Here is a 57,671-nt window from a genome sequence, read left to right as displayed (position 1 = left end):
TCATCCTCCTCAGTATGATTCCTCATGTGGATATGCAATCATTTTGCTGATCGAAACGTAAATGTCCTTGCCTGTGTGAAGCTGTTCTACTCGATCTTTGTTCAGAAAAGCACGGATAACGCCTAACTGGCCCAGATCAACGGTAACTTCTGCATAATGCCCCAAGATCATGACTTGTTTGATCTTACCTGCCAAGGACGGATGATCCCTTGCGATGAATTGCAACTGTACATCTTCCGGACGAACGGCTGCGATCACCTGTCCATCCAGATTTTTTTCATTCGGGAGATGGATATCTCCAATTTGGATGCTCTCCTGTGCTGCCACCCCTCTCAGGAAATTCATTTTGCCGATAAAACTGGCAACATATAATGAAGCAGGCTCATCATAGATTCGTTGAGGCTCTGCGATTTGTTCGATACGCCCATGATTCATAACGATGATGCGGTCGGATAAGGACAAGGCTTCCTCCTGATCATGTGTTACAAATACCATCGTGAGTCCGGTGTTCATCTGAATCTCACGCAATTCCTCACGCATCTCATGTCTCAGTTTGGCATCCAATGCTGAGAATGGCTCGTCCAGTAAGAGCACCGCCGGATTAAGCAGCAAGGATCGTGCAAGAGCAACCCGTTGCTGTTGTCCACCGGACAGCTCGGCCGGATATTTTTTGCCAAAGCCTGATAACCGAACCAGTTTGAGCGCATCCTCTACAGCGGATTGAATCTCGGCCTTGGATTTTTTACGAATCTTCAGACCAAACGCCAGATTGTCGTATACAGACATATGGGACCATAGATTATAGCTTTGGAACACCATGGAAGTTGGCCTTTTCTCAGGCGGGAGTTGTATTACGCTTTGGCCTTCGATCAGAATGTCGCCAGAGTCCGGTTCGAGAAATCCACCTATGCTTCGCAGCACGGTTGTTTTACCACAGCCTGAAGGACCCAGCAGCGTAACCAGTTCTCCTTTTTGAATATCGATGTTGATCCCACTGACCCCATCACCGGTTTTGTAACGTTTGGATAACGCGCGTACAGACAACTGCATCTTACTAACTGCCTCCCTTTTGCCCCGGTATCGAGACCGAAACGTTATTATTTCATCTGAAAACCACTTGCTAACACATCGGCACTCACGAGTCGCTGGGCTGCCACGAGCAGAATGATGGTTGGTAGCGTCAAAATAATCGAGAATACGGCTCCAGCGCTGCTTGGAAAATCGGAAATGATTGAATACATCACAACAGGCATCGTTTTATAATCGGGGATTCCAACCAGAAACGTTCCCTGCGCTTCATCAAGTGAATTGAGAAAGGTGAAGATAGATGCAACCATGATGCCAGGCATCGCCATAGGCAGTGTGATGCTGCGGAACACTTTGAAGGGGCTCGCTCCAACATCTCGAGCGGACTCTTCCTGTGCCCGATGTACATTACGGAAGGCCGAGGTCGGAATCCAGGTCATAAACATCAGTACGTTGATCATATGGATCAGCACAACACCAAGCAGGGTATTCATCAGACCAAGCTGATAGAAAAGCACAGCGATGGATACGTACAACCCCATTTTGGGAAATGCATGTGTCAGAAGGAACGAAAACAGAAACATACGCTTAAGCGGAAACTGCAGTCTGGCAAAAGCATACGCAGCCGGAATACAGATCACGATGGACAGCAACGTTACGAGCGTCGCAATCAGGAAGGATAAGGAGATCGACGAGACAATGTCATCCTTAGCCAGTACAAATTTCCACCATTTGAACCCCCAGATCTGAGGTAGAATGTCCGGGTAATTCCATTTTTCAGTAAATGCAAGTACCAGCAGATTAACCAGAGGCCCTGCAAAGAAAATGGCGAATAGAGTTAGTAACACGAATTCAATGATTCTCCTTGGTCCAACATGTTTCCAATACCACAACATCGCTATTCCTCCTTTCTTTTCGTTGATTGACGAATCAGTACGTGGCTTTCATATTCGGTCAAACGAGGTACATTCTCTTCCCCACGTATCAGGCGATCCAGAAGGGATACGGCATCCCGTCCAATGCCTGTAGCATCCACGCTGACGGTTGTTAGTGAAGGGTGAACCATTATCGATAACTCTGTGTTATCGTAACCCATAATAGCTACATCTCCCGGGATTCGCATGCCACGATCTAACATGGCCTTCATTGCTCCCAGTGCCAGCATATCGTTTGTACTGAAAAGAGCACTGTATTGTCCTTCCCGGAATGTTTGATAGTACTCTTCCATCAACTGGTGCCCGGATTCAAAACTCGATTCCGAGGATTGCAGAATACGAACCTGTCCTTCAGATACGGATAAACCAAACCTTTGCAAACGTTGGCAAAAACCTTTCAGCCGTAACGAGTGGCTCCGATGTTCGCCTGGCCCGGCAATGATGAAAAATCGGCGGTGTCCACATGCAACCAAATGTTCTGCTGCACGTTCACCTCCAGCCTCGTCGTTGCTAACGAGATGCACAACCTCAGGATCTTCGGTAGATCCGTTGACCATGAGATACGGAATATTGAATTTTTTTACGTAATCGATTACGTTCTTCTGTAGTCTGCTCACCAGAATAAGTCCATCCACACGCTGCTCCAGCATATAGTCGGTAGAGCGTAACGACATTTCCCGATCTGTCTTCAAAAAGATCGAGTAACCCAGCGCTTCGGCGGCCATTAGAATCTCATCAATGATTCGCCCATATAGTGTGTGGGATACAATCGGTAGCCTGTCCCGAAATACGATGACACCGATGTTATACGTGCGTTTGGAAACCATGGCTCTTGCCACCGCGCTAGGTTTGTAGCGGAGCTGATCGACAGCCTGTAGTACACGCTCTCGTACATCCGGACTTGCGTACCCGTTTCCAGAGATTACACGCGATGCTGTCGATTTGGACACACCCGCCAGCTCTGCGAGTTCACGCAGACTATAGTTTAGCTTTTGGTTCAACCTGCTTCTCCTCCGCTCGTTTCATCTCTTCTCGCAAAGTCGTCAGTTTCAGCGGATTACGCGTTGTGATAGAATCGACACCCCAGCCTGCTAGCGTACGCATATCCTCTACGTCCATGACCGTCCATACATAGATATCAAGACCGTTTGACTTCACAATATCTATAAGCTGCTCTCTCACAACTTGAAAGGGCAGGTTCAGTCCAAAGCAGTCAGCATGTTTGGCCTCTTCGCACATCTGAATAATGGCATCCGCATAGTTGAGACGTTCGAGATGTTGAAGGTTCACATTCAGCAACCGGCGAATTTCAGGTGCATACTTGCCAGCTTTCAAAGCAGTGTCGTAGGCACAACCACTTAGAAATACGTGTTCTTTCATGTTCATCTGCTCAATCAGGGCAGACACGGGCTCTAATGCACGATCCGTTTTGATATCCAGGTTCATGATGTTACCTGCCTTGCGAATATGCACCAGCATCTCCTGAAGGGTCGGGAATGGCGTTAGACTCATGGCATGTACCTCATTCAACGAGAGCTTTTCGAGACTTCCTTGTCTTCCGTCGCCGAGTTCGATCCCATCATCATGTGCCAGTACTGGGATGCCATCCCGGGTTATCCGAATATCATCTTCATAAATATCTATCCCAAGTGCTAAGGAGGCTTGCAGGGATTCAAACGAGTGATCCGGATACCCCATACTGCCGGTATGCGCTGTAATCAGCGGAAAGCTACTCATAACGGCTTCCCTCCTTCCTCCCAATAGATCGCGTTGGTAAACGCAATTCGTACATAGGCGCCTTGCATCGTGCCCCAGCATTCGGCTCGAATCCATCTTCGAGGTGATGCTCCATCGTTTGTGGACAACGGCATCTCCAGTTCCAGAACATGCTCATTGTGTTGCATGATGACCTCTGCGTGCCCTTCCTCTCCCAGATTGGAGTACAGCACTAACCTTAAAGGCTGCTCGGGCAAAGACCATTTCCCGGCACGTACAGAGAAGTCCAAAGCGATATGCGCCAGCAACTGTTGTGTAGTATTTAGCGTCTCAGGAAGCGTTGCCGGAATCATAGAACCCAGCGGGTACAAAATTTCTCCAACGCTCAGTGTCAGTGTGAGCAATGGCCCCATCGTTACAGATATTCTTCCTTCACGCAAGGAGCGAATCAAGCGATCGGTGTGATGCGAAGCCATGTTTGCCTCTTCCTCAATGCCAAGGTATGTGACAGAGATGGGGTCATTGGTCATATCCTGTGAATGCCAGTCTCGCCCTGATGTGGCCGCGATGCGGCATCCTTCATTCAGTTTTTGTGTCCACAAATCAAAAGCTCGATGATTATCCGTTCGAATGGAAGGAAACGTACCTGACCACACTTCGATATAATCCATACTGGACCAGTCGGTAATATCATATTTCCAGAAGCAACCTGTGCAGGCAGGACTTCCGATGCGGAATGGATGTGCGATTCCGGCAATACCGCCGTGTTGATGAACGGCCGCGATCCCTTTTTCAATATGCTCCCGACTCACATCACGCCAATCTGCAAATTCATGAAGTCCAATGGTCACCATATGACCGTAGAAGGTCGTCCACTCCATACCAGGGATGATGTATAACTCATATTTTTGCTCTATCTCATCTTTGCCGATCAGACCAGACATCGTGTTATGGTCCGTCAAAGCGATTGCATCGAACCCGAGATCAACAGCGCCTTTAACGAGTTCCTCCAAAGTTTGACTGCCATCACTATGCAGCGTATGGGTATGCAGTTCACAAGCGAGCCATCTCATAGGTTGTCCTCCTCGGATGTCCAGATTTGCATCTGGTACGTACACTCTTCTGTGACAATACAATGCACGCTCAACATGATCGTCCAGGTCCCCGCAGGAAGTTCACCCGGCATCAGTCCAGGGGAAGCATCCATTTTACTTATGTAAAGTTCCTGGATCGGGTCATGGCGATGACATGCTCCTCTATATCGATTGGTATCATCCAGCGAGAGTGTAATCAGATTTTTTAACGGGAGATGACGAGTTGCGTTGGCAATGGCGTATTCCCGGTGTTCGGGTAAAATGTACAGATCGTAACTTTCCATAAGCAACTCTATGGATCTATCCTGATCCTCAAGGGTTTTGGGTCCATATTGTAAACGCATATGAAGCTTCGAACATCCGGCTTCAACGACAAATGGCATGCATATATGTGTCTTTGAATCATGGGGAGTGAGGCTTCCTTGCAGATCCAGCACCTTCATTTGAACCACACCGCCCTTCAGCGTGTTATAAAAAATGAAATGATTGTTCAGTGTGGGACCGTTCCCACATCCAATACTATGTTAAGGTGAAATCATCAGCCCTGTTTCAGGCACATGTTAATATTCTGTAAAGCACAAAAAGGCCTATCTTCTATTAAAAGAAGACAGGCCCTAGTCGTGTGGATCTACCTAAATTGTTTTCGCATTGACAGAGGAGATTTCTGTATTTTTCCAACCCATCATTTATTTTCTTAAAGCATCAGTAACAAATGCCTACACGTGTGTTTATAAAACGGCGGTCGCTAAGTTGACGATAGGTGAATTCAGCGGTATCGCCAACGGTAATTTCTGTGCCGCCCTCAGGTAAGACGTCACGCTCTACCCGGTAGTTGCCGCGGACCTCCCCATCTGGCAAATACGTAGGGCATACAATGGTCCACTCCGGGGTGGACTCTTTAAGCAGTGTGTACACTTGTTCATGTTCCTCAGCGGCCCTAGTTGACTTGCGTTTGGATTCACTCGACTGAAATCGCAGTTTCCCAGGCTCGGTTCTGCTTTGCAGAATACCGGCTGTTCCTACGGTAATGATTCGTTTTATGCCCTCGTGCTGCATGGCATTGATGAGTAACGGCATGCTTTTGGATAGTGTGGTTGTTCCATCCGTGTTCAGCGCGCTGATTACCGCATCAACGCCGTGCATGGCATGGACAAGATCATTGGGTTCAAGTACGTTACCTTCGATAATGGTCAAGCGATCGTGTTGCGTGTTTATTTTCTGTGGAGTACGGACCAATGCAGTTACCTGATAACCGTCCTGAAGCGCATATTTAACGATATGGCTTCCGACACGTCCAGTAGCCCCAAGCACTAGAATATGCATATTGAAACCTCCTGATTTTGTTTTTGTGTTCATTGTGTGATATACCGGCATTTGGCCCGTAAAACAATAGAATAACAAAAAAAGCGTTATACGGGTACTTTAAGTACGCCATATAACGCTGCTGTTTCAATGTGTAGTGATCGTTTCAGTGAACTCCTTAATCTTTTCAGCAATCTCCGTGGGATGGGAGCGATACAAGTAATGTCCGGCCTCCAGTAAAACCATCTCTCCCTGTTCAACGTTCGCGATCTGTTTCACATGCTCTGCGACCCATTCTTTCACGACAGGGTGATTCTTCTGCACAAAGAAAAGAACAGGTAAATCCGAAGGCCATGTAAGCTGTTTCGCTGCCTGAAAATTGGAATACATGCTCACAGCCTCGTTTAATTGTGTATTGTTATACATATTTTTGCGTATCAAAATGTTCAATTGTTCTCTGGTATCGTCGTCATAGGAAAGCCCTTCATACGGGTCATCAGTCAGTTTCAACTGAACACGGGCAAAACCAAGGTTACGGAACCATTTAATTGGCTCGATGTCGGATGCTTCAACTTTTTGCTCGCTAAGAGACGGAACACTGTGATCTAGCCCAATGAACGCCTGCACCTCATCCTCGTATCGGTTCACATATTCTAGACTGTAGAGACCTGAGATGGAATGCGCCATGAGCGTATAACGTTTGATACCCAGGCTTTGCAATGCACTATGTATCTCATGTGTGATATTAGCCGAACTACGTTCCTTGTCGGTCTGCTCACTTAGTCCGTAACCAAAAGGTTCAATAACTACGACCTTATAATGAGGACTTAGTTCGGAGATGAGTGGCTTAAAATCAAGTGCAGGAGAAGCTGTTCCGAACCCAGGTAAAATGACTATTGTTTCTTTCCCTTCACCCTGCATGAATACGTTCATTCGTTTTCCATCGACAGATACCTGTTGCCCGTAGTTCTCCAGTCGCTTTTGTTCAGCATGACTGCTGACTTGGTTCACCGTGAACACGGTCGCGATGAAAAGCAGGATGACGATAAGTATAGAGACTACGACTTTTAGTAAAAGTTTAAGAACTCGCTTGGCTTTGGAATCCTGGCTTGCTTTTGTTTTTTTTGAATCTGAATGACTTGGTTCGATCAACACCTTCAGCTCCTTTATGTCATGTTTCCTTCTGGGGTGGGTCTTGCTCTACTCCAAGTCAAGTGTACTCAACTTCGATGTCCCTAGAATGAATGCAATATGAACGGAACATGAACGAACGCTATAAACCTTCCTTCCACCTTATTTAAATGTAAAAACACCTCCAGTCATGATATCCCATAATGAACGGGGACTGCATGTTGCTGAAGGTGTGCAGGCTTATAATCGTTAAACTGTCGTTCGTTTCATGTGAGTTCTTAATATAATTTCTCCAGATAGTCAACCAGTTTCTGATGAAATTCAGTTTCTGAGCACCCTAAAATACCTTTGAGATCCTGCGGCTGACGGATCAATTGATTCAAAGCCTCTATACCGTACTTCTCTAGGACAAACTCGACAAACATATACGAGAATTGGAATCCTTTCTTGGTTTCAAAATCCCATGTATCATCGTCTAATTGAGCAAAGGTGGGAATCGAATTCGTGCGAATGGCCTCTTTCGTCGAATTTTCCAGAAAATCGGGTGTCATCAGTTTGGCATCGTATCCGCCGATTCCTTGTCTAATCCATTTGGGGGCCTTAGGATTAATCTCCTCAATCAGCCACATGGAAAACAGGTGAATCGTACCTTTAATAATAGACTCGTAGGTATGCTCGGGTCCGGGATTGAGTGGTGATACGATCTTAAGAATGTTTTCTTCATACGTACCCGTGAACCAGTTAGGCGCATCCGCTTCCCCCACAGCCCGATGAAAGGTTGGGAGATCTGGATACATTTCAATGATGACTTTACGTTTGGGCTGGTAGTTGTATTTGGTCACAAGTCGTTCGACATTACCGCTTAGTTCCGTGAAGAGATCATGATTTGCTTTTTTCAGACGGTTGTCCGAATGTTCTGAACTTCCTTTATTTTCTATAGAAATCAATTGTTCAATCGACATGGTGGCCATGTTCCCCCATTCATTTAATTCATGCTTGAGCTTTCCAAGGGCGCGGTATAAACGGTTCTTCACTGCGCTCTCACGCATGCCAACAATACTCGCAATCTCGGGTAGCGTACAATCTGCGAAAAAACGTAACGCAATAATCTCCTGATTTTTCTCATCCAGTGTCTGTAGTGCCGCGCCAATGTCAATTCGAAAGTCAACATACTTTGTAAACTCAAGAGTGATGGACTGCGATTCTAATTGTGTAAAATCAAGCGGTGTTTCGTTCTGACGTGACAATCTGCGATATTCGTTTTTTAACGTATTCTGGGCAATCTTGAAAATCCATGTGAAAATATGCGCGTTCCCTCTAAAACGATGCATGTTCTCCGATGCTTTCATAAATACCTGTTGGGTAAGGTCGTCTGCAGCCGCGGCATTTAATTTCAGCAAAAAGTAACTTCGTATGCGGTCACGATATAATGCATAGATGCGTTCAAATCGGGTAGTGATGTCCTGTTCATCCGGATAAACAGCTGTGAATTCTGTGTCATGAGCTCCTGACATGGTGTGAACCTCCTCTTGATTTACAATGAATTAGACACCGCAGCACAACGAATAGCCACAACTTAGCTGAAAAAATATGTATACTTCCGATTATTCTCACGATTTTCCCTAGAACCGCTCAACATCAATATCATGCAATAGGGCTATTATAGTGACTTTATCGGTTCAACCAGGTCAAAAAAGTGCAACACAGTTCAAATAAGTGCAAGATCCGTACACACTTTTTATCCCAATCGTCCTCGCAATCTCCCTCTAAAGTAAAAAATCATACAGATTCTGGTCAATAACGTTTATATCCGCTCCTCTTATTCTCCATTACAATATCTTCATGTACAACTTTCCTAAATATGACTTGAACTTGAGGGGGAACGTGAATGAACCAAAAGATGAAGCTTCTAATCTTGTCGATGAGCATGTCCGCTCTGTTGATCACAGCTTGTAGTGACACGGGAAAAGGTAAAGCACAAACCGATGCGGACGATGATGGCACAGGTGCAGTCACCATTCATACGGTCACATCGGAGTACAGTTCAGCGAAATATCCCAAGGGCGATGATATCACCAATAATGTCTGGACTCGCCGGTATAAAGAGAAGTTAAACATTAACGTCAAGACGGACTGGGTTAGTGATGAGTACGAAACCAAGCTTAATCTCGCCATCTCTTCCAATGAATTACCAGACGTTTTTCGGGTGAACCCTTCTCAGCTGCGCCAGTTGGTTGAAGCCGATATGGTCATGGATTTGACAGAAGCCTTTGAACAACATGCCTCGGAACGTCTGAAAGGTTATATGAAAGCGGATGCAGACAGCTACGAATCAGGCAAGAAAGACGGAAAACTCTACGGTATACCGCAGATGCACTGGGGGTTAATTGATCAGCCCGACTTTATCTGGATACGGAACGACTGGAAAGAAGAGCTTAAACTGCAAGATCCGAAATCCGTTGAAGATATCAAAAATATGGCGCTCAAATTTATGGAAAAACACGGCGGATACGGCATCGCTGTAGATCAATCCCTGGACTATCTCAACCTGCTAGCCATTGCATGGAACGCACATCCCGACATGTGGATTGAAGATCGTTCGGGAAAACTCACCTATGGCTCCATTCAACCTGAGATGAAAAACGCGCTTGCCGAGTGGGCGGAATGGTATAAATTGGGCATTATTGATCCCGAATTCGCGATTAAAGACTTCAATGCCATGAATGCCGACATCGTTGCTGGTAAAGTAGGCATCCAGCCTTACTATCAGTGGTGGGGGTATAATCCGGGCGTAGATACGATTGCCAATCTGGGCAAAGATGCGATCTTTTATCCATATCTCATTCCAACCGTTGATGGTAAGGAAGCAAAACAGTCTATCTTTTTTGCCAACAACAACTACATCGTTATGAAAAAGGATGCCGCCAATCCGCAAGCGGTGATCGAAATCCTGAATGATTATGCCTACATCGTAGATGAAGGCAACGGCAAGGAGAAACCGGAGACACTGTCTGCCCTGCTCGACAATGATATTGCCCACGTGGTTGGTGCATTCCGTGTACTTAATCCGAATTCGGACTATGAGCAGTTTGAAGCTGTATCCAAAGCTCTTGAAACGAAGGATACGAGCGGACTCACGACTTCAGGAATGTGGCAGAAATACAACAATAGCGTGGAGTTTATCAAAAATGCGACACCAGGAGCAACTGGCGATTATTTGCAGCAGGGTGCTCCGAAAAATGCATATGGTCTGGCCAAAAAAGTGCTCGATAGCAACAACTATATCAAAACCGCGCTATGGGGGGTTACGCCAGAAGCTCTCTCCAGCTACGGCACAACGCTGGATGACATTCTGACCGAAGGATTTACCAAAATCATTATGGGCAGTGAAAGCATCGATTACTTTGACGTGGTCGTACAGAACTGGCGAGCAGCCGGCGGAGACAATGCCATTGAAGCAGTCAATGAAGCCTACGGGAAATAAAGCATTTGCGTTGTGAAGCTGGAGGGGGTGAGCCCGTTCTCACCCCCTCTTTTTGATAACTGAACGGAGGAAAAACCATGCTGAAAAAATGGAAGCAGCAAAGTCCGTACCACCTCATGTTGATCCCCAGCGTTGTGCTGGTATTTATTTTTAGCTACATCCCGTTCTATGGACTAATTATTGCGTTTCAAAAATATAACCCCGGTCTCGGCTTTAACTCGCCTTGGGTAGGATGGGACAATTTCACGCATGTATTCAATCAGCCTAACTTTGTGAGAACGATCTGGAACACCCTCTACATGTCCATATTCAAAATGATTGGCGGCATTGTCGTGCCGGTTGTTTTCGCACTGCTATTGAACGAAGTCCTTCACAACGGGATTAAACGCACGTTCCAGACCCTCGTATATATACCGAATTTCTTGTCATGGGTCATTATGGCGGGCATTATGCTGGATATTCTGAGTGCGGATGGCATCGTGAATACGTTCCTGAGTTTGTTCGGCGTCAAACCGATCTCTTTTCTCGGCACTCCTTCAATCTTTCCATGGACGATGATCGTGAGTGACATATGGAAGGGTTTCGGTTTTGGAACGGTCGTTTATCTCGCGGCTTTAACCAGCATTGATCCCGGACTGTATGAAGCCGCAGTGATCGATGGAGCGAAGCGTTGGAAGCAAACGCTCTATATCACCCTGCCGCTATTGATGCCAACGATTGTCTTGATGTCTGTGCTTTCCCTTGGCAATGTGCTGAATGCCGGATTCGACCAGATTTACAATCTCTACTCTCCTGTCGTTTATCAGACTGGTGATATTATCGATACTTATGTCTACCGTTTGGGGATACAGCAGGCCCAATATTCCATTGCGACCGCCGTTGGATTATTCAAATCCGTGATCTCCTGCATTTTAGTAGCTGTCTCTTACATTCTGGCTTACCGCGTGGCGGGTTACCGTATCTTCTAAGGAGGGCATATTCCATGATCTATGATAAAAGTATAAGCAGACGCGTGTTTCTTATTATAAATTACACGATCCTGCTGACCATCTCGCTAATCTGTGTGTTGCCATTTGTGAATTTACTCGCCGTGTCCTTCAGCAGCAGTTCAGCGGTATCGGCAGGTAGTGTTACCTTCTGGCCTGTAGAGTTCACAACCAAAGCTTATGAGTTTGCCCTTTCTGGTGGCGCGTTTTATTCCTCGCTATGGGTTGCCATCCAGCGAACGGTCCTGGGTACACTTGTGAATCTGGTGTTAATTGTGCTCACAGCCTACCCTCTATCCAAAACCAAACAGAAAGTGATGGGGCGCAACGTCTACATGGGATTTTTTATCATTACGATGCTGTTTAGCGGCGGCTTGATCCCGACCTATCTCGTTGTGGTGAAAATGGGACTGATTGATTCCATCTGGTCTCTGATTCTGCCAGGAGCGCTTCCCGTGTTCAGCATGATTATTCTCATGAACTTTATTCGAGGCTTGCCGGAGGAGATTGAAGAATCGGCTATCATTGACGGCGCAGGCCCTCTGCAGGTGCTGATCCGCATCATGCTGCCTCTTCTCAAACCAGCACTTGCAACGGTTGGATTGTTCAGCATTGTGGGTCACTGGAACTCCTGGTTTGACGGCATTATCTACATGAACAATCCGGCCAACTATCCGTTACAGAGCTATTTGCAGACGCTGCTTCAAAGCTTTGAGCAGATGATGTTGAAATCCGGATCGGATTACACCCAGCTCTTATCCATGATGAATGCCCGAACAGGGCGAGCGGCACAGATGTTCCTCGGTGCAATACCGATTCTGCTGATCTATCCGTTCTTGCAGAAATATTTTACTAAAGGACTGGTACTCGGCAGTGTTAAAGGCTAAGGTGACATAAAGGGCGACTTCGTATGCGACTGTCGAGCACACGTTCACTTGTTATCTGGTACACAGGGGATTGCTGGAAGCAGAATCGCAAACGTTGTTCCTTTGCCGATCTCACTTTTCACTTGTATTCCATACGGCTGGCCAAAGTGAAGTTGAATACGTCGTTGTACATTATAGAGGCCTATCCCCCGGCCTCCACTTCCTGTTTCATGCTTTTCCTCCATCAAGCTTCGTACCATACTCTGGTCCATACCCGTTCCATTATCACAAACTTCAATGCAGATATCTTCCTTCTGGGCCCCAATTCGAATTGTAATCAAGCCATCCTCTTCGATCTCGGCCAGACCGTGAAAGAACGCGTTCTCTACGATGGGCTGCAGGATCATTTTAGGCATTGCATAATGCAGCAGGTTTTCATCGATCTCATATTTCATCTGAATACTGCCGTAATATCGAACATTCTGGATGGTCACGTAATGTGCAATGTGGTTTAATTCTTCACGAATCATGACGAGACTTCCATCAGACTTGGTGGCATATCGAAGCATAGAGATCAGTGCATCGGTCATATCTACAATTTTGTCGGCCTGTTGCATGGAAGCGATCCATTTCACGGAACCTAAAGTATTATACAGAAAGTGAGGGTTAATCTGATCATGCAGTGCCCGCATCTCGGCGGCGGCCTTCTCGATCTCTTCCTGCTGCATGCGCTCCACCATTCGTTTCAATTCATGTGACATTCGGTTGAATCTGGTGGATAAATGACCAATCTCATCACGGGAGCGAATATCCTGCACCTGCTCAAACTGCCCCTTTTCGACAAGACGTATATTGTTTAACAGCTTTTTGATGGGACGTGTAATGACGTGAGACAAGAAAATGGAGATAACTGCAGCGAAAAGTGACATGACGATCGCTAGTGTTACGAGGTTTTTACCTAGTATTCTACCGTCGGCTGTCAGCTCTTCCAGCGGCATATAGACATATGTAGTCCATTTCTGCTGACTAAGCGGACTTTTTACTACGACATTGGTTGCCTCGGATGGACGAACGTTATCTCGAAACAAGGTGCCGATTAACTGGTCGTTGACGTTGTAGACGATCTTTTCGTCTTCATCGATAATCATGAATCTGGATCGAAGTCCTTCCTGCAAGTTACGATTGACGATTTCAATAAATTTAATATCGATGCTAACCACCATCACGCCAAGCAATTTTCCGTTCGTGACATCATGAATTTTTCGTGCATGGGACACGGCGAGTACTTTATTTTCGAGCTGCTTGTCAACCCGGGTGGTTAACGTGATCGTACGCTCGTCGTCATGCATAAACTTCTTGAACCACAGCTCATTTCTTACATTGAAGGCTTTGTCAATCGGTTGATGTGGACTTACAAACAAGTCTTGTCCACCGTTCATATTGTATAAATAAATGGAAAATACACGATCCTTCATCATAATATAATTCATTAATATGTTATATGCCGCGATTTCGGTTTCCTCATCACTTACACGCAGAAAATCCTGGATCGGAAAGCTGCCTTCATGGGTGGCAGATAAACTGTCATTGAGTCCGTTGCTGGCGAGCAGGGTGATCTTTTCGATTTCTTTCAAAAACTCGTCGATGCGAATGTTCGTCTGTTTGGTCAAATCACTAAGCAGTGTATTGTAATTCTGTGATAATAACCGTTCGGAAGAATAGTACGAATTAATGGTCATCACAAAAACAGGAAAGATGATGACGATCATACAGATTACCATAATCTTGTATTTAATCTGAAAAGGCCGCGTATATTTCATCGATCACACCTCTATTCACGAATGGCATGCACATGCTGCTGTTCCCGATATTCCTCTGGCGTAAAACCTGTGTTCTTTTTGAAAATCTTACTGAAATACGTGTAGTTGTGATACCCGACTTTATCGGCAATCTCATATATTTTCAGATCTTTGCTGAGCAGATAAGCCTTCGCATGATCAATACGAACCCGGGTCAGATATGAGATGAAATTTTCCTTCTTCTCCTGCTTGAACAAACGACTTAAATAGGACGGATTCACGTTAATCTGGCTAGCTACACTTTGCAGGGAAAGATCCTCTGCATAATAACGGTTGATGATGTCTATTGCGAGGTCTGTATATTTGAGTTCGTGTGTGACCTGGGAGCTCGCGCTAAATGTCTCCGTGATATAAGTCAGCACATTCTGATGGATATCCTCCCAATGCTCCCCGTTCAGGACAATCTCATAGGGGGATTTTTCGGTTACTGAGATCTTGCTTCGTGATGTGCTGTTCAGCAAATGGGCGTGCATCGTTTCGAGCAGCGTAATGTATTGCTTGCGGATGCTGTTCTCGTCCGCCCGTATGGTCTTCAGGCGAATGTAGATTTCTTCAACAAATTGCCGGGCTTTCTCCTTATTTTTGCTCATACAAATTTTCATGAAATGTTGTTCCTGCTGCGGACTCAGCAGATGTTCAACGTCTTCCCTGTTCGGGGTTTCACGTACCTCATCAACATACAGGATCTGGCTTTCATCCGTGAAAAAGCTTTCCTTGAGCGCAAATTCTGCCTCCTGACATGCTTTCCGCAACGACACAAAGCCGATACAAACCGAACTTACTCCTGCTGTAAGTGACAGGTTCATAAAATCCTTAATGGAAATGAGCACTTTACGAATCAGCTTGTTCAGGTCAGCATGTGCATCCGCGTTAGATTCAACGTTAACCACCACCCAGTATTCAGACGAGCTTTCCACAAAAATCTCCTTTGCCCACCGGGATGGAATAACCTCTTCCATAATGTTGAGTATCGAGAAACGGAGCAGCTTTTCCCCTTTTTCAATGTACTTGCGTTTGACCTTCTCATAATGATTAACGATGAATTTGATGACGACTAGTTGGTCTGACTGGATACGAAAATGGAGTTCTTCCGCTTTGGAAAACAACTCTTTTTCATGGATGAATCCGCTTACAACATCTTGGAAAAAGCTATCCTTTAAATATCGAATACTCTTGGAATAATCGGAGGATATATAGGGTGAGGCGTTTAATTGATGGTGTTCACTTTGCAACTTCTCCCGTATATTCGTCAAAAGCTCGATGAGCGATTGCTCATTAATTTCGCTTTTAATTAAGTAATCGGCGGCACCGAACTTTAAAGCATTTTTCACATAATCTAATTCATCAAAATTGCTCAGAATGACGAATTTACAGCTTTTTAACGATGGGGATAACTGTTTGATTAACTCTAATCCATCCATAACGGGCATTCGGATGTCTGTAATGATCAGGTCGGGCACCTTCTCAAGCGCAAGCTCCAGTGCTTCTTTTCCATTACTAGCCTCACCTGTCACACAAAAACCGTATTCTTCCCAGTTCAGCATGGAACGAATGCCAACACGCATCAGCAATTCGTCCTCTACAATCATCAGTTTATACATGGAAGTCCTCCAAAGTTGGTTATTTATACACGAGATATCACCCTAAATATTCATGGGCATGTGCATTCTATCTTGTAATTTATTCGGACTGCATGCATGAAATCCCCTTAATGTGTAGAAAAATGATCAGAAAACGATCAAAAAATATACAGCAGATTAAAAAACAGACAAAAGACCGCCAAAGTTGGCGGTCTACATCGTTCGCATTATTACTCTCAGTAATATCGAGAACACATGAATACATGCTGAGGCAGGTTTTCTTTTCTACAACTAATAGGTCATAGCCGAGCTGCTGCCCTTTTATTCGTTCGATATTAATATGGATACAGCACATTTGGATTCCATGTATACAACAAGGCTCTCTTGATCTTGCATATCAATCTTAACCTGTTTGCCTTCTTGACCATCGTTAAACAGTACCAATGCTGTGCTTCCGTCCGTGTTGCGAAAAGCTACCGTGTATATTGAATCGTCGCTGGAGACCGATTGGATTTGAACCGCTTTAGGGCGAATCAAAGCACTGAAATGAGCCAGCGCGTAATAATCCAGCGTGTAGACAAGATCTCCCGTCTGCTGGTTAATCTGCACAATGCCACGACAGGTGCTCTGCCCAAAACCCGGCACCGTAGGGCCATTGTGTTCATCCAGTGCCATATTCCATAGCACGAGTGACTTGCTGTAGTTTCGCAAAATCTGAATGCCCGTTCGAATCACATTGGAGAACGCTTGTTCAAACGGGGGAATCCATTCCCCTCCAGAACCTTCCGTGAAATGCACTTCTTTTCCCGTAAAAGCTTCGTATACTTTGGATTGGGCTGACGCATCTCCCCCATACCAATGCCATGCCACTCCATCCACGGCTTCTTCTGCATGTTCCAGAACGGTCAGTGGATAATCCGGACGATCCCAATTATGATCATAACAGAAGATTTTGGTGTCAAGGTTGTTGCGTATAAAAGCTGGCTTGAGATGATGGACAATAAAATCTGCTTGCGCCTCAGCAGGCATCAGCATACCTGGATAATGTCCCGGCTCATATAAAGCCTCATTCTGCGGGGTGATTGCATAGATTGGCAGACCATGAGCTGCATATGACCGAATATATTTTACAAAATACTCGGCATATGCCGAATACCACTCAGGCTTGAGCTGGCCTGTAATCATGGAGCCGCTTGTTTTCATCCAGCCGGGTGCGCTCCACGGTGAAGCGAACAGCTTCAAATCGGGATTCAGTGCAAGCGCCTGCTGGGTTAACGGGATGATATCCGCTTCATCATGTGCAATGCTAAATCCGTCTAATTCTGGGTCTGTCTGATGGTCGGGCAGATCGTTATAACTGTATACCGTGCGGGCATAATCCGAAGCGCCCATGGGGTTGCGGATCACCGACAAGCCGATTCCTTCTGTCGGATGGAACAGCCGTGTCATCACTTCCGCCCGCTGTTCGTCCGTTATCTTTTGATTCATCAGATATGCCGCAGCGTCCGTGAACGATGCTCCAAACCCGTCCACCTCCTGATACGTTTGGCGATCATTCAACTGTACGGTTGCCGTTAAAGAATCAGCGTCTGCAGACTTGATTGGATTATATTCCTCAGGGTGAACCAGACGAAACAGGTCATTCTCTCCCGTAGTTTTGAATATTTTGTATGTTGTCATTGCGAAGCCTCCTCATTATTGCATGCCTAATTTCTCTTTATTCTGCTTCATCTTCTCGCTGCGGATCTTCACAATGTCAGGCCAGCGATTTTCCTCTAGAAACGATTGATATGCGGCAAGGGCATTGTCAAACGAGGCATCATCCTTTGAACGCAACATGCTTACCAGTGTTGAGTTCCATTTGGTGTTGATGGCGGACAAGGCGCGAGCTTCCGGTGTGCCCAGGTTTGGGTTAATATTTTCCAGAATAAAATGAGGTGTCAGCTTGCCTTTGCCCCATGCTTGCATTTGTTTTATGGCTTCTGGGAAGGCATCGGCACTCAGCGCCTTATGACGGTCATGACCGAAGAACATAAATTCACCCAGGCGATACTCCTTCTTGAATTGATCCGCATTATGCAATTGCATGTCCTTCACTGCCGGAAGTAATTCCACTGTACCGTCGGCTTTTTTCTTAAATGTCTCTCCTTCAATGCCATAGTTCATCAGCATTTGTCCTTCTTCACTCAGCAAATAGGTGAAAATCTGCATCGCTTTGGCAGGGTCTTTAGCATCCTTGGAGATGAAATTAATCATCCAGCCTGTAATACCGGACTGATTCAGTGTCGGTGCGTTGCCCTTGGTACTTTGCGGCCCATCAATGGCAATGTACTCTTTGCCTTCGTTATCACTCATGTAAATCTGAAGATTTCCACCCTGCTGAGGTGTGCCATCGAGCAGCATGGCCGCATATTTACCGGATTTCACTTTTTCTTCAAAGGCTGTACCGTCATCCGCAAAACTGTCATCACTAATATTGCCGTCTCTATACACGGCGTTTAATGTTTTCAGCCAAGTCAGGTAATCTTCGTCCAGATTGCGGTCATAGAACTCTCCGTTTTCCGTCTCCAGAGGTACGCCGATAAAATCCTGTAACGCATCGCCAAGTGAACCTGTGCCTCCACCGATGGCGTTGAAGCCAAACGGAATGAGCGATGGGAACTTTTCCTTGATCTGTTTCATCACACTCTGGAATTGTTCCGGTGTTCCTATGACTGGACTGCCTAATGCTTCATATACATCCTTGCGGATAATAAAGGCGGTCTTTGCTGGAATGTTACCGCTATCATAATCTGCTTGTGTGTTGGAATAATTCGGATAACCGTAGGTCTTGCCATCCGCTTGCTGGAACCACTTCAGCGTGTCCGCAGCCGCGACCTTGTTGAAATACGGATCGTATTTCTCAGCTAGATCATTAAGAGGCATGGCCCAGGTTGATGCTTTGCTCACGACTTGCGAATTGGAATCAAACACCGTCAGCAGATCAGGCATATCTCCGCCAGCAAAAAAGGTATTTAATTTGGTATCATCGCCTGTAATAAATTTGATGTTAATGTTCAAGTCTTCCTTAATCTTTTTAGTGACGATATCTTTGCCAAAATCGGTATTCCACCAGTCTGCATTGACGTACCAGGTCAGATCGGTCACTTCTTCCTTTTTATCGAGCTGCCATGCTGGTTTCTCCGGATCAACCGTATAGCGATTCTCAATGGATACCCAGTTTGCTTCACTCGATCCATCGGAACCGCCGCTGCATCCCGTAATCATGAACACAGCTGTGAGTAATGCTGCACATCCTTTAACCCCTCTTTTGCCCAGTACCCGGTGAATATTAAACATGTGTTTTCCCCCTCGTAGTCGAATATAAATCGTTGATGTGAATCTATCGTTTTATTCCTTAACAGCTCCAAGCATCATGCCTGAAATGAAATATCGTTGTAACAAAGGGTAGATCAGCACAATTGGCAATGTCGTAATGACGATGGTGGCAAGCTGCACCCCTTTGGTTGTTGTTTCGATCACGACAGACCCGCCAACGTTCTGCATGGACTGTGTCTGGGATTGCACAATAATTTCATATAACATCATCTGTAACGGGTACAGTGATTGGTCTGTGATATACAGTTTGGTCGTCATAAAGTCGTTCCACTGGCCTACCCCATTAAATAAAGCGATGGTCGCCATTGCTGGCATGGACAGCGGGATAAAGATTTTGAGAAAGATATGCCAGTCTCCAGCCCCATCCATCTTCGCCGATTCTTCCAGTGAATCCGGTACATTTCGGAAGAAATTCATCAGGATAACTACATCGAAGAAACTGAACAAAGCCGGAATAATATACACCCAGAAGCTGTTCAGGAGACCTAGTGCCTTGATGAGCAAAAAGGTTGGAATCATGCCGCCGGAGAAAAACATAGTAATTACACCCATGGCTACATACAATTTACGTCCTCTCAAGTACTTCTTGCTGAGTCCGTATCCGACCATGGCACAAAAGAATACATGTGTCACGACACCGATGGTAGTTTTGGACACAGAGATGAAGAACGCCTGCCAGATGTTGGAATCGTTAAACACCGCTCGGTAGTTTTCCAGCGAGAACTCCGGTGACCAGAAGATGAATCCACCTTCTGCGAGTGCTTTGCCTGAACTAAAGGACGAGATGATGACATTCCAGAGCGGAACGATAATGATGATGGTACAGATCATTAAAAAAATAATATTGAGCGTATCAAAAATCCGGCTGTCCAGATCTTCTTTTGCCGCTTTTCCATTCATGAGGGACCTCCTTCTACAGCACAGACTGGTTGTCATTAAGCTTGCTTGTGATTTTGTTTGCCGTGACCAGCAGAATTACAGAAATGATGGAAACACCCAAACCTACGGCGGTAGCATACGAAAAGTCTCCTTGCGACATCCCCATACGATAGACATATGAATTGATGACTTCGGCCTTTTCGCGGTTCTGTGAGTTCATGAGCACCAGCGTTTGATCGAGATTCGAACCGAGTAGTCCGCTGACCGTCAGGATCAGATTCAGACTGATAATGGATTTCATGTTAGGCAAGGTGATATTCCAGATCTGACGCATCCGGCTGGCTCCATCGATTTTGGCGGCCTCGTAATACGTAGGATCGATCTTGGACATGATGGCGAGATACAAAATGGTGCCCCAGCCAGCTTCCTTCCAAATATCCGATAACGTGGCGATCCACCAATACTTGCCTGCGTCCAGCAATATGTTTTGCGGCTGTGATATGATGCCAAGACCGAGCAGTAGTTCATTGAACAAGCCGGTTGTGGAGAACCAGGTGATGAGCATACCGCCCAGCACGATCCATGAGAGAAAATGAGGCAGATATGAAACCGTTTGCACGAATTTCTTGAATCGTCCACTGTTCAGCTCGTAAATCATAATGGCCAGAATAATCGGAATGACAAAGCCAATCCCTAGCTTCAAAAAGCTGATGCCCAGCGTATTCACAACGGCATCCCAGAAGTATTTGTCTGACATGATGATTCTGAAGTTATCCAGCCCCACCCATGGGGCACTGGACAGTGTATCAATGACGGTGTAATTTTTGAACGCAATCGTTAATCCGTAGATCGGTATGTAACAGAAGACAATCATGAACAGAATGCCGGGTAGAACCATGGACTGGATCTCCCATTGTCTGGCGAAATCGACCCAGAATGTATTGAACCGTTGCTTGAAATGTTTTTTGCCACCGGGTTTAAGAGGTTGCTGCTGTCTGTCTGCTGTAGTCGTCAAGTGACTCATCCTTCGTTGCTCCCCTCTGTATGTGTCGATAGGTGTATTTATTCCGTTTTATAAAAACGTTTTTATTTTGTCCCAAAAAACTCCCTTCCCTGTAATATGAATGAAAATGGACCCGAAGAGTCTCTCTCCCTTTATTAGCGGCCATCTCTCCGGTTGATTCTCACATGGCTTGAACCTCTTACGATAAGTTCTCCAGACAGCTTTTGCGCTACGCCTTCTTCCTGTCCCTTGATCATATCGACCAATTGTGTGACAGCTAGAATGCCTTGTCTTGCAATTTGATTCCGAACGGTCGTTAGCGGTGGAGAATAGTACGGAGCGATATCAATATCATCGAATCCGACTACGCTGATGTCACTCGGAACCTCATAACCATGAGATTTCAATGCCTGTATGCATCCGATCGCACTCAGGTCATTGCCGGCGAGAAAGGCATCTGGTAACTTGCCTGGATGCTTATGAATGAAGGATTTGATGGCACTGTAAGTGGCCTCTTCTTCAAAATACCCCTGAATGATGTAGTCTGCATCGACGGGGAGCTCGTATTCTCGAAGGGCCGCCAGATACCCCTCTCGACGCTGTACACTGTCAAACATCTCATCTACGCCAGAGATATAAGCAATTTTCTGATGACCAAGCCCGATCAGATATTTGGTCGCTTCATAGCTGGCTACGTAAGAGTCAAAGATGACACTTCCCATTCGTTCGCTCTCGTACACACGATCCAGGAAAACAGCTTTAATCTTGTCTTTTTCCATCGACAAAATATCCTGCTCATCAATTCGCAGCTCTTCATAGATGATTACACCATCTACCCGCCTGCCAAGAATATTGCTCATAATCACATGTTTATCTTTGGTTACAAACACATTGAGTCCGTAACCGAGACGGTCACACTCACGCGACATGGCCTCGACTAACTTGTAAAAATACGGCCCCGACACACTTGTTGTGAAGAAACCAAGCATTTTGGTCTGGCCTGATTTCAACAGTTTGCCATTGAGATTAGGGATGTAGTTTAAACGTTCTGCCACTTTGAGCACGTGGGACTTCGTTTCCGGATTCAGTACATCCACACCATTTAAGGCATTCGAAACCGTAGAGATCGAGACACCGGCTTCCCTTGCAACATCTTTAATTGTGATTTTTCCCATACATTCAGGTTCCTTTGCTATTAAAACGTTTTTATACATTCAAAATAGCATAAAACCGTTTTCATTACAACACTTAACTATTCCGTTTATGATAAACAAAAACCGCTGATCCTTGAAGATCAGCGGCAGGTGAACCTTTTGATGAATATTATTCAAATCGGATGGTATATGTTTGTCCTTTTTGCGTTGGCAGGCTAACTTGATCGTCTTTTTCCGGGGTGGTTTGCACAACGGTATCCCCTTGGCGAACATTCAGACCAGGTACAGACTGCAAATAACATGTATTGCCTGTATGCGAGAGGATTTCTGCTTCAAGCAGCTTACCGTTCTCCCAACTTAGGCTAACCTCAAACCCGCCTCTTGCTCTCAACCCTTTAACCGAACCTGTAGACCAGCGTTCAGGCAAGGCTGGCAGGAAATCGAGATATCCCTGATGAGATTGCAACAGCATCTCGGCAATACCTGCGGTTGCCGCAAAGTTTCCATCGATCTGGAATGGTGGATGAGCATCAAACAAGTTGGCGTACACTCCGCCAGTCTCATGTTTACTTGGCTCATACGCTTTTACCAAAGTTAACAGATTGGAGATAAGCTGTTCAGCACGGTTGCCCTCTCCAAAGCGAGCCCATAAACCGATTTTCCAGCCAAGACTCCAGCCTGTGCCACCGTCACCACGAATCTCAAGTGAAGTACGTGCAGCCTGCATCAGTTCAGGAGATTTTTTCTTTGTAATCAGTCGTCCCGGGAATACACCTACCAAGTGGGATACGTGACGGTGCTGCGGATCTTCTTCCGTGAAATCCTCGCTCCATTCCTGAAGGCGACCTTTTGCGTCAATCTGCAAGGGCAGAAGTTGTTCTTTCTTCGCTCGCAGGAGATCCACAAATTCCTCATCTGTTTGTAGCACTTCAGCTGCTTTAATGCAGTTATCAAACAACTCGGCAATGAGGGAAATGTCCATTGTGGTTGCTTCACTAACAGCAACATGCTCTCCGTTAACGACAAATTTCATTTCTGGTGACGTTGATGGTGATGTGATCAAATGACCTTCTTTATTCTCAATAAGCCAATCCAAACAAAACAAAGCGGCATCCTTCATCAACGGGTAACCGGTTTCCTGCAAATACACTTTATCTTCTGAGAAAGCATAATGCTCCCACAGATGCTGCGTCAGCCATACACCGCCCATCATCCACAAAGCCCATGACGGATCACCGGCACCATAATCTCCAACAGGAGCCGTTTGTCCCCAGATGTCTGCATTGTGATGGGCTACCCAGCCTCGAGCACCATAGTTTATTTCAGCTGTTTTCCGTCCGTTTTCCGCAAGTTTTCCAATAAAATCAAGTAACGGTTCATGCAGTTCAGCCATGTTACACGTCTCTGCAGGCCAATAGTTCATCTCTGCATTAATATTCAATGTATAGTTGCTGCTCCACGGCGCACGTGTTTCCTGATTCCAAATTCCCTGCAGGTTGGCTGGTAACGTTCCCGGTCTGGAGCTGGCGATCATCAAATAACGGCCATAGTTGAACAACAACTCGACTAACCCTGGATCACTGCTGCCGTATTTCTCAATGCGCTCATCTGTAGGCATGTCCTGCGGAGCAACGCTTTCACCCAAGTGTAATTGCACACGATTAAACAGCGCTTGATGGTCCTGTACATGACGTTGACGCAATTCCGTGTAATCACGAGTCATAATCTGCCTAATAACGTCCGCAGTCTTCTCTTTCGGGGAAGTAACGCTGTCATCGGTTTGACCTGTAGGAGCATAACTCGTAGCCCCTGTAAAGTAAATGACCGCTTCCGTTGCACCAACAATTTGCAGTCCGCCACCGCTTGAATTCAGTGTACCTCCAGTATGAGATACCGCAAGTCTGCCATGGAAAGTCATCGCACGACTAGATGCCGCATCTCCGTAACGAACAGGCACTTCAACATCGTGATAGTTCGGTGACACATACTCAGGAGCTGTTCCGGACAGCTCATATTGAGCGTTCGCAGCAGAAGTTTCGTGTCTGAGCGGACTGCTCAGTCTGGTATGGAAGTTAAGTCTTCCTTCTTTGCTTGCGGTTAAACGAATGACGATACCCTGATCGGGATGGGAAGCAAATACCTCCCTGTCATATCGTACTCCACCAATTTCATAGGAAACGCTTACAACACCTGTAGATAAATCCAGCTTGCGCTGATAGGTTTTACGTTCACATAATTGCCCATGTTCCATCACAAGTTCCAAATCACCAAATGGCAGGTACGATTGTGTAAAAGGTCCCATCATTTTTTTGCTAAGTTGATCTGCTTCCACATACTGTTTACGAGCAATTAAATCCCTAATCTGAGGCAATACTTCACGAGCCTCCGGATTATTCCAATCCTGTGCATAGCCTGACCACAACGTGTCTTCGTTCAATGCAATGCGTTCTTTTTCGATACCGCCAAAGACCATTCCGCCCAACTTGCCATTACCGATAGGCAGTGCTTCAACCCAATAGGTGGCTGGAGTGCCAAACTGAATATTCATGCTGATCGTTACCTCCGAATGCACTTGATTTTTGGACAAACTCTAATTTTTGCTTGCTCAGGAATCATTATAACTTTCAATACAAAGGGAAGATATATATTTAATAAAAATGATGTGGAAAAGCTTGAACTAGTGACAAATAAACCTTAAAATCCCATTTGATATGAGGAAGGGATTTTATCATGACGTTCCAACATAACAATTGTCAGATTCACTTGTACAAAAGATGCAAAATGCGTGGTAAGCAAAAAGCGGCACCAGGTTTGGCACCGCTCTTTAAATAAAGTGTGGAGAGTATACGTACTTCCGTTGCTATATTTGATTTAATTTATTGGAATTGAACACTCTTCATATAAGCTTTGAATTCTGCTGCAATCTCTTTGTACTTTGTATGATGCAGATAGTGTGAGCCTTCCATCGGGATCATTTTGCCCTGATCGGATTGTTTGATTTGCTCCTCATGCAGCGGTATCCAACTTGGATTCGCTGTATTATTGGACTGAACAAAGAGCAGTACTGGTAAATTGCGAGGATAGGTAAGATTCTCTGCATTTTTGAAATTGGAACCCAGATGCTTCAACTCATTCATAAGGGTCGGATTGCTCGAAACTTGGTTGGAGATTAGGTTCATCTGCTCTATGGTATGCTCATCGTAGTCCATAGATTTGTAAGGATCTGCACTCACATTCTTCAGCAATCGCATCAGCCCTGATGTTTGAAGGAACTGCATCGATTTCAGAGGTAGTTTAACATCCATGCCAGGCTGATTAGGAACACTGCTGTCTATACCGATAAAGGCCATCACTTCGTCAGGGTAATTTTTCACATAAGACACGCCGTATAGTCCTGTAATGGAATGCCCCATGAGAATATAACGCTTCAGACCAAGCTGCTCGACAGCGGCATGAATTTCACTGACAATATTTTCAGAGGTACGTTCTTTGTCAGTACGATCACTTAATCCATAGCCAAATGGTTCAATCGTTACCACTTTATAATCCGAAGTTAATTGATCAATTAATAGTTTAAAATCCAACACCGGAGATGGCGTTCCTTGTCCCGGAAGCAGCACGATGGTCTGTTCTCCGTTACCTTGAATGGAGACATTCATGTTTTTGCCATCCACTTGCACATACTGTCCATAGGATTCAATTTTTTTCTTTTCCAGCCCATTGCTAATCAGATTTATTACAAATACGATGCCCATGAATAATACGAGCGCTGCGATGATTCCCCCGATTATTTTTAAAAACAACTTGCGTTTCTTGCCGCGCTTCTTCTCTGTTTGCTTCATTTCTACGATTCCTTCCACTCTCATCTTCTCCCGTCCTTAAGTCTGTGTAACTGTCTTGGTGACTTATTTACAGTATAATGAGACAAGATGTTGCCAGCGTGACGCCAATATGAACGGAATATGAACTGGCATATATAAGTTGAATTACTTTACACGAGCACTCCGATGACAGAATAACCTTTCAATCGCTGTTATCCCCAAATTTTTTGGATTCCCTTTTTGAAAGGGATAAATCCGGTGATAAAGGCTAAGCTTATGCTTCCGAAGTAGCTTTCCTTCAGAAAGCTTTTAGCTCCACTTTTCCAGGTTTTTTCTGTCCTCTCCGTTTTTGTGTAAATAAATCATTCATTTTATATCGTTTTTAAGCAGTATACATGAAAAAAAGAGAGCCGCTTATATAAACGCAGCTCTCTTTGCCATGTTTAAGGCCGTTTTAGTGGTCGAGGAATACGAGTTGAATGAAAAACAGGATTGCAAAAATATAAAAAATCGGATGAACATCTTTACCTTTACCACGTAGCAGTTTCAGCACAGGGTAGAAAATAAAACCAATCCCAATTCCTGTTGCAATACTGTGCGTCAGCGGCATGAGGATAATGATGAGGAACGCCGGGAATGCCTCTTCCAGATCACTCCAGTTCATTTTGCTAATAACACTGATCATAAAGAAACCTACAATAATCAGCGCCGGGGAGGTGATCGCCGGGATACTTGAAATGACACTAACAATTGGACTAAAGAACAAGGTTACGGCGAGCAAAATACTTACTGTCACCGCAGTCAGTCCTGTTCTGCCCCCTGCGGCTACACCCGTGCTGGACTCAATATAAGCCGACGTCGGGCTTGTTCCGAGCATGGCACCCGTCGTTGTACCGACAGCATCAGCGAGCAATGCACCACGGGAGCGCGGGAATTTGCCGTCTTTCAGTAATCCGGCTTGTTCCGCCACACCAAGCATCGTACCCGTCGTATCAAACAAGGTGATTAACAGGAAGGTGAAAATAATCGTGTATATTCCATTGGAGAAGACACCTGCCAAATCCATCTGGAATGCTGTTTCGCCGAGCCCTGACGGCATGGCTACAATGGATGCAGGCATCTGGAAGAGTCCCATGAACCAGGCAATGATCGCTGTAATGACCATACCGATAAACAGGTAACCTTTCACATTGTAAGCCATCAACGTAACAGTGATGATCAGACCAATAATCGTTAGGTAGGTCATTGGTTGTGCCAGGTTTCCGAGTGTAATCAAGTTAGATTCAGAATTGGCAATAATGCCTGCATTCTGTAGCCCTACGGTTGTAATAAATAATCCGATTCCTGCTGTAATAGCGTGTTTGAGGCTGGCTGGAATGGCATCCAGAAGCATGTAACGAAACGAAGTAAGCGATAAGATAATAAACAGAACACCTGCAATGAATACAGCACCAAGTGCTGTCTGCCAAGTTACGCCATATCCCTGTACCACACTAAACGCGAAAAACGCATTTAATCCCATACCTGGTGCGATAACAATCGGATAATTGGACCACAGTCCCATAATCAGCGTTGCCACAATACTCGCCAGAATCGTAGCAATGAATACCCCGTTAAAGCTCATTCCTGTGTCGCTCAGAATTCCGGGATTCACAATCACTATGTATACCATCGTGAAAAATGTAGTAATACCAGCAATAATTTCGGTTGAAACGGTGGTGCCTCTTTCTTTCAGTTTGAACCAGTTGTCCATCGTCAAGCCAGCCTCCAACTTTCATTTTGTCTTCTTAGATCCTCCAGCACAGTTAAAAACAAAAAAATCCTAATTTCCTATAGGATTGGAATTCTCACGCTCCTATATTCGTCATCAGGATCTGAACAGCTCCGAATGTGAAGATAAAGATAAGGATTTTGTTTTTAAGCTGAGGTGCATTTCGAATTTTATTAAAAATAACACAAGATGTCAATCAAATTTGAGCTTTGTTCACATTATTTACGAACTATTTTGATTGATCAAATGTATTTCATTCGTTTTTTAAGCTTTAAGGCTTTTATTTCGGTTGATTTGTTTATTTTACACCCAGCAAACAATTGTGATGGATTTCATTTACAATTGAATGATAATCTTCTTAAGGATGAACAAATGAACAAAGCTTCATGCATTCATGTTAAAGAGATATCGAGGAGGAATCATTGTGAAATTGTCTAAAAAAGCATTGCCTGCATTAGCACTAACCTTGGCTGTATCAGCTTCCACTCTTCTTTCCCCTGGACAAGCAAGTATGGCTAAAGCCGCAGGAACAGAGAAAAAACCAATCAAAAATATCATCTTCCTTATCGGAGACGGCATGGGAACGTCGTATACATCCGCTTATCGTTACATGAATGATAATCCTAAAACGAAGGTGATGGAAAAAACGGTGTTTGATCCTTATCTGGTAGGTGCTCAAATGACCTATCCCGACGATGACAAACAAAACGTTACAGATTCCGCTTCTGCAGCAACCGCAATGTCGTCAGGTGTGAAAACGTATAACGCAGCCATTGCAGTGGACACGAATCAAAAGAATGTCAAAACCGTTTTGGAACAAGCCAAACAAATTGGTAAATCCACAGGTTTGGTCGCGACTTCTGAGATTACCCATGCTACTCCAGCGGCATTTGGAGCCCATGATATCAGCCGCAAAAACATGGATGCCATTGCGAACGACTACTACGATGAGTTAATTAACGGCAAACACAAAGTGGATGTACTGCTCGGAGGAGGCAAAACCAATTTTGTACGTAAAGACCGTGACCTTACGAAAGAGTTTCAAAAAGCAGGTTATAGTTATGTAACAGACCGTGCATCTTTGCTTGAAAACAAAAATAAACAAGTACTTGGATTGTTTGCAGACGGTGGTCTGGACAAGTTTATTGATCGCACAACTACAACGCCTTCGCTGGCTGAGATGACGAATTCGGCTATCGATCGCCTTAAAACGAACAAAAAAGGATTTTTCCTCATGGTTGAAGGAAGTCAGATTGACTGGGCAGGACACGATAATGATATTGTGGGTGCCATGAGTGAGATGGACGATTTTGCTGCTGCCTTTAAAGCTGCGATTGATTTCGCTAAAAAAGACGGACAAACCCTTGTCGTAGCAACTGCTGACCACTCCACAGGCGGCCTTACTCTTGGTAAAGATGGAGAATACAATTTCTTCGTAGACCCAATTAAAGCTGCACTTCGTACTCCTGACTTCATGGCTGCTCAAATTGCCAAAGGGGCTTCCGTTGATGAGACATTGAAAAAATATCTTGAACTTGAGCTGACAGCTGAGGAAATTCAATCCGTGAAAGATGCTGCACAAAGTGCGGACGTTACCAAAATTGATAACGCAATTGAAGCTATTATAGATAACCGCTCGTTCACAGGTTGGACAACAGGTGGTCACACAGGTGAAGATGTACCGGTGTATGCCTATGGCCCAGGAAGTCAGCGATTCTCTGGATTAATTGATAACACAGACAATGCCAAAGTTATTTTTGATATTTTGAAAAAAGGGAAGTAAACGATCCTGCATTCAGGCTAATGTCTAATGTGTAAACGTATATCGCTTTTCTAAGTGCCCCCTCTCTTCTTTCGAAAGAAATGAAGTGAGGGGGTTGTTGTATTAACAATAAGTATATTCCCTGTTATATGATGAGAATAAGAGGTGGAGTGCAGTTATACCTTGGTAAATTGTTGCATTATGGCCGTCGCCGCAAGGGTGCAGCCCCCAGCTTCTTTCAAAGATTTGCCGATGAGATGTGCCTGCTCTTTATAGATGGGATTGTGAAGTACTTCCATAATCGCCTCCTCTAATTGGATTGCGTTCAGGTGATGTTGATCTAATACCAGCCCGGCTCCAAGTTCTTTTACGCGACCCGCAACAAATGGTTGATCTGATGTCATGGGAATCATGACAAGTGGAACATCGAAATATAACGCCTCGCTTACACTATTCATGCCTGCATGGGTAACAAAAACGTCTACATGCTGCAATATTTCAATCTGAGCAACATAAGGCTTCACGATAAAGTTATCGGGAATCATTTCTTCAATGGATGTAATATCGGTATATTTCCCCGAAGATAAAACAACATTTACTGAGTGATCTTTTAATGCATCAAAACACAGTTTGTAAAACTCCAGGTTTTTATTCAGTATGGTTCCCATTGAAATGTATACCGTCTTCGTATGTCGTTCACGAAGAAGATGAAATGGGAATTCGGGGGCATCTTCCCGCGGAATAATCGATGAACCCGTGAATAGAAAACGATCATGCAATTCTTCTGCCCGTGGCTGAAAATAACGGCTGGTGTAAACAATATTTAATTGAGCTTTATGTTCCATCATCTCCTCCACAGCAGGAAGGCTGACCTTATACGTTGTTGCTATTTCTTTTGCCATGTTCATAATCGCTTCATATAGTTCCTGTGTATCGATATCCTCCCCATTCTCTACGCGTGCTGGCTCAACGGAAGCAAAAGAAGCTATCGTACATACAGATGGAATCCCTAATTTCTCAGCGAGGATTTGACCTCCCCACCCCATCAGTGAATCATAGATCAGATAGTCAAACGTTTCATGCTGTATCAAACGAAGCACCTCAGGAATCATTTTGGGAATGATACCGCAAGTAACCATGTGTATGAATTGGTAGGGATGCCGATATGCCAAAGGCTTGAGTGTAGGCTCATGTGAGAAAGCATCCTCCGCAAAAGGATAGGTCATGACCTTAGCCCCCGTTTGCTCAATCCGAGAACGATATTCCTCAACACAAACATAAACAACATCTTCTCCAAGTTTGACTAGCTCCGTAATTAACCCAAGGGATGGGTTCACATGGCCTTCAGCCGGAGTAATGACAACCAATACACGCGCCATCGTGCGCACCTCCTGAATGTAATATGTGCCTCCGATCTGTATCTGGTCTGACCGGTTGTTTGTTTACATCGGAAGTGTATCTATTTTTTGCCCAGTGGGCTGATGTGATTTAGATGTATGGGCTGTAATTCGCAACGATGAGAAAAAGCTCAGTATAACCAATAGAAGTTGAAGCGTCAGCACCATCAGAATCCCTGTTGATATGCCCCATCCCATCGTTTTGGCTAAAGCAACTAATGAACCGCTTACACCAATGCTTACAGCCACATAAAAAGAATCGACAAACTGAAGGTTGGCTGACATCTTTCCTTCCTTTCCAAGCTCAGCATACTGTAAAGCAAGGACTGCGGTAGTCGGGTTAGCCAGACCCACACCAAAACCAATAATAATCTGTGAGAGGAGAATGAGCGGGATCCCGGTATCCGTCAAAAATAAAGCCAGCATCACGAGCATAACTCCGATGATCATAATGCCAATTCCATACATCACTCGCTGCTTCCGTCCATCACCTTGGTCTTTTACATCCAATCGGGCTTGCAACCATGCCGCTCCAGACCAGCTTAATGAGCCTGCTGCGACAAGTAAGCCGGCAGTTTCTGCCGATACCCCCTTCATCTCAGTCAAACCCAAAATAACAAAACTCTCCGTTGCAAAATAACAAGCCACATACAATCCTCTTGTTACCAAGGTTGCCGGTAAACCGGATTGGATTAGAAATGTTCCTTGAGGCAGTAATTTGTGCATGAACGGTATCATGATTATGAATCCACTAATTGAAAGAGCTATGCCCTGCCAACTTGTAATCATGCCAAGACCTGTCAGTAGCAATCCCGTTCCAATAGCTAATAAAATGGCCTGACCTGTTCTTGAGTCAACTCCTCGTGCTTCTTCTATAATGTGCTGATTGCGCTGCAGATCACGAAATGAGCGATATGTGAGCAGAAGAGCAAGTGCAATCAAAGGAATAACGATCCAGAAAACAAACCGCCAAGACAGATAAGAAGCAAGAAGTCCAGCAAAATAAGGCCCGATTAACGAAGGAAGAACAAACGCCATTGAAAAAGCGGCTAAAATCTGAGTTCGGAGCGTATCCGGGTAGTATAATGTTACACACACATAGACACATGTAATTAAAGCGCCAGCTCCAAATCCTTGAAAGGCTCTTCCTCCAATGAGCATGTACATGTTCATGGATGTCGCAGCAATGATTGTTCCAATTACAAAAACAGCAAAAGATATAAGAATGGAATTGAACACACCTCGCCTGTCCACTTGCTGGCCCATCACCAGGGTTCCTACAAGCTGACATAACAAAAACGCGCTAAAAATCCAGCCATATAAATGAATTCCCTGCATGTCTTTAGCTATTTTGGCTGCAATGGTAGTAATCGCTAGCCCTTCGAATGCCGAAGTGGTTAATACCAACATAATGCCAATGGTCATTGCGCTGTAACGTCGATTAAAGATGCCGATGGGCTTCTCGTTTGTCACGGACACCTCCATATATATTGAAATATTAGTAAAATACACCTGCAGATGTATCTTTAATATAGGATAAGTAAACCACTTTGTAAACAAAAATGTTTATTAAGTGGTTCTTCTTTGTTGATCTCGCTGATATTAACGTTACTTGTGATATTCTCATCATCGGTGCGGGCAGTTCAGGTGCACAGTGTGCTCATTTTCTATGTGATCAAGGATTATCAGTCGTTGTCGTGGACAAGCGGAAGGTTGGAGAAGGCAGCACAAGCACCAATACTGCGTTGATTCAATATACGGGGGAAGAAAGCTTTATTTCTTTGAAAAATACGTTCGGTGAAGAAGCAGCCGCCCGTCAACTGAAATTGTGTGAACAATCGATCAATCATATTGAGCCCTTTTCTAAATCAGAAGGTGTGCGAATCTACGGTGTGTTGGCGAAAATTGTAACGCACAAAATTATGCATGGCTCTAGCCCCGATTCGGATCTTTATTTGCAGAACAGACCACTCGTTGAAAAAAAACACTCTAATTCGTTTCACGTGCCATGGAAACGGGCGGTTAGGCAAAATAATGTACGCACACTGCTCAATTTCAGATTTTTGCTTATGGTTTACTATAACGCTAAAAGCCGATTCCACATCTACTTCTGGAATCGGCTTTTAACTATGATCTCACAAAACATTTTATTGCCCTCTGTAGTTACAGGGTAATAATGATTGGCCCTTTTTTGGACAGAATGATCGTATGTTCAATCTGAGCTACATAACTATTTTTCGTAGCAAACGTCCATCCATCCCCTTTTTGATACACTTCTTCTTCAGATGTAGAAATAAAGGGTTCAAAGGCAATAACCATACCTTCTTTTAACAACTCATCATCTGACGTGTCATTGTAATTATAGATATGATCCGGCGCTTCATGAATAGCCCGGCCCACTCCATGTCCAGTCAGGTTTCGTATAACGGTTAGCCCGTGCTGGCGTGCGGTCAGGAAAACGGCTTTGCCAATCCCGCTCTTTTTGGAACCAGGATTCGCTTTTTTCAGACCTGCTTCAAAAGCGAGTTTGGCTACCTCACAGATTTTCGTTAACACTTCATCTCCCTGGCCAACCACAAACGAGATGCCAGTATCTGCGAAATATTCGTTTTTGGAGCCGGAAACATCAATGTTGACGATATCGCCTTCTTGGATTACCCGATCCCCTGGAATTCCGTGTGCGACTTCTTCATTGACACTAATGCATGTATAACCAGGAAAGTCATATTCACTTTTGGGAGCGGAAATGGCGCCTTCTTTTTCAAAAAGCGCTCCAGCCAAATCATCCAGTTCTTTTGTTGTTACACCGGGGGCGGTCCGCTCAACCAACGTATCTCTAATGGAAGCAACAATTTTACCAATTTCTTTTAAACCATTAAAATCCTCTTCTGTTTTTGCAATCATAACGGTACCTCACTATTCTCATCATTATTAACGTGGTTCACTTTGATTGCATCATAAATCACCGCTGTTTGCAACATTTTTAGGATTTGATGTACTCGCACAAAGGAAAAACTCAAAAATTTGACATCTACGTCTTTGATTACGTGCTGCCCTTACCTCTCTTACGTGTGCAAAAAAGAGGTGAACCGAAGTTCACCCCTGGTAAATGGCAAATAACGTTAATGATCATGCTGCATGATGGATTTCGCTCTCGCTAAATTAACTCAAGTGAACTACATTAAAACCATTATTGCTGTTTATATACCCGAACATAATCCACCTGCATGGTTGCAGGAATATCCGAAGCATTGGGAATGCGACCACCATCGAAATTACCGCCTATGGCCAAGTTCATGATTAAATAGAACGGTTCATCAAATGGAGCATTAGGGTTGTTCGGTGCAGTTGCAGACGACCACTGCTGATTGGTAACTTTATAGAAGAATTTACCGTCCACGTACCATTTGATGTTGTCCGGTTCCCAAACTACAGAATATACGTGATAATCGTTAGCAATAGTTTGTCCTGCGGGAAAGTGATACTCTCCACCTGCATACTGATTGGCAGGCCATTGCCCGCCAAAGTGAATCGTTCCGCTGGTTGTTCCAGGCAGACGACCTCTTGCCTCCATCACGTCAATTTCACCTGATGCAGCCCAAGTGCCATATACCGAATCTTGCGGCAGCATCCAGAGTGCAGGCCAGACGCCATCCCCTGTAGGCAGTTTGGCACGGAAATCGACACGCCCGTACTTCAAGGATAACTTGTCTTTGGTATTCACCTTACCGGAGGCATATTTCGCAAAACGATTCGGGTCTTGAGGGAATGATTGGTTACTATGTGTTGCACGAATATTTAATTTTCCATCCTGAACAAAGATATTTTGCGGACTGGTAGTGTAGTGCTGCATCTCCGCGTTGCCCCAACCCCAGGTTCCCGGATCATCATTGAGATAATACCCTGTTTCTATATTCCATTTGCTTGTATCCAGCGCAGAACCACTGAACTCATCCTGCCAAATAAGATTCATGCCTTCAATTGCCGGATTGTTCGGTGTACCGATGGAGATGTCTTCTTGGTCCGAACCATCGGGACGTGGGGCATCCGGGTTGCCAATGAGTGTATAGTTCACATAGTTGCCGCCCACGTTTCCACCGAGCTGTCCGTTAAGCGGATAGCCGATTCGAATTTGCATATTTTCCTGAATAGGTCTGAACCATAGACCATAGATATGATCGGCCCAGTATCCCCACTGATTGGCATCGGAAATCGGATTGTAGCCATTGGCGGAATACGTAAATTTACTTTGACCACTATTACTTAAGTCTACCCATTGACCATTGATATTGATTTGGTATACAAAATTTTGTAATTCCTTCGCAATAGGTGCGCTCCCGCCAATCTTGGGCAGTGGAATACCTATGGAACCGCTTTCATCTGCTGTGAAAGTTGTGCCTTCATAGGCAGTAACTACGAATGAATTACGCACAGGTTCATTGAATGTAATGGTGTAAATAATATTCGCAGCCGATGTTTTGGACTGCAGCTTGACGTGAATAGACTCGGTTACGTTAAACCAATATCCTCCTCCACCCTCAGTGAATTGGCCGAAGTTCTGATCGTAAATCCAGCCGCTGGCTGCGTTATTGTCAATATCAATCCACGTGTTGCTCTGCACTGGTTTCACATACACCTTGAGATCCAGAGCGACGGCTTCATAAGTGACTGATGGATTATTGTTAAAGGTGGGATACGTAAAGCCGGCACCTCCGGTGCTGCTGGCAATGATGTCAGGCCCCTGTGTAGGGCTCATTGCTGTGATCGTTGTTTCGTTAATGTTTTGAAAGACCAGTCGATAATCAAGCTTTATTCCGTTCGCTTTGGAATACAATTGAACATCGGTTGTTGAGGAGAGAGTGAACCAATATCCATGAAAGCCGGCGTCAGTCCAGTGTCCCCAGTTTTGGTTGTACGTAAAGCCTTCCGCCTGATCAATATCCACCCATTGGCTTCCTACCTTGACATTAACACCTAAATCCCCGTTCACTTCGCTCCATGCAGCAGAACCCCCATTAAACTTAGGCATCACGAACCCGAAACTGGCCTTGCCAACCCCGGATTTGGATATGACAGGTCCGTCAGCAGATGAAAAGTACTCCATGGACGTAATCGTCTTCCCGGCAGCCCGAGCCGTTGAGCCGGGCCCAAGTAAAACACTGGCCAGCATGATGAATACGAGCATCACACCCATCCTTCTGTACACCAATTGCCTCTCCCTGCAAGCAGCCGATTTCATTCATTCTCCTCCTTCAAATCATTTTTCCAATCCGTTATCAATAAGGAAAAAGATTACAGATCGGATAACTCTATTCTACCGAAAAGAAGAATGTGCTGAAAGATATATTTATAATTTGTTTTAGCCTGCCAATTCATTCTACGAATAAAAAGAGATGATTCCTTTACAATACAGAAATCATCTCTTACTTTAACTTTTTAGCATGTGTTTATAGTCCATTATTAGAAATCAGATTCTGGTACCAGAAGAAACTTTCCTTCCGTCTTCGCTCCAGCGTGCCGTTTCCGTCATTATCCTGGTCGACGTGGATTAGACCGTAGCGTTTTTCCATTTCGGAAGAGGAATAGCTGATTAGGTCGATGATTCCCCAGACGGTATACCCCATGATTTCAACACCATCCAGCAGAGCCTCATGCATTTGTTCGATGTGAGAACGCAGGTATTCAATGCGGTAAGGATCGCTGATTGTACCATCCTCTTCAACGTTATCGTAAGCACCCAGTCCATTTTCCACGATGAATAAAGGAACCTGATAACGGCTGTACAGATGGTTAAGCGCAAGTCTTAAACCAATCGGATCGATCTGCCATCCCCAATCACTGACAGGAAGGTAAGGGTTCTTCACGCCGCCCATCGTATTGCCACTAACCGTTTCCAGGCCTTCGCTATCTGCACTTGCAACAAAGGAGTTGTAGTAACTGAATGATATGAAGTCAGCCGTATACTCTTTTAGCAAATCACTGTCGCCTTCAGCTTTTTCAATAGTAATTCCCTGCTCTCTAAAATATCTCTCGATGTAACCTGGGTAAGTGCCCCGCACCTGCACATCGGTAAAGAACAGGTTAAATTGGTTATTTTTATGCGCAGCCAACACATCCAGCGGATTACATGTGTGAGGATAGTGCAACAGGCTTGTCAGCATACAACCAATTTGGGCATCTGGAATAATCTCATGGCATAGCTTTACCGCATAAGCACTCGCAATGAATTGATGATGAAGCGCTTGGTATACCGCCTGCTCAACATTTTCGAACCGATCCGGAACAATGCCACCGTTAGTGAATGGATGACGAACAATACCATCAATTTCATTAAAAGTGATCCAATACTTAACTTTATCTTTATATCGGTTGAACACCGTTGTCGTGAATCGTACAAAGATATCAACCACTTCTCTGGAGGTCCATCCTCCATAATGATCGACAAGATACATCGGCATCTCATAGTGAGACAAGGTAACCAGAGGTTCAATGCCATTTTTAATCATCTCGTCAAACAGACGATCGTAGAAGAGTAGTCCTTCTTCATTGGGTTGAGTTTCATTGCCATTCGGGAAAATCCGGGTCCACGCAATGGAAGTTCGCAGCGTTTTGATCCCCATCTCACCCATTAATGCAAGATCCTCTGGATACCGATGATAGAAATCGATTCCTCTTCGTTTCGGATAATTCACGGTAGATTGATCCTCAAGCGCTGCCGCAAGCTGCTCTGAACTTACAGCGTTTTGTTTTTTATAATCACTTTTACTAATATTTTTCTTATTCATAGCCGTATCGGCGGTGGAAATTCCTTTTCCTGCCACGTTCCAGGCTCCTTCAGCCTGATTCGCTGCAATTGCTCCGCCCCATAAAAATCCTTCGGGAAATGTTCTGGTGGTCGTCATATCATAATCCTCCTGTTAATGCGCTCTGTCCATCACACGGCTAATGTGAATAATGAGATACAATCTCTCCTCGTCGGACATAAATCGTTCAAATTTCGCGCCAATATAATTGTTGATCTTGGAAACACAATTGCTTTCCTCTGGATATTTACTCGAAATTCGTTCGAGCAATTCATCATCCTTGGATTGGAGCATTGTATTCTCTAACAATCGCTGAACAAAAAACTGCAGATGAGTCAAAAAGCGTGAATAATTAATGCTTGATGTGTCCAGCTCAATTCCGTAATGAATGCGAATAATGTTAAGAATATCTTTAACGGTAGTAGTCATCATCATGACCTGACTCATGTTTTGTTCCGTTTGCTGGGCGTTGACCAGATGGAAGGCGATGTTAGCTGCCTCCTCTTCCGGCAGATCCAGTCCAAGCTTATCTTTAATAAACTTCAATGCCTGCTTCCCAATGAGGAATTCTTGCGGGTAAAACTTCTGCACTTCCCATAACATGCGATTTTGTATCGTAATATTCGATTTGAATCGTTTGGCAGCCATATGGAGGTGGTCTGTTAACGAAAAATAGAGATTTTCACTCAGATCACGCGATAATACTTGTTTCGCATAGGATATGATTTCGTCTGCCAAAATTAAATACTCTTCCGGCGTCTCTCTCATCAGTGCAGTCATATCCGAGGACATTCCTTCATTCTCAACGACATATACTTTTTCAATTTCATTTTCGTTAATGATGTCCCCGGGTCTGCTTCTGAATCCAATTCCCTTGCCCATGGCAATAACCTCTTTATTGTCATTACGCTTGGCCAAAACAATACTTGTATTGAGAACCTTAACTACTCTCATATCCATGCTCCTCTATGTTCAGGGTGAATTTACCCCATAATATTACAAAATGGTTATAAGTGGCGTCTCGGGTCCTATTTTTTCAGATTGCTCATATCCAAGGATTTCAAGATAATCACCACTATTGGTTACAATTACGGGTGTTGTTATGTCAAAGCCTGCTTTTTCAATGGCCTCCATATCGAACTCAATCAGAAGTTGACCGTGTTTCACGATATCTCCCTCCTGAACAACAACATTGAAATGCTTTCCTTTTAATTTGACGGTATCAATGCCGACGTGAATCAGAAGTTCAATGCCTTCTACTGATTTCAAACCGATCGAGTGTTTGGTGCGAAACACAGTTTGCACAGTTCCATCAAATGGAGCCATAACTTGTCCCTTAACAGGTTTAATTGCCATGCCTTTCCCCATTGCTTCTTGGGAGAACGCTTCATCGTTTACCGCTTTTAACGGAATTGCCTCTCCTTCAATCGGAGAAAAGACAACCAAACGTGATTGCAATTTCTCTTTCTTCGGAGCTGCTGGCGTTGTTTCTCCCTGAGCAGAATTTCCTGATGAAGCTTGTGCATCTGAATCTGCTCCAGGATCGTTAAAGCCGATGAAATAAACGGCAATTGGAGTAACGATGATTGAAATAGCTGCTGTAATCAGCGCGTAGGTAAAGTTATTTTCAGCCCCGATAAACATCGGCAAAGAAGCAAGACCCGGCCCTACTGCTGCATAAGCTTTCAAGTTGACGATACCGGCAAAGAGTCCCGCTGACCCTGCACCAATCATACAAGCGACCAACGTGCGTTTCAGACGTAAATGTACCCCGTACAGAGCTGGTTCGGTAATGCCGAACAATCCAGATATACCTGCTGGCAATGCAACCTGCTTCAATTTCTTGTCTTTTGCCAAGAACCAGACCGCCAGTGCTCCAGCGCCTTGTGCCATGTTAGAAGAAAGCATCGCACTATGGATCAATGTTTCATAGCCTGGTGAAACCATGGCTGCGAAAATAACGGGATAAAACACTTTGTGCATTCCGAACATGACGATAAATGGAAGGAATACGGCTAAAATCACAACGGTTAACCAACCAATTTTACCTTGAATCCAGAATAAACCGTCTGACAGACCTACACCCAGATAGTTTCCGATTGGCCCCAGAATTGTGAGAGCCAGTGGTGCCATGACAAGAAGAACAATCAAAGGTTTTAGGAAGATTTTCACTGGACCAGGGGATACCTTATCCGCAAATTTCTCAACATATGACATGAGCCATACGGTCAGAATAATGGGTAAAACGCTGGACGCATAACTGATATTAGGTACTGGAATACCAGCGATTTGTAGGGGTACTTCTCCTCCAAGTAATGTGATCATTTTAGGATGCAGTAAAACCCCCGCCAGTGTGGCCGCAATATATGGATTGGTTTTGAATTTCTGTGCACTTGAGTATGCCAGCAATACAGGCAGGAAGTAAAACGCTGCATCAGCGATATTAAGCAATAAAGCGTAAATCTGACTTTCTTTAGATAAGATACCAAGCGATGTGCACAATAAAAGCAAAGCTTTAAACATACCCGCCGCTGCGATTGCTGGAATGATCGGCTGGAAAATGCCCGTGATCAATCCGGCAAAACTCTCAAACAAACCTTTAAAACTCATATCTCTTTTCTTGTTTGGCTCCGGGTTTTCATCTGTGTTTATAGTGATCATTTGTTTAAGTTCATTATATACATAGCTTACATCATTCCCGATAATAACTTGATATTGTCCGCCGCTGTATACGGCTCCCATGATGCCATCCATGGCTTTAATTTCTTCGGTTTTTGCTTGATTTGGATCTTTCAGATTCATCCTTAATCGGGTAGAGCAATGGAGAAAATCATTGATATTTTCTTGTCCGCCTACTTTGTTAAGGATAGCCTTAGCGGTTTCTTTGTAATTCATGTAAACACCTCACCCTGAAATTGTGCATAAAAAAAGGCCTAAATTAGGTGGGTATAATAAATATACAAACCACCCAATTTAGGCCTTGCCTGCCGAACAGTAACACGCCAAATTGAATCATATATGAAGTTGTTTAAAGCAAATATAAACGTTTACATCGATAATGTAGCATGGATTTCGACAAAAAGCAACACTTTATACGCAAAGGATCTTATTAGCATTTATGAATTACCTTAAGATTTAATGGGCATCTTAACCAGACGATATATGTATGCGACGGGGGTGTAAATAATGCAGCACATCAATGATTGGTTAAAACACATTGCCCATGACTATATTTTGGTGATTATCGCTGCAGTTCTCTTCTTTGCAGTTAAAGCCGTTGTAGGCTGGTTCACTTACAAGCACTACGATCGAAAACTAGATGCCATTGCGGAGCAAGTCAACCGTCTCCTTGAACAGAAAAAAACAGATTAAATTGCCACAGTTAAATCTGTATTAAATCTGAGACGGAGTCGAAGATCAGAGTTAGATTTGGAGGAAAATGATATGCTGGGTAACTGGGTTTTGGGTATGCTCGTCCCCCTGCTACTGGGTGCATGGATTTTAAGGCGTCATTACTACTTGCTCGTGTTATACTTCCCACTTGGTGTGGCAATATCGGCTTGCATTAACAATGTTGGATTTAATTATTTCTGGAATATTATGCCGAATACAAACAACCAGTCATATGCTGCCCTGCCGATGGATCTTGGTATATATCCTATTACGGGGTGTATCATGATGTACATGATTCTAGTGAAAAAGGCCAGACCGTGGCCAAGCATCTTTATATCAGCACTTGTGCTGACGCTGATTGAGTGGTGTGCTAAGTTGATGGGGCATGTTGTTTATTTTAACGGATGGAATATGTTCTGGACGTACTGGTCTTATTTCCTGCCTTTTGTGCTTGCCTATGGCTACAGTAAGCTTTTAAAAATGATATTCCCAGACGATATCGTTAAACTTTTCAATCGTTAGAGTGCTGGGGTAAGGAAAGTCATCGAGGAATCCTAACGAAAAGAAGGTTAACGTTACTGGGCGTATGTGCATATCTTATTTCATCATGGGCATGGAGGGATTAGCATGTACGCAACCTATCCTTATTTTTACAGAAATCCGTTTACTCCCGTATGGGCAACATCAACAGTTGAAGCACTCGGATTAATACAATCCGCTGTTCAAGGCGAACGAAATGATGAACTGTTCTATGATGCTCTTATTCGCATGGCTCCAGACACCTACCAAGCAGCAATCATTACAAGCATTCGCGATGATGAGCGTGGGCATAATCGGATGTTCAGAGAGATGTATAAGGACCTCACAGGTCAGGAAATCACGGGTATAAGCAGTGAACCCCCCGAGAGCGTCACTTCCTATCTCGGTGGATTGCAGAAGGCATTCCAGGGTGAACTTTCCGCTGTGGAGAAGTACAGAAGAATATGGTTTGGTTTACCCTACGGCATCTACAAAGACACGGTATGGGGAATCATTCTGGACGAACAAAAACATGCGGATAAGTACAATAATTTGATTATGTACAATATGCCTAAATGATTGGTGGATTAGGTCATTTGCGTTAATGCTGGCATGTTAAAATGTGAAATAAGCTTAAGTAGGTAACAACAGCAAAAAACCAGTAAACATTATCGTTTACTGGTTTTTTGCGTTTTCTTGCCCTTTTTACATTTCGAACAATATTACATGTATTCTTTGACCGTTTCCTGCTCTGGCTCCGGCTCAACGTGAACGTGTACCGTATACACATCATGCTCTTCCAGAAGCTCGTTTTCCACATCGGTACAAATATCATGTGCTTGTTGCAGATCCAAATCTCCCCGAACCGTGATCACCACGTCAACCACGGCGTTGCTACCGTAATTACGTGCTCGAACATCTTTAACCGTCTCTACACCATCAATTCCGGCAATAGTCTCCCGGTATTCTTGAATTAACTCTACGTCAAATCCATCCGTAAGATGGTGCGTAGCTTCTCTGAAAATATCCCAGGCCGTTTTGCAGATCAGCAAACCGACGATAATCGCCGTTACAGGGTCAAGCCAAGGAAGGCCGAACTGAGAACCCACGATCCCGACGACGGCACCAATACTCACCCAAGCATCGGAGATATTATCCCGTGCGGCAGCCATAACAGCCTGGCTTTTGATACGTGTGGCCAGTCTTTTATTGTATCGATAGACCAAAACCATAACAATCGCACAGAAAATACCTGTATACGCAGCAATGAGATCAGGAGATTCGTGCTTACCTTCAAACACAGAGCCAAAGGCTTCGAACAATACTTGCAGTCCCACAGCCATCATGATGAACGAAGCGACAAGAGAAGCCACCGTTTCTGCCCGCCAGTGCCCATATGTATGATCTTTATCAGCCGGACGCTGGGCGAATCTTAAACCAATCAGTACGGCGATGGATGCGACAATATCCGTTGCATTATTCAAGCCGTCTGCTTTGAGTGCTTCAGAGCCAGCAATTGTGCCAATCACCAGCTTTATTGCGGTCAAACATATATAAGCGATGATACTGATGATCGCCCCACGTTCCCCGAGTTTTAAGTTATCGTATCTTACTTGATCCACATTCCGTTCCTCCTGCAGTCTTCAACTCTCTTAACACTTGTATGATGGTATCATTGAACGTTTGTGTGGGTCTAGAGAAACGTTTTGAGTGTAAGCAAACATAGTCTGAGTGCCGCAAGAGTTTAATGGGAATCCAAAAAAGTTGCGTAAGGAAAACTTGTACTCCCTCTAATTTTTATGGATAGATCTGGAGGTATATAACGCTAAAAACACTACATACGCTACAATCTCTTATCAATTCATAACGACATAAAACCTGCCCATACTTTTGGGCAGGTTCGAAAAGTAAATCTTATCAAACGGCTCTGTGAATGAAAGAAGTGAATCGATTGTACATTTAGTCCAGCAGGCTGAAGATCTGAATGCTCTCAACCTTGGAATCCTTGATATGGAACGACATGACATCTACATAGTTGGAAGGCTCGTAACGGAAGTCATCTTCCTCGTCAGGTGCCCCGTTACCTAACAGTTTCCCTTCAGGATACGCTTTTTTTAGTGTGTCCAAGCTGTCCCCTGCTTTAATATTTCGAACTGTCGTATACTTGGGATCGGTAATTTGGATATTAAAAATCGAGTCTTGTTTTCCTTCAGGTACACTGATTGTTTTAATCTCCAGACCAGGGTACGTGTATACTTTTTCCGTAAATCCGATTAAATTATCCATATTGGTTCCGTCACCTGCAGTGTACGTATGGGATTTGAAATTGTCTGGTTTGCCCAGCATCTGTTCCATCTGCTCTTCATTCGCTGTATCCGAAATCGCAATGGTATGCTCGTTATAGACAAAAGCAAGCTCCTTCAGCACCACATTGCCTTCCTTCTTCACTGAGCCTTCTTTAATGACGTCACCATCTTCTCCCTCTGATTTTTCGGAAGCAGGGGCATTTGAATTTGTTGCTCCCTCGTCTTTGTTCTGCTCCTTCGATGCACCTGGTTCAACCGAGTTCTGAGCAGACTCTGGAGACTTGGCATTGCTGGACTGACAGCCCGTCATTGCCATCGTTAGTACAATACTCAGTAGGATAAAACCTGTAGCTTTCTTTGTAAACTTCATCATAATCCCTCCATAAATGTGTGATTTGTTCTTATGAAGTCATTATAAAAAAAGCATTTGTTAGTCTCATAACAGAAATGTATCAGTCTTGTAACGGTACTTATTTGGGCTTCGATTCAGGAGCAAGCTTAGGCACGAGGTAACACAATCGTCACTGTCGTGCCTTGTCCTAACTCACTTTCTACGTCGATATATCCATTGAACCGCTCGACGATCTCTTTGCAAATGGATAAACCGAGACCAGAACCATTCGCTGTGCTTGCATTTTTCGCCCGGTAAAAGCGTTCCTGTACTCGCTCCAGTTCATCACCCGCGATACCGATGCCTTGGTCACCTATCTTTACAATAACCTCGCTTGACGTATGTTCCATCTGCACTTCAATCTTCGAATGCCTGCCTGAATATTTGATAGCGTTATCCATCAAGTTGGCGATTGCATGGGATATGAGCATTGGATTGACGTTCGCGTATACTTTTGTCAGATTTTCATCTGACGGCTCTCCATCCACTTGTTTAACTGTGATGCTGATCTCTTTCTCCTTCGCCTTGGCTTCCATATTCGTGGCAACTTGCTGGATCAGCGCGTTCATTTCTGTCTTTTCGACCTCCAATTCGCTTGAACCTGTCTTGTCAAATCGGGATAACAACAACAGTTCATTGATCAAACGGGTGAGCCGATCCGATTCCTGCAGCAGATGCGCGTAGATTTTTTGCAGCTCTTCGTTCTCATTCTCCCCTTCGTACAGGTATTGAGAGAAACCACGAATCGCTGACAGAGGTGTTTTTAACTCATGAGATACGTTCGAGACAAATTGTTTCTGGTATTGAATGTAATTATGAAGCTGCTGCCCCATTTGATCTAACCCTTCCGCCAGCATGCCCAGCTCATCCTTTCGGTTCAGATGAACTCGACGAAATTCTTGTTTGGAGAAACTTTGTGTGGCATCAAGTAGCACCTTAATCGGCTTGGTTGTATTGCGTGCAATCCACAGACTGGCTAACGTAATTAGCACAATGAATCCGCCTGCACCCGCAAACAGCACATAACGGATTTGATCCATGATTGCATAAAAGTATGAAATGTCCTCTACAAATTCATACACATAAGCATTTTCATAAAATTGATTCTGAATGGGGGTCGCAAAATAAAGCAGATGATCATCCGTTACAGTGTAGGCATAGCTTCCGCTCAGAGCTTTTTCAATATTTTTCTCAAAAATGTGTGGTTTGCCATCATTAATAATGATGCCATTTACAGCCAAGCCCAATAGCTGCTTGGAGCTGTCATAGATACGCACTTCCTTGCCTGAAGCTTTCAGCTTCTCCAGTGCAAGTCTGACGATTTCCTTCGTCTGCGGCTCCCCTGATGATGATCGATGCTGTGCCAGCACCTCACGGAAGGACAACTCAGACAGGTCCGCCTTCTCCATCATTTGTTTTTCAATAGTAATGAAGCTGTAGTAATCAATGGCTTTATTGACGGCAAAGATGATGATGCCAAAGGAGAGCACAGAGAAAAATAAATAGTTCAGCAGTAGCCGGGTTGCGTACTTCAGGTCTCGCCACCTCCAAGCTGATAGCCGAAACCATAGATCGTTCGGACATATTTCGGTTCGTCCGCGTTATCCTCCAGTTTCTTCCGTAAGCGCATGATGGTCATATCCACACTGCGACTATCCCCCATAAAATCATATCCCCATCCGATCTGTAAGAGCTCATCCCGAGTATAGATTTTGTCAGGCCTTTTAAGTAAAGTTTCGAGAATTTTAAACTCTTTGGCTGTTAAGGAGACGGGCACATCGTTTTTCAGCACTCTTCGGCTTTCAAGATCAAATGTCAGCTCTTCATGGATGATACGTGTCGAAGGCACTTCCTTCCCTTCATTTGTCTCCTCCTTGTTCTCGTTTCTTCTCAGAACCACCTTGATTCGAGCGAGCAATTCCCGATTGTCAAAAGGTTTGGTCATGTAATCTTCCGCGCCAAGCTCAAGCCCCAGAACCTTGTCGATAATCTCATTTTTGGCAGAGAGCATAATAACAGGAACGGCACGTTTCCCGGTAATCTCCTTACACAAGTCATATCCGGAGCAGTCTGGCAGCATCAAATCAAGTACCACCAGGTCGGGTTGAAAAGAGTCAAGCAATTGCAGTCCGGTTTTGCCATCTTCTGCGGTTTGCACATTATAGTTTTCTCTCCGTAGTACAAGCTCAATCAAATCACGAATGGCGACTTCATCGTCAATGACAAGTATTTTCTTCAATGTCTGTACACCCCTTCTATCCTTGTTCCCCAGCTTGAATCATAAGTACCTTCATCTTAGCACAGACCATTTAAACACCTCCACCAACAGGAAGATGAGGTATATTCCTCTGAACCCAACATAACTTCTAATAAACCCGAAGAAAGGAGAACAAACCATGGATCTGCTCTGGGTACTTATTGTTGGTGGACTTATTGGCTGGTTAAGTGGCAACTTGATTGGGCGGGACGTACCGGGCGGTGTACTCGGGAACATTGTTGCGGGTTTTATCGGTTCCTGGTTAGGAACGGAATTGCTTGGACCAAGGGGACCTGTGATTGGGGGATTTCATATCATTCCGGCCATCGTTGGCTCGATCATTGCCCTGCTCATCTTTTTTGCTCTGGCACGCGGCGGAGCCTTCCGCAGACGTTAACCAAAAGAAGCGGATATCGATCCGGTTGTTCAATAGACATTTTTTATAGAGGTGTTGCAAGAGTATTAAATGCATAGAAAATCATAAAAAGACCGACAGCATTCATCGTTTGGAGATGAAAACCTCGGTCTTTTTTTATTTTATCATGGTTTTATTGATTTCATCCATTCTTCCAATGCTTGAACAACCTGCTTAAGCTGTTCCTGTTCTGTGATCTTAGGTGCGTTGTCTCCCTTCTGCATGCCGTAGGAGCCAAATTGACCATGGTTGCCGCCTTCAATACTTACATATGTCGTGTCATTCGGAAGATTGGACTTCGCTTTTTCCCACGATTCCCAGTTCAGAACACCATCATTGCTTCCCGTAATTTGAAGCGCGGATAAGTTCGTTCCGTCCAGTCTCCCGCTATCATCTGCATAAGAAGCTAGGTAAAAGACACCTTTGATCTGAGCTGTGTGCGTCACAGCATATCTTGAAGCAAACACACCTCCTAATGAGTGCCCACCAATAACAAAACGTTCACCCGCATGTTCCGCGAGAAACGAAACTGCCCGGTTTCCACCGAACATCGCCAAGTTCAGTGGCATCTTCGTAATATATACACGATGTCCTTGCTCCGCTAGTGCTCGTGCCATAGGCGCGTAACTTGCCGGCTCCACCAAACCTCCGGGATAAAACACAACATTTGGCTGTGTGATGTCCTGCCCTTTAGGTTCAAATTGATAACCGTTCTTCACTTCACTAACAACGACCTGAGCATCACTTTTCATTGCCGCTTCCGCTTGTTCCGACGGGCTGTATGTGACAGATGCGAGGTAGGCAAACACGCCTGCTACCAGGGCAATAATAACTACACTAATCCATATCGCTATTTTCTTCCATCTGCTCTTACGCACTGTTGTCTTTGCCATAACTCCGTTGCCCACCTTTAAACGTATCATTTTTAATTACAGAATTAATTATATTTACTGGTAAGTAAAATTACAAGTCTCTTTGCTTATATTTATGATTTGACATAAAATACTGTTGAAGGAGTGTGTACGAACATATGCCAGAGCAAGTACCTAAACGTTTGCGTGGGAGACCTAAGCAGACGGACAATGACCTTTCCATGCAGCAAACCATTATCTATACGGCATCTTCCCTATTTAAAGAATTTGGCTACGAGATGGTGACCCTTCAGCAGATCGGCAAGAAATGCGGCGTATCCAAACCAACCATATATTATCATTTCGCGGGCAAAGCGGATCTATTCGTGGCAGCCATGACAACGATGTTGCAGAACGTTAGAAAAATTACGGCGCACATGCTGGATGAGGCTGAACATCTCCGAGACGGATTAATTCGATTAGCTGAAGCTCGTCTTGCTAATCCGCATGGTGAGATCGAAATGATGATGCGTGAAGCGGAGCCTTTTCTGGAGGAAGAACAGATTCATGCCATTCGTGAAGCAGAACATCAGATTCATGATGTGTTAGCCTCGCATTTCAGAAAAGCCATGGATGAGAAATTCTTTCGTGAAGAAGAGCCGTTATTCTTGGCAGAAGCTTTTTCGACTCTAATGTTGATGGGGAACCGAGAGCATGATCAGCAAAAATATGAGTCACATCATGTCATGGCGGAGAAAATCGTACGTGTCTTTTTAGAGGGAGTAACGAGCTCTTCATCCTCTGAGTTGATTTGATGATTAATTCTATAAATTTTCTCCTGACTATTTCAGAATTTATTCATGCCAAAAAAGCTCGGTTGTTCGTTCTAATGCGAACAACCGAGCTTTTTTGACGAGGTTAATTTTCCCCGCGTAAACCATCTGTAATCTGAATTCGTTCAAGACGTCTAAGCGGCCAGTATGAAGCTAAGAGTGTGGCTGCGATAGCACCCAAGCTGCTAGTGAGAATGCTGCTCCAAGGCATAACCCATTCGATCTGCACAGCATTCCTCATCAGATAAGATACACCGTAGCTCAAGGCTGTACCGAGAAGACTTCCGTACACAGCTGCAAATACGCCATAGAACACACCCTCAAGCAAAACCATTTTGCGAATTTCCTTTTGCGTCATACCAATCGCTTTTAATACGGCGAACTCCTTCGTTCGCAGAATAAGATTCGTACTCACCGTATTCAAAATATTCAGAAACGCAATAGCTGCAATGACACCTATGAAGCCGTACAGGAATATATTTAACGTCATCGCATCGTTGCGAGCTTGTTTCATTTCCTCTACCCGATCACGGTAACCATACCCTGCATCCTGCTGCACAAGGCTTTTGAAATAACCCACAATTGCCCCGTTATCTGTCTCAGGATTGGCTTGAAGTAATATTCTGTCATAAGCATTATCACTCGTGATGTTTTCAATCACCTTTGGTGTCGTTATCATTTGAATAATAGCACTTTCGGTGTATTCACCAGAAAGAGGACCTTGATCTGCGGTTCCGACAACAGTAACCGTTTTGTAAGGCTGATTGTCATTCATTGAGCGAACTTTAATTTTATCCCCAACCTTGAAACGGGTCTGGTCAATGATCATGTTAGTTCCTTTTTCGGTGGTCATGCTGATTTTCTGGATAACAATGACACCATTTTCATCGTTCATTTGGCTTGCATCAATGCTTCCGGAGGTGAGTTTGGGACGAAGCTCCTGAAGTCCGTTTATACCGTAAGACATGAGAAAGTTGTTATCCGTCCGATATCCGTTCTCCATTTCAACACTGTACATTTCTTTCTGCTGCCGGTAGTAATTCGGATTCAATTTTTCTTTCGGAATGATCGCTTGGAGCTGATGATTGTAGAAAGAATAAGCCTGTTTAACTCCATCAAGTGTAGCCAGCTTGTTATATACCGAATTAGGGATACGTTTACTCATACCCTGATAGTCCAAAGAGTAAGAGTAATTGATACCTGATGCAGAGGTTGTACCCAGAACGTTCACCAAGCCGCTAAACACAATGTACATGACCATGCTGATAATCATTGAAAAAGCCGTAATGCGAAATCTCTTTCGGTTCCGCCGAATATTTCGGCTGGCAAACCGGCCTTCAAACCCGAGCCATTTGCTGCCTGCAAAAGACAATCGCTTGAAATCCCCCTGCTCTACCACCGTGCTGCCTGAGGTTTTCAGTGCTTCAAGTGGTGAGACGCTGGATGCCAGCTTGGCTGGACCCAGCGCTGACACATAAACAACAATCAGTCCTAAACCTGCCGCTGCAAGTAGAATAGGCACTGAAATAATCATGTGCATGTCGTTCAAGAAACCTAATGTCAGCATACTGATGTTATAGAATAACACTTTCATCAAAATGGTTCCTGTAAATAAACCGATCGGAATGGCAATCAGACTAAGCACAGTCGCTTCTTTGAATACAATTCTGCGAATCTGAGCGGGTGTTGCACCGATACAGCGCAGCATGCCAAACTGAGAGATGCGTTCAAGTACTGAAATATGAAACGTATTGTAAATTACTGCGCTTGTGCATCCCAGGATGATTAGAACAATAGCTGCAAATGCATACATTGAACTTTGGTTAACGTTGGAATAGGTGCTTTTGCCAAAGAGTTTGAGCAATTCATTGTTGTATTCAATGCGTACATTCTTTATAACGGTTTCCCGGTTCAGCTCCTGAGCGGAACCTTGATCAACATTCCCCAAACCCGATGAAGACAGAATGGCTTCGCTCTTCTCCCGTATATTGTCCATCGATTTCATGGTGGCATAGATAAAAAAAGTCTGAGACGGATCGATTTTTTGATGATTATCATACGTAATCGCTGAATAGATAAAGGTAGATGACCACGTTACATTTTTGGCTGTTTTCATCACCCCGACAACGGTATATTGCTGTTTCATACGCGGTTCGAATTTCTCATCCAGGTCCCACCCATAATCACCAATGGAGTTCACACTCTTCACCTTTCCGGTGGAAGCTTCGAGCCGATCTCCCAGGTTTAGCGTAATCTTATCTCCAATTGCTGGTTTCGAAGCAAAATTATTCATGCTCCAGGATGAGAGGATGATTTCATCAGGCTTTTGCGGGAGACGTCCACTCTCCAACTGAACTTGAAGCTTGGACATGGCTTGCGCGTCGTATCCTTTCACATTCAAATAACGATACGGAGCAGCAAACGGGTTTTCCTTTTGTTCCTTTTCACTCGTTGAACTTATGATTGCATAACCAATACGATGAATGACTCCCGCACTGCCTATGGCGGCCTGATTCACGATGCGAGGTACGTCTTTGCCTGGAACTCCATTGAAGGACACCTCATAATCCCCGTAATCTTGAATGGTTTGACGTACCAGTTTGTCCTGATAACTCATCGCCAGTGTGCCGACAGCAGTAAGAAGCGTTACCGATAGAATGATGCCAACAATGGTGAGAATGGATCTTTTTTTCTGACCAAGTAAATACTTCTCTGTGAGGCCTGTGTACTTACGCATGGTGCTCGCCCCCAGATTGCTGATCGAAAAGAACCCCGTCTTTAATGTTCACAATACGATCGGCTCTCCGGGCTATATTGGAATCATGTGTGATCATAATCAAGGTTTGATTGTATTTCCGAACCGAATAGGTGAGCAGATCTACAATTTCCTTGCTGTTTTTGCTATCCAGATTCCCCGTCGGTTCGTCAGCCAGAATGATCGAAGGTTTGTTAATCAAGGCTCGTCCAATGGCTGTGCGCTGCTGCTGTCCACCCGATAGCTGGTTAGGGAGATGATGCTTTCTGTCTTTTAGACCGAGTACGTTCATTAGTTCGTCTGCATAGTCTTCATCGGCTTGACGATGGTCGAGTAGCATAGGCAGTTTAATATTTTCCTCTGCGCTTAGAACCGGAATCAGGTTATAGGCCTGGAAAATAAATCCGATTTTTCGTCTTCTGAAGATTGCTAAATCCGTCTCGCTCAGAGAATATAGATCTGTCCCATCAATATGGACTTGCCCACTGGTTGGACGATCTACACCTCCAAGCAGATGTAATAACGAGCTTTTCCCCGAACCGCTGGCACCAACAATAGCGACAAATTCACCCTGTTGCACCGTTAAATGAATATGTTTCAGTGCATCGACTTTGGCGTCGTTACTTCCGTATGTTTTACATAAATCATGCGTTTTTAAAATTTCCAAAGCATGTGCCTCCTTCATGAGCTGCGAACAATTGTAGTATTCATATGGGTTATTATAGGCTCGGAAGCTTACGTTAAAGTGAAGAGGAAGCTTACGTTATTGTAAGCTTCCTCTCAATACACTGTTTTCATGAAAGTAATTCGGAATTCCGCTCCCTTGCCAGGCTCGCTTGATACCGAGATCGTTCCACCCAAGCCTTCAATAATCGACTTGGTCAGAGACAGGCCTACCCCGGTACTGTGAGGTTTAGCATTACTTCTGCCCAGGTAAAATCGCGTGAATACATGGGGGATCTGTTCCGGCCCGATCCCTTCCCCTTCATCCCGGATGATAATTGAGTGAAACAAGCCCTCGTCCTCCATTGTAATGTACACATTGCCTGATACGGGAGAGTGCTCCAGTGCATTTTTAGTCAGATTAATAATCGCCTCGGTTAACCATTCCTCATCTGCATGCAGCAACATGCCTTCGCCGCCTTGAACGATGATAGTCTGTTTCTTCTGCTCCGCCAAGGACTGCAAGGTCTGTACAGTGGAATCAATGATGTCTTTGGGTCTAACGTTTTGCAGTTGAAAAACGATAGCTCCCGCTTCCACTCTTGCCAGCTTCAACAAGCTGATAATCAGCCATTCCATGCGTTCAATCTGCTGCCTGCTTCGTTCAAGAAAATTGCTTCGGACATCTTCTTTCATATGTGGGTCATGCAGCATATTTTCATTGAACACGAGCAGAGATGCGAGCGGTGTTTTGAGTTGATGTGATATATCGGTAAGCAGATGGCTTAAAAATGTTTTCTCCTGCTTCAGCTGATCTACACTATGACTTAGTCTGCCTGCCATCATGTTAAAGCTATGGCCAAGGGCACTGAAGTCTCCCTCAGCATTCTCAGGCAATGAAGTATCGAATTGACCTTCCACCACCTGTTCCGCTGCATGTGTAACGCGGCGAATTCTGGAAAACAACTTGCGGTACTCCCAATATAAGAGCAACAACACCGGGATACCGCACAGGAAAAAGATCAACGCTGTATTCACGGGTAATGCTGTCCCTGACAGGGCAGATTGATCCTGAATATTCATTTGCTCTGTATACCCGTATCGAGACAATATCTGTTTACCTAGCGTAAGATCCTGTTGGTCTGTACCTTGAGTGATCGTATGAATGAGCTGATCTTCGAGCTGCGGCTGCTTACTTAACACTTGTCCAACAAAGGCCGCATGCTGGTTCACAACCGTTTCATTAACGCTTTGTATCTGAAGGTTCATCACAACGTAAATGATTGCAGTCAAACCTAATTGAACAAGGATGAACTTGGTGAACACAGATTTCCACTCCGGATTACGGATGACTTCAACCATCAGCGGTATGCTCCTGTCGTTTCAGCGTTCCATTTGTACCCAACCCCACGAATTGTAACAATGTACTGAGGCGCGGCTGGCGTTTCCTCCACTTTTTCCCTTAACCTGCGTATATGTACGGACAGTGTATTATCATCAATGAATTCACCAGAGACATCCCATAACCTCTCAAGGATCGATGTTCTGCTACATATTTGTTTGGGATGGGACATTAACATAAGAAGCAGCCGAAGCTCCAGTGTTGTCAGAGGAACTTCCTTTTTGTTTTTGAAAACAATACCTTCCAGCACTCGAACTTCAAACTCTTCGGATTTCCAAATGTTCGAATGCTGTTCAGGACGGGAATGACGCCGTAAAACAGCCTTGATTCTGGAAAGCAGCTCCTTGGTACGAATCGGCTTGGTCATATAATCGTCAGCACCCAGATCTAGTCCCGCGACCACATTCATCTCTTCATCCAGCGCGGTGAGAAAAATGATCGGCACCTGAGAGTCCACACGAATTTCCTTGCATAATTCATATCCCGTTCCGTCAGGCAAATTAATATCGAGCAAAATGAGTTCTATTTCGGTCTGCGCAAGAGCATCGCGAGCTTCCTTCAAGGTTCCCGCATGAGTGACCTCATAACCTTCATTGGTTAACGTATATTCTATTCCAAACACAAAATTCTCATCATCTTCAACAAGCAAAACGTGATTCATTACTGCACCCCTATTCTAGCGTTACCTCATAAACCCAAGTGTATGTGCCTCATCATTCTACTAAATGTAACATTTGAAATACAAGCGGGGGCTCGTTTGCCGTTTGTTGTATGAAATATTTTGTGCTGGCGGGAAAAGCAAAAAAGACAACCGATATATGTATCGGTTGCCTGTGACGAAAAATGATGAAACGGTCAAGCCGTGCCAAAAGTGCAGGATTCCTTTTGTATTCTCTCCCGAGAATTATTTTAATTCATCAGCTTCTCCGGATTCTTTACCTTAATGGAAACGACCTCACCACAGTCCTGACAGATCGTATATACACGTTCAGAACCAAGCGACATCTTTTTATCCAAAGGCCGCAAATGAATAAAGTCCGTTGCCTCCACAAAAGATGTACCTCCGCAATCGTTACAAATCTTAGATGATGTTGTCATATCAAATATTCCCCTTTCTACTTATGTAATTTCAATCCATCATTTCAATGCATACTTACCATTTCTTACATACACTAATTACCATTGGGCTTGAAGGTTGAAACGGCGTTTGATCCCAGTTCGCATATTGTCTCTCTACGGTAAACCCTTGCTTTTCCAGCAACTGTTGCAGTGTCTGCACATCTGTAAATCGGCAAGCAATGCGTGACGTCGTTTGACGATGTCCCCAGTCCCGAATGGTTACCCAGTGCATGATCTGGTTCGCAGCATCATACGTCTGGGTGCCAGATACCTTGACGGTCACACCATCAACATCAACAAATGTGCCCCAGCTCTCTTCCTCTTCATCGGATAAATCATTACCGTCTGGATTTCGCATTTCAAATGCAAATATACCGCCGGGCTCCAAATGTTTATACGCCGTTTGCAGCAATGCGTGCTGATCCTCATCGCTCAGAAAAGCCTGAAATGCATTTCCCGTTAGATAGATCATGGAATACCGCTGATCCGTCTCAAACGTACGAGCATCTGCTTCGATAAAAGCAACCGGTAGATCCTTCGCTTTGACCCTTGCATACGCGAGCATAGGCTCTACGATATCTACACCGCTAATTTGAATTCCTCTTTCGGCTAAATAGAGAGCGGCTAGTCCTGTACCACAAGCCAATTCCAGCACATGCCCTGGATGTTTCCTCGCCAGTTCGAGAAAAAATTCGTATTTGTCCGTCTCACCGCCAAATTCCAGATCATAGTTCATTGGATCAAGGTACTCTTCCTGATTGTTGTGATCAATCAATATGTCTCACCCTTTTCCATCAAAAATGTATTTACAACAGGAATTATAACACACTATAATGGTTTACATTGAGTAAAGGTTAACAAAGTGTTAACCATAAAATGTGTAAATGATGGAGAAGGAGAAATTTAAACGTATGAGTTCGATGACACAATCCACCCGCTTTCCGATGTTTATTCTGATGTTAAATCTATTTATTGCTTTGTTAGGACAAGGGATGTTGATTCCGATTTTACCCGAGTATCTCAAGCTGTTCCATGCAGGAGGCACCGTTGCTGGTTTTCTGGTCGCGGCCTTTGGCGCAGCCCAATTTCTGTTTTCGCCGCTCGGAGGACAATGGGCTGACCGCTTTGGACGTAAAAAGCTGATTATGGCAGGCATGTTTCTTGTTGTCGTGTCAGACCTTATCTTTGCGGTGTCCACCTCTTTGCCTCTGCTCTATATCGCTCGTTTCATCGGGGGAATCAGTCTAGGTCTGATGGTTCCAGCCAATCTGGCTTACGTTGCTGATATTACAACTCTGGAGACCCGTGCCAAGGGAATGGGTTATTTCGGTGCATCGATGAACCTGGGTATGGTTCTTGGGCCAGGTCTGGGCGGTTTTATTGCCGAGATGGGTGTGCGTATGCCGTATTTCGTCGCTTCCGGTTTGGGTTTGGTTGCGGCACTACTTACCCTTCTTTTGCCCGAGACTCTTCCGCCTGAAAAAAGAACAATTTCAAAGTCGAAGAAAAAAGGATTCGCCATGGGCGAGCAGATCTGGAGTTCGTTCAAGGTTCCTTATTTCGGATACTTGTTGATTATTCTGGTGATGACCTTTGGTTTGATGAGTTATGAGACGGTCTTCTCGCTGTTTGCTGAATATAAATACGGTTTTAATGCTTCAACCATCTCGATTATCATTACCATGGGAGCGATTATAGGCATCGTGATCCAAATCTGGCTACTGGACTTTTTTGTGAAACGGTTGGGCGAAATCAAACTCATCCGTCTGTCCTTAATCATGACCCCGATTGCCCTTTTGCTCATGTTAATTAAAGTTAATTTGGCATTTCTATTATTTGCGTCAGCACTGTACTTTGCTTTTAATGCATTTCTGCGCCCAACTGTCAGCTCGCTAATTTCGCAAAACGCTGGAGATCGGCAAGGTTATGCCTCTGGTCTGAATACGACCTATTCCAGTCTGGGAACCGTCTTCGGCCCTCTCGTTGCCGGTCTGCTGTTTGACAAAAACGTGAACTTCCCGTATATTTTTGGTGCCTTTATGTTACTGGCGGCGTTATCACTTACGATGAGCGCGCAACGTTCAAAGAGAGGAAACCGATATGCAAGCGAATGAGAATTGGCATCAGCAGTTAAAAAATCAGAATCGGGATGAACTGATCGAAGCGGGTAAGCAGCTTTTTCTAAAACACGGTCTGCTTCAAGTGAAAATCAAAGACATCTGCGCCGAGGCGAATCTTAGCCGGGTGACCTTTTATAAACATTTTCAATCGATCGATGAACTGTTGCTCACTATTCAGATGCAATTGGTTGAAACGATGACGGATCATGTGAGACTAGCTGCAAAGCAGAGTGGTAGTGGCCGTGAACAACTAGCTACAATGCTGAACGCATGGGTTTCTTTTGCTAAGATGAATCCTGACCATATTCGTTTTATTCAACTATTCGATATCAATTATGAGGTGGTTCATTTTCAGCAAGAACTGAAAGATACTTATGAACGGTTTATCCAAAACGGTAAAGAGAACCACTTCCTGCTTGAAGCGTTGGTTTCAGGAGTTGCCGACGGCAGCATCCGCAATGCTACCCCTCCGCTTAAGTTGGCGCAGTTCATATTTACAGTGATGATGGGAATGCTGCAGAAGATGTTTACACATCGATCTCATGAACTGCATCAACTGGATGATCAGATGACGAAGCAATTGGTTGATATGCTGCTACATTATGTAGGCAATGAGGACAAAGGATAGATGGATTTCGTTGAGCAAAATTAGACAGAATGAGCAATGATGCCTGAACTAGAGTTTGCAAAATAAAAGAAG

At 44.4% G+C, this 57,671-nt stretch carries 48 protein-coding genes and 1 pseudogene; 12 read left to right on the top strand and 37 right to left on the bottom strand.

Translation table 11 applies throughout. From position 1 onward, the window contains the following. Positions 1 to 9: 9 nt before the first annotated feature. The 9 genes from ABIE27_RS14315 to ABIE27_RS14275 all read right to left on the bottom strand — a co-directional run bounded on the left by ABIE27_RS14315 (position 10) and on the right by ABIE27_RS14275 (position 8,718). The gene (locus tag ABIE27_RS14315; RefSeq protein ID WP_429350763.1) at positions 10 to 1,050 is read right to left on the bottom strand and encodes an ABC transporter ATP-binding protein; all 1,041 of its coding nucleotides are present in this window, start codon (positions 1,048 to 1,050) and stop codon (positions 10 to 12) included. A gap of 47 nt (positions 1,051 to 1,097) precedes the next feature. Continuing rightward, the gene (locus tag ABIE27_RS14310; protein ID WP_429350762.1) at positions 1,098 to 1,922 is read right to left on the bottom strand and encodes an ABC transporter permease; all 825 of its coding nucleotides are present in this window, start codon (positions 1,920 to 1,922) and stop codon (positions 1,098 to 1,100) included. Between the two features lie 2 nt (positions 1,923 to 1,924). Then, entirely contained in the window at positions 1,925 to 2,962 is a 1,038-nt protein-coding gene (locus tag ABIE27_RS14305; protein WP_429350761.1) for a LacI family DNA-binding transcriptional regulator, read from the bottom strand. Beyond that, on the bottom strand, positions 2,940 to 3,698 hold the full coding sequence (locus tag ABIE27_RS14300) for a glycerophosphodiester phosphodiesterase (RefSeq protein ID WP_429350760.1): 759 nt from the start codon (positions 3,696 to 3,698) through the stop codon (positions 2,940 to 2,942). Before ABIE27_RS14300 ends, ABIE27_RS14305 begins: the two co-directional genes overlap by 23 nt. Next, complete coding sequence (locus tag ABIE27_RS14295) at positions 3,695 to 4,750, bottom strand: CehA/McbA family metallohydrolase (RefSeq protein ID WP_429350759.1); 1,056 nt, start codon at positions 4,748 to 4,750, stop codon at positions 3,695 to 3,697. Before ABIE27_RS14295 ends, ABIE27_RS14300 begins: the two co-directional genes overlap by 4 nt. Next, positions 4,747 to 5,214: a hypothetical protein gene (locus ABIE27_RS14290; protein ID WP_123066604.1), complete on the bottom strand. Its 468-nt coding sequence runs from the start codon at positions 5,212 to 5,214 to the stop codon at positions 4,747 to 4,749. The genes ABIE27_RS14295 and ABIE27_RS14290 overlap by 4 nt, the downstream gene beginning before the upstream one ends. Positions 5,215 to 5,473: 259 nt before the next feature. Next, a complete protein-coding gene (locus ABIE27_RS14285; protein ID WP_123066603.1) occupies positions 5,474 to 6,094 on the bottom strand; it encodes an NAD(P)-dependent oxidoreductase in 621 nt (206 codons plus the stop codon). A 126-nt stretch (positions 6,095 to 6,220) separates the two neighbouring features. Continuing rightward, positions 6,221 to 7,228 carry an alpha/beta fold hydrolase gene (locus tag ABIE27_RS14280; RefSeq protein ID WP_345789280.1) on the bottom strand — a complete coding sequence of 336 codons (1,008 nt, stop codon included), beginning with the start codon at positions 7,226 to 7,228 and terminating at the stop codon, positions 6,221 to 6,223. Positions 7,229 to 7,482: 254 nt separating this feature from the next. Beyond that, complete coding sequence (locus ABIE27_RS14275; protein ID WP_123066602.1) at positions 7,483 to 8,718, bottom strand: RNA polymerase sigma factor; 1,236 nt, start codon at positions 8,716 to 8,718, stop codon at positions 7,483 to 7,485. Positions 8,719 to 9,092: 374 nt separating this feature from the next. Here ABIE27_RS14275 and ABIE27_RS14270 point away from each other — a divergent pair, with 374 nt between their 5' ends. The 3 genes from ABIE27_RS14270 (at position 9,093) to ABIE27_RS14260 (ending at position 12,561) form a co-directional block, all read left to right on the top strand. Beyond that, positions 9,093 to 10,688 carry a hypothetical protein gene (locus ABIE27_RS14270; protein WP_123066601.1) on the top strand — a complete coding sequence of 532 codons (1,596 nt, stop codon included), beginning with the start codon at positions 9,093 to 9,095 and terminating at the stop codon, positions 10,686 to 10,688. A gap of 77 nt (positions 10,689 to 10,765) precedes the next feature. Next, complete coding sequence (locus ABIE27_RS14265) at positions 10,766 to 11,656, top strand: ABC transporter permease (RefSeq protein ID WP_123066600.1); 891 nt, start codon at positions 10,766 to 10,768, stop codon at positions 11,654 to 11,656. 14 nt (positions 11,657 to 11,670) lie between these two features. Next, the gene (locus ABIE27_RS14260) at positions 11,671 to 12,561 is read left to right on the top strand and encodes a carbohydrate ABC transporter permease (protein ID WP_123066599.1); all 891 of its coding nucleotides are present in this window, start codon (positions 11,671 to 11,673) and stop codon (positions 12,559 to 12,561) included. Positions 12,562 to 12,605: 44 nt separating this feature from the next. On the opposite strand, the gene ABIE27_RS14255 is transcribed toward ABIE27_RS14260, so the two are convergent. From ABIE27_RS14255 to ABIE27_RS14210, 10 genes are all read right to left on the bottom strand, one after another. Continuing rightward, on the bottom strand, positions 12,606 to 14,360 hold the full coding sequence (locus ABIE27_RS14255; protein ID WP_123066598.1) for a cache domain-containing sensor histidine kinase: 1,755 nt from the start codon (positions 14,358 to 14,360) through the stop codon (positions 12,606 to 12,608). Positions 14,361 to 14,371: 11 nt separating this feature from the next. Beyond that, positions 14,372 to 16,000 carry a response regulator gene (locus ABIE27_RS14250; protein ID WP_429350758.1) on the bottom strand — a complete coding sequence of 543 codons (1,629 nt, stop codon included), beginning with the start codon at positions 15,998 to 16,000 and terminating at the stop codon, positions 14,372 to 14,374. Between the two features lie 300 nt (positions 16,001 to 16,300). After that, entirely contained in the window at positions 16,301 to 17,659 is a 1,359-nt protein-coding gene (locus ABIE27_RS14245) for a glycoside hydrolase family 30 protein (protein ID WP_123066596.1), read from the bottom strand. 15 nt (positions 17,660 to 17,674) lie between these two features. Then, on the bottom strand, positions 17,675 to 19,318 hold the full coding sequence (locus tag ABIE27_RS14240; RefSeq protein WP_429350757.1) for a sugar ABC transporter substrate-binding protein: 1,644 nt from the start codon (positions 19,316 to 19,318) through the stop codon (positions 17,675 to 17,677). Positions 19,319 to 19,369: 51 nt separating this feature from the next. Then, entirely contained in the window at positions 19,370 to 20,257 is an 888-nt protein-coding gene (locus ABIE27_RS14235) for a carbohydrate ABC transporter permease (protein ID WP_123066594.1), read from the bottom strand. Positions 20,258 to 20,270: 13 nt separating this feature from the next. Further along, positions 20,271 to 21,260 (bottom strand): ABC transporter permease, encoded by a 990-nt coding sequence (locus tag ABIE27_RS14230; RefSeq protein WP_423246125.1) that lies wholly within the window; start codon positions 21,258 to 21,260, stop codon positions 20,271 to 20,273. A gap of 134 nt (positions 21,261 to 21,394) precedes the next feature. Further along, the gene (locus tag ABIE27_RS14225) at positions 21,395 to 22,414 is read right to left on the bottom strand and encodes a LacI family DNA-binding transcriptional regulator (RefSeq protein ID WP_429350756.1); all 1,020 of its coding nucleotides are present in this window, start codon (positions 22,412 to 22,414) and stop codon (positions 21,395 to 21,397) included. A 148-nt stretch (positions 22,415 to 22,562) separates the two neighbouring features. Continuing rightward, positions 22,563 to 24,941 carry a glycoside hydrolase family 95 protein gene (locus tag ABIE27_RS14220; protein WP_192895152.1) on the bottom strand — a complete coding sequence of 793 codons (2,379 nt, stop codon included), beginning with the start codon at positions 24,939 to 24,941 and terminating at the stop codon, positions 22,563 to 22,565. A gap of 328 nt (positions 24,942 to 25,269) precedes the next feature. Continuing rightward, the gene (locus tag ABIE27_RS14215) at positions 25,270 to 26,259 is read right to left on the bottom strand and encodes an alpha/beta fold hydrolase (RefSeq protein WP_240037166.1); all 990 of its coding nucleotides are present in this window, start codon (positions 26,257 to 26,259) and stop codon (positions 25,270 to 25,272) included. 409 nt (positions 26,260 to 26,668) lie between these two features. After that, positions 26,669 to 27,967 (bottom strand): NCS2 family permease, encoded by a 1,299-nt coding sequence (locus ABIE27_RS14210; RefSeq protein ID WP_429350755.1) that lies wholly within the window; start codon positions 27,965 to 27,967, stop codon positions 26,669 to 26,671. Between the two features lie 436 nt (positions 27,968 to 28,403). Between ABIE27_RS14210 and ABIE27_RS14205 the strand changes: the two genes are divergently transcribed. Next, positions 28,404 to 29,768, top strand: a complete 1,365-nt coding sequence (locus ABIE27_RS14205) for an alkaline phosphatase (RefSeq protein ID WP_429350830.1) — start codon at positions 28,404 to 28,406, stop codon at positions 29,766 to 29,768. Positions 29,769 to 29,923: 155 nt separating this feature from the next. On the opposite strand, the gene ABIE27_RS14200 is transcribed toward ABIE27_RS14205, so the two are convergent. Then, positions 29,924 to 31,126, bottom strand: coding sequence for a macrolide family glycosyltransferase (locus ABIE27_RS14200; protein WP_123066590.1), 1,203 nt, complete (start codon positions 31,124 to 31,126; stop codon positions 29,924 to 29,926). Positions 31,127 to 31,189: 63 nt separating this feature from the next. After that, positions 31,190 to 32,554 (bottom strand): MFS transporter, encoded by a 1,365-nt coding sequence (locus ABIE27_RS14195; protein ID WP_123066655.1) that lies wholly within the window; start codon positions 32,552 to 32,554, stop codon positions 31,190 to 31,192. 152 nt (positions 32,555 to 32,706) lie between these two features. Here ABIE27_RS14195 and ABIE27_RS14190 point away from each other — a divergent pair. After that, positions 32,707 to 33,012, top strand: a pseudogene (locus ABIE27_RS14190) (FAD-dependent oxidoreductase); the annotation flags it as partial. Between the two features lie 295 nt (positions 33,013 to 33,307). Here ABIE27_RS14190 and map read toward each other — a convergent pair. The 5 genes from map to ABIE27_RS14165 form a co-directional block, all read right to left on the bottom strand. Continuing rightward, a complete protein-coding gene (map, locus tag ABIE27_RS14185; RefSeq protein WP_123066588.1) occupies positions 33,308 to 34,048 on the bottom strand; it encodes a type I methionyl aminopeptidase in 741 nt (246 codons plus the stop codon). A gap of 286 nt (positions 34,049 to 34,334) precedes the next feature. Then, positions 34,335 to 36,338, bottom strand: a complete 2,004-nt coding sequence (locus ABIE27_RS14180) for a glycoside hydrolase family 16 protein (RefSeq protein WP_429350829.1) — start codon at positions 36,336 to 36,338, stop codon at positions 34,335 to 34,337. 253 nt (positions 36,339 to 36,591) lie between these two features. After that, positions 36,592 to 38,046 carry a glycoside hydrolase family 1 protein gene (locus tag ABIE27_RS14175; protein ID WP_429350754.1) on the bottom strand — a complete coding sequence of 485 codons (1,455 nt, stop codon included), beginning with the start codon at positions 38,044 to 38,046 and terminating at the stop codon, positions 36,592 to 36,594. Between the two features lie 15 nt (positions 38,047 to 38,061). Next, positions 38,062 to 38,901, bottom strand: coding sequence for a BglG family transcription antiterminator LicT (licT, locus tag ABIE27_RS14170; RefSeq protein ID WP_123066585.1), 840 nt, complete (start codon positions 38,899 to 38,901; stop codon positions 38,062 to 38,064). Positions 38,902 to 38,943: 42 nt separating this feature from the next. Then, positions 38,944 to 40,842, bottom strand: a complete 1,899-nt coding sequence (locus tag ABIE27_RS14165; RefSeq protein WP_429350753.1) for a beta-glucoside-specific PTS transporter subunit IIABC — start codon at positions 40,840 to 40,842, stop codon at positions 38,944 to 38,946. A gap of 291 nt (positions 40,843 to 41,133) precedes the next feature. Here ABIE27_RS14165 and ABIE27_RS14160 point away from each other — a divergent pair, with 291 nt between their 5' ends. The 3 genes from ABIE27_RS14160 to ABIE27_RS14150 all read left to right on the top strand — a co-directional run bounded on the left by ABIE27_RS14160 (position 41,134) and on the right by ABIE27_RS14150 (position 42,438). Next, positions 41,134 to 41,319, top strand: coding sequence for a hypothetical protein (locus ABIE27_RS14160; protein ID WP_123066583.1), 186 nt, complete (start codon positions 41,134 to 41,136; stop codon positions 41,317 to 41,319). 72 nt (positions 41,320 to 41,391) lie between these two features. Further along, a complete protein-coding gene (locus ABIE27_RS14155; protein ID WP_429350752.1) occupies positions 41,392 to 41,862 on the top strand; it encodes a hypothetical protein in 471 nt (156 codons plus the stop codon). A gap of 105 nt (positions 41,863 to 41,967) precedes the next feature. Then, the gene (locus ABIE27_RS14150) at positions 41,968 to 42,438 is read left to right on the top strand and encodes a ferritin family protein (protein ID WP_123066581.1); all 471 of its coding nucleotides are present in this window, start codon (positions 41,968 to 41,970) and stop codon (positions 42,436 to 42,438) included. Positions 42,439 to 42,581: 143 nt separating this feature from the next. Here ABIE27_RS14150 and ABIE27_RS14145 read toward each other — a convergent pair whose 3' ends face one another. From ABIE27_RS14145 to ABIE27_RS14130, 4 genes are all read right to left on the bottom strand, one after another. Next, complete coding sequence (locus ABIE27_RS14145; RefSeq protein ID WP_429350751.1) at positions 42,582 to 43,481, bottom strand: cation diffusion facilitator family transporter; 900 nt, start codon at positions 43,479 to 43,481, stop codon at positions 42,582 to 42,584. A gap of 337 nt (positions 43,482 to 43,818) precedes the next feature. Continuing rightward, on the bottom strand, positions 43,819 to 44,535 hold the full coding sequence (locus ABIE27_RS14140; RefSeq protein WP_429350750.1) for a hypothetical protein: 717 nt from the start codon (positions 44,533 to 44,535) through the stop codon (positions 43,819 to 43,821). A gap of 128 nt (positions 44,536 to 44,663) precedes the next feature. After that, a complete protein-coding gene (locus ABIE27_RS14135) occupies positions 44,664 to 46,046 on the bottom strand; it encodes a sensor histidine kinase (RefSeq protein ID WP_429350749.1) in 1,383 nt (460 codons plus the stop codon). A 41-nt stretch (positions 46,047 to 46,087) separates the two neighbouring features. Continuing rightward, complete coding sequence (locus tag ABIE27_RS14130) at positions 46,088 to 46,795, bottom strand: response regulator transcription factor (protein ID WP_123066577.1); 708 nt, start codon at positions 46,793 to 46,795, stop codon at positions 46,088 to 46,090. Positions 46,796 to 46,952: 157 nt separating this feature from the next. On the opposite strand from ABIE27_RS14130, the gene ABIE27_RS14125 reads away from it, so the two are divergent. After that, the gene (locus tag ABIE27_RS14125) at positions 46,953 to 47,210 is read left to right on the top strand and encodes a GlsB/YeaQ/YmgE family stress response membrane protein (RefSeq protein ID WP_123066576.1); all 258 of its coding nucleotides are present in this window, start codon (positions 46,953 to 46,955) and stop codon (positions 47,208 to 47,210) included. A 143-nt stretch (positions 47,211 to 47,353) separates the two neighbouring features. On the opposite strand, the gene ABIE27_RS14120 is transcribed toward ABIE27_RS14125, so the two are convergent. Continuing rightward, positions 47,354 to 48,121, bottom strand: coding sequence for an alpha/beta hydrolase (locus tag ABIE27_RS14120; protein ID WP_429350748.1), 768 nt, complete (start codon positions 48,119 to 48,121; stop codon positions 47,354 to 47,356). Between the two features lie 137 nt (positions 48,122 to 48,258). Here ABIE27_RS14120 and ABIE27_RS14115 point away from each other — a divergent pair, with 137 nt between their 5' ends. Further along, complete coding sequence (locus tag ABIE27_RS14115; protein WP_429350747.1) at positions 48,259 to 48,894, top strand: TetR/AcrR family transcriptional regulator; 636 nt, start codon at positions 48,259 to 48,261, stop codon at positions 48,892 to 48,894. 103 nt (positions 48,895 to 48,997) lie between these two features. Here the strand turns inward: ABIE27_RS14115 and ABIE27_RS14110 are convergent, their stop codons facing one another. From ABIE27_RS14110 to ABIE27_RS14085, 6 genes are all read right to left on the bottom strand, one after another. Then, positions 48,998 to 51,649: an ABC transporter permease gene (locus tag ABIE27_RS14110; protein WP_429350746.1), complete on the bottom strand. Its 2,652-nt coding sequence runs from the start codon at positions 51,647 to 51,649 to the stop codon at positions 48,998 to 49,000. After that, positions 51,642 to 52,334 (bottom strand): ABC transporter ATP-binding protein, encoded by a 693-nt coding sequence (locus tag ABIE27_RS14105; RefSeq protein WP_123066572.1) that lies wholly within the window; start codon positions 52,332 to 52,334, stop codon positions 51,642 to 51,644. The genes ABIE27_RS14110 and ABIE27_RS14105 overlap by 8 nt, the downstream gene beginning before the upstream one ends. A gap of 113 nt (positions 52,335 to 52,447) precedes the next feature. Next, on the bottom strand, positions 52,448 to 53,692 hold the full coding sequence (locus tag ABIE27_RS14100; protein ID WP_123066571.1) for a HAMP domain-containing sensor histidine kinase: 1,245 nt from the start codon (positions 53,690 to 53,692) through the stop codon (positions 52,448 to 52,450). Next, a complete protein-coding gene (locus ABIE27_RS14095) occupies positions 53,692 to 54,393 on the bottom strand; it encodes a response regulator transcription factor (protein WP_123066570.1) in 702 nt (233 codons plus the stop codon). Before ABIE27_RS14095 ends, ABIE27_RS14100 begins: the two co-directional genes overlap by 1 nt. A 248-nt stretch (positions 54,394 to 54,641) precedes the next feature. Beyond that, entirely contained in the window at positions 54,642 to 54,830 is a 189-nt protein-coding gene (locus tag ABIE27_RS14090) for a hypothetical protein (protein ID WP_123066569.1), read from the bottom strand. A 55-nt stretch (positions 54,831 to 54,885) separates the two neighbouring features. Then, positions 54,886 to 55,626, bottom strand: coding sequence for a class I SAM-dependent methyltransferase (locus ABIE27_RS14085; protein WP_429350745.1), 741 nt, complete (start codon positions 55,624 to 55,626; stop codon positions 54,886 to 54,888). A gap of 136 nt (positions 55,627 to 55,762) precedes the next feature. On the opposite strand from ABIE27_RS14085, the gene ABIE27_RS14080 reads away from it, so the two are divergent. After that, a complete protein-coding gene (locus ABIE27_RS14080) occupies positions 55,763 to 56,965 on the top strand; it encodes an MFS transporter (protein ID WP_429350744.1) in 1,203 nt (400 codons plus the stop codon). Beyond that, the gene (locus ABIE27_RS14075; protein ID WP_123066567.1) at positions 56,952 to 57,599 is read left to right on the top strand and encodes a TetR/AcrR family transcriptional regulator; all 648 of its coding nucleotides are present in this window, start codon (positions 56,952 to 56,954) and stop codon (positions 57,597 to 57,599) included. The genes ABIE27_RS14080 and ABIE27_RS14075 overlap by 14 nt, the downstream gene beginning before the upstream one ends. Positions 57,600 to 57,671 lie beyond the last annotated feature (72 nt).

The organism is Paenibacillus sp. 4624 (assembly GCF_050435065.1).
In the GTDB taxonomy this organism is placed as follows: Bacteria; Bacillota; Bacilli; order Paenibacillales; family Paenibacillaceae; genus Paenibacillus; species Paenibacillus amylolyticus_D.
The sequence above is the reverse complement of the archived record's forward strand: the minus strand, read 5'-3'. Positions and strand labels throughout refer to the sequence as shown.

Bases quoted from the DNA above. Each gene is read 5' to 3' on its own strand.
- ABIE27_RS14125 (WP_123066576.1), top strand. From the start codon at position 46,953: ATGGATCTGCTCTGGGTACTTATTGTTGGTGGACTTATTGGCTGGTTA.
- ABIE27_RS14110 (WP_429350746.1), bottom strand. From the start codon at position 51,649: ATGCGTAAGTACACAGGCCTCACAGAGAAGTATTTACTTGGTCAGAAA.
- ABIE27_RS14150 (WP_123066581.1), top strand. From the start codon at position 41,968: ATGTACGCAACCTATCCTTATTTTTACAGAAATCCGTTTACTCCCGTA.
- ABIE27_RS14160 (WP_123066583.1), top strand. From the start codon at position 41,134: ATGCAGCACATCAATGATTGGTTAAAACACATTGCCCATGACTATATT.
- ABIE27_RS14255 (WP_123066598.1), bottom strand. From the start codon at position 14,360: ATGAAATATACGCGGCCTTTTCAGATTAAATACAAGATTATGGTAATC.
- ABIE27_RS14165 (WP_429350753.1), bottom strand. From the start codon at position 40,842: ATGAATTACAAAGAAACCGCTAAGGCTATCCTTAACAAAGTAGGCGGA.
- ABIE27_RS14175 (WP_429350754.1), bottom strand. From the start codon at position 38,046: ATGACGACCACCAGAACATTTCCCGAAGGATTTTTATGGGGCGGAGCA.
- ABIE27_RS14295 (WP_429350759.1), bottom strand. From the start codon at position 4,750: ATGAGATGGCTCGCTTGTGAACTGCATACCCATACGCTGCATAGTGAT.
- ABIE27_RS14310 (WP_429350762.1), bottom strand. From the start codon at position 1,922: ATGTTGTGGTATTGGAAACATGTTGGACCAAGGAGAATCATTGAATTC.
- ABIE27_RS14260 (WP_123066599.1), top strand. From the start codon at position 11,671: ATGATCTATGATAAAAGTATAAGCAGACGCGTGTTTCTTATTATAAAT.
- ABIE27_RS14075 (WP_123066567.1), top strand. From the start codon at position 56,952: ATGCAAGCGAATGAGAATTGGCATCAGCAGTTAAAAAATCAGAATCGG.
- licT (WP_123066585.1), bottom strand. From the start codon at position 38,901: ATGAGAGTAGTTAAGGTTCTCAATACAAGTATTGTTTTGGCCAAGCGT.
- ABIE27_RS14225 (WP_429350756.1), bottom strand. From the start codon at position 22,414: ATGGGAAAAATCACAATTAAAGATGTTGCAAGGGAAGCCGGTGTCTCG.
- ABIE27_RS14275 (WP_123066602.1), bottom strand. From the start codon at position 8,718: ATGTCAGGAGCTCATGACACAGAATTCACAGCTGTTTATCCGGATGAA.
- ABIE27_RS14095 (WP_123066570.1), bottom strand. From the start codon at position 54,393: ATGAATCACGTTTTGCTTGTTGAAGATGATGAGAATTTTGTGTTTGGA.
- ABIE27_RS14090 (WP_123066569.1), bottom strand. From the start codon at position 54,830: ATGACAACATCATCTAAGATTTGTAACGATTGCGGAGGTACATCTTTT.
- ABIE27_RS14080 (WP_429350744.1), top strand. From the start codon at position 55,763: ATGAGTTCGATGACACAATCCACCCGCTTTCCGATGTTTATTCTGATG.
- ABIE27_RS14155 (WP_429350752.1), top strand. From the start codon at position 41,392: ATGCTGGGTAACTGGGTTTTGGGTATGCTCGTCCCCCTGCTACTGGGT.
- ABIE27_RS14245 (WP_123066596.1), bottom strand. From the start codon at position 17,659: ATGACAACATACAAAATATTCAAAACTACGGGAGAGAATGACCTGTTT.
- ABIE27_RS14230 (WP_423246125.1), bottom strand. From the start codon at position 21,260: ATGAGTCACTTGACGACTACAGCAGACAGACAGCAGCAACCTCTTAAA.
- ABIE27_RS14300 (WP_429350760.1), bottom strand. From the start codon at position 3,698: ATGAGTAGCTTTCCGCTGATTACAGCGCATACCGGCAGTATGGGGTAT.
- ABIE27_RS14315 (WP_429350763.1), bottom strand. From the start codon at position 1,050: ATGCAGTTGTCTGTACGCGCGTTATCCAAACGTTACAAAACCGGTGAT.
- ABIE27_RS14210 (WP_429350755.1), bottom strand. From the start codon at position 27,967: ATGGACAACTGGTTCAAACTGAAAGAAAGAGGCACCACCGTTTCAACC.
- ABIE27_RS14115 (WP_429350747.1), top strand. From the start codon at position 48,259: ATGCCAGAGCAAGTACCTAAACGTTTGCGTGGGAGACCTAAGCAGACG.
- ABIE27_RS14250 (WP_429350758.1), bottom strand. From the start codon at position 16,000: ATGTATAAACTGATGATTGTAGAGGACGAATTGCTGATGCGTGTTGGC.
- ABIE27_RS14100 (WP_123066571.1), bottom strand. From the start codon at position 53,692: ATGGTTGAAGTCATCCGTAATCCGGAGTGGAAATCTGTGTTCACCAAG.
- map (WP_123066588.1), bottom strand. From the start codon at position 34,048: ATGATTGCAAAAACAGAAGAGGATTTTAATGGTTTAAAAGAAATTGGT.
- ABIE27_RS14270 (WP_123066601.1), top strand. From the start codon at position 9,093: ATGAACCAAAAGATGAAGCTTCTAATCTTGTCGATGAGCATGTCCGCT.
- ABIE27_RS14240 (WP_429350757.1), bottom strand. From the start codon at position 19,318: ATGTTTAATATTCACCGGGTACTGGGCAAAAGAGGGGTTAAAGGATGT.
- ABIE27_RS14180 (WP_429350829.1), bottom strand. From the start codon at position 36,338: ATGGGTGTGATGCTCGTATTCATCATGCTGGCCAGTGTTTTACTTGGG.
- ABIE27_RS14140 (WP_429350750.1), bottom strand. From the start codon at position 44,535: ATGAAGTTTACAAAGAAAGCTACAGGTTTTATCCTACTGAGTATTGTA.
- ABIE27_RS14195 (WP_123066655.1), bottom strand. From the start codon at position 32,554: ATGTTGGTATTAACCACTTCGGCATTCGAAGGGCTAGCGATTACTACC.
- ABIE27_RS14215 (WP_240037166.1), bottom strand. From the start codon at position 26,259: ATGAGAGTGGAAGGAATCGTAGAAATGAAGCAAACAGAGAAGAAGCGC.
- ABIE27_RS14285 (WP_123066603.1), bottom strand. From the start codon at position 6,094: ATGCATATTCTAGTGCTTGGGGCTACTGGACGTGTCGGAAGCCATATC.
- ABIE27_RS14290 (WP_123066604.1), bottom strand. From the start codon at position 5,214: ATGAAGGTGCTGGATCTGCAAGGAAGCCTCACTCCCCATGATTCAAAG.
- ABIE27_RS14200 (WP_123066590.1), bottom strand. From the start codon at position 31,126: ATGGCGCGTGTATTGGTTGTCATTACTCCGGCTGAAGGCCATGTGAAC.
- ABIE27_RS14265 (WP_123066600.1), top strand. From the start codon at position 10,766: ATGCTGAAAAAATGGAAGCAGCAAAGTCCGTACCACCTCATGTTGATC.
- ABIE27_RS14235 (WP_123066594.1), bottom strand. From the start codon at position 20,257: ATGAATGGAAAAGCGGCAAAAGAAGATCTGGACAGCCGGATTTTTGAT.
- ABIE27_RS14120 (WP_429350748.1), bottom strand. From the start codon at position 48,121: ATGGCAAAGACAACAGTGCGTAAGAGCAGATGGAAGAAAATAGCGATA.
- ABIE27_RS14220 (WP_192895152.1), bottom strand. From the start codon at position 24,941: ATGAATATTCAGTTTGGCACTCCAGCCACCTATTGGGTTGAAGCACTG.